At 49.7% G+C, this 42,867-nt stretch carries 49 protein-coding genes and 1 pseudogene (1 of these 50 cut by a window edge); 15 read left to right on the plus strand and 35 right to left on the minus strand.

The genetic code is table 11. From position 1 onward, the window contains the following. From ACFSUB_RS14255 to ACFSUB_RS14275, 5 genes are all read right to left on the minus strand, one after another. Positions 1-108, minus strand: the beginning of a protein-coding gene (locus ACFSUB_RS14255) for a hypothetical protein (protein WP_380713931.1). The gene continues 204 nt to the left of window position 1, outside the view; the window shows 108 of its 312 coding nt (coding positions 1-108); the start codon lies at positions 106-108; its stop codon lies beyond the left edge, outside the window. Positions 109-389: 281 nt separating this feature from the next. Continuing rightward, positions 390-983 carry a DJ-1/PfpI family protein gene (locus ACFSUB_RS14260; protein ID WP_380713932.1) on the minus strand — a complete coding sequence of 198 codons (594 nt, stop codon included), beginning with the start codon at positions 981-983 and terminating at the stop codon, positions 390-392. A 16-nt stretch (positions 984-999) separates the two neighbouring features. Next, entirely contained in the window at positions 1,000-1,758 is a 759-nt protein-coding gene (gene map, locus ACFSUB_RS14265) for a type I methionyl aminopeptidase (protein WP_380713933.1), read from the minus strand. A 435-nt stretch (positions 1,759-2,193) separates the two neighbouring features. After that, positions 2,194-2,547, minus strand: a complete 354-nt coding sequence (locus ACFSUB_RS14270) for a hypothetical protein (protein ID WP_380713934.1) — start codon at positions 2,545-2,547, stop codon at positions 2,194-2,196. 162 nt (positions 2,548-2,709) lie between these two features. Then, positions 2,710-3,624 (minus strand): DUF4349 domain-containing protein, encoded by a 915-nt coding sequence (locus ACFSUB_RS14275; RefSeq protein WP_380713935.1) that lies wholly within the window; start codon positions 3,622-3,624, stop codon positions 2,710-2,712. 157 nt (positions 3,625-3,781) lie between these two features. Here ACFSUB_RS14275 and ACFSUB_RS14280 point away from each other — a divergent pair, with 157 nt between their 5' ends. Then, complete coding sequence (locus ACFSUB_RS14280) at positions 3,782-6,049, plus strand: FAD-dependent oxidoreductase (RefSeq protein WP_380713936.1); 2,268 nt, start codon at positions 3,782-3,784, stop codon at positions 6,047-6,049. Between the two features lie 30 nt (positions 6,050-6,079). Next, a complete protein-coding gene (gene nasC / locus ACFSUB_RS14285; protein WP_380713937.1) occupies positions 6,080-8,218 on the plus strand; it encodes an assimilatory nitrate reductase catalytic subunit NasC in 2,139 nt (712 codons plus the stop codon). Positions 8,219-8,663: 445 nt separating this feature from the next. Here nasC and ACFSUB_RS14290 read toward each other — a convergent pair whose 3' ends face one another. Next, positions 8,664-9,458: a hypothetical protein gene (locus ACFSUB_RS14290; RefSeq protein WP_380713938.1), complete on the minus strand. Its 795-nt coding sequence runs from the start codon at positions 9,456-9,458 to the stop codon at positions 8,664-8,666. Between the two features lie 625 nt (positions 9,459-10,083). Then, positions 10,084-10,548 carry an RDD family protein gene (locus ACFSUB_RS14295; protein WP_380714256.1) on the minus strand — a complete coding sequence of 155 codons (465 nt, stop codon included), beginning with the start codon at positions 10,546-10,548 and terminating at the stop codon, positions 10,084-10,086. A gap of 231 nt (positions 10,549-10,779) precedes the next feature. Here ACFSUB_RS14295 and ACFSUB_RS14300 point away from each other — a divergent pair, with 231 nt between their 5' ends. Beyond that, the gene (locus ACFSUB_RS14300) at positions 10,780-11,751 is read left to right on the plus strand and encodes a DUF4003 family protein (protein WP_380713939.1); all 972 of its coding nucleotides are present in this window, start codon (positions 10,780-10,782) and stop codon (positions 11,749-11,751) included. Positions 11,752-12,095: 344 nt separating this feature from the next. Here ACFSUB_RS14300 and ACFSUB_RS14305 read toward each other — a convergent pair whose 3' ends face one another. Beyond that, entirely contained in the window at positions 12,096-12,752 is a 657-nt protein-coding gene (locus ACFSUB_RS14305; protein WP_380714257.1) for a DUF421 domain-containing protein, read from the minus strand. A 587-nt stretch (positions 12,753-13,339) separates the two neighbouring features. Further along, positions 13,340-14,257, minus strand: coding sequence for a DUF6612 family protein (locus tag ACFSUB_RS14310; protein ID WP_380713940.1), 918 nt, complete (start codon positions 14,255-14,257; stop codon positions 13,340-13,342). A gap of 274 nt (positions 14,258-14,531) precedes the next feature. Here ACFSUB_RS14310 and ACFSUB_RS14315 point away from each other — a divergent pair, with 274 nt between their 5' ends. Then, a complete protein-coding gene (locus ACFSUB_RS14315) occupies positions 14,532-15,221 on the plus strand; it encodes a DUF2569 domain-containing protein (RefSeq protein ID WP_380713941.1) in 690 nt (229 codons plus the stop codon). A 133-nt stretch (positions 15,222-15,354) separates the two neighbouring features. Here ACFSUB_RS14315 and ACFSUB_RS14320 read toward each other — a convergent pair. The 6 genes and pseudogenes from ACFSUB_RS14320 to ACFSUB_RS14345 form a co-directional block, all read right to left on the minus strand. Next, positions 15,355-15,459: pseudogene (locus ACFSUB_RS14320) on the minus strand (transposase); the annotation flags it as partial. Positions 15,460-15,581: 122 nt separating this feature from the next. Next, positions 15,582-16,826, minus strand: a complete 1,245-nt coding sequence (locus ACFSUB_RS14325; RefSeq protein ID WP_380713942.1) for a hypothetical protein — start codon at positions 16,824-16,826, stop codon at positions 15,582-15,584. After that, complete coding sequence (locus ACFSUB_RS14330) at positions 16,819-17,355, minus strand: RNA polymerase sigma factor (protein ID WP_380713943.1); 537 nt, start codon at positions 17,353-17,355, stop codon at positions 16,819-16,821. Before ACFSUB_RS14330 ends, ACFSUB_RS14325 begins: the two co-directional genes overlap by 8 nt. 143 nt (positions 17,356-17,498) lie before the next feature. Further along, positions 17,499-17,954: a DinB family protein gene (locus ACFSUB_RS14335; RefSeq protein WP_380713944.1), complete on the minus strand. Its 456-nt coding sequence runs from the start codon at positions 17,952-17,954 to the stop codon at positions 17,499-17,501. Between the two features lie 135 nt (positions 17,955-18,089). Then, entirely contained in the window at positions 18,090-19,280 is a 1,191-nt protein-coding gene (chrA, locus tag ACFSUB_RS14340; protein ID WP_380713945.1) for a chromate efflux transporter, read from the minus strand. A 14-nt stretch (positions 19,281-19,294) separates the two neighbouring features. After that, the gene (locus ACFSUB_RS14345; protein ID WP_380713946.1) at positions 19,295-19,600 is read right to left on the minus strand and encodes a PadR family transcriptional regulator; all 306 of its coding nucleotides are present in this window, start codon (positions 19,598-19,600) and stop codon (positions 19,295-19,297) included. A gap of 210 nt (positions 19,601-19,810) precedes the next feature. Between ACFSUB_RS14345 and ACFSUB_RS14350 the strand changes: the two genes are divergently transcribed. Continuing rightward, positions 19,811-20,188 (plus strand): hypothetical protein, encoded by a 378-nt coding sequence (locus ACFSUB_RS14350; protein ID WP_380713947.1) that lies wholly within the window; start codon positions 19,811-19,813, stop codon positions 20,186-20,188. A 230-nt stretch (positions 20,189-20,418) separates the two neighbouring features. Here ACFSUB_RS14350 and ACFSUB_RS14355 read toward each other — a convergent pair whose 3' ends face one another. The 3 genes from ACFSUB_RS14355 to ACFSUB_RS14365 are packed head-to-tail and all read right to left on the minus strand — an operon-like array spanning position 20,419 to position 23,195. Then, positions 20,419-21,111, minus strand: a complete 693-nt coding sequence (locus ACFSUB_RS14355; protein ID WP_380713948.1) for a phosphatase PAP2 family protein — start codon at positions 21,109-21,111, stop codon at positions 20,419-20,421. Positions 21,112-21,145: 34 nt separating this feature from the next. Then, positions 21,146-21,721, minus strand: a complete 576-nt coding sequence (gene cudC, locus ACFSUB_RS14360) for a choline uptake/conversion transcriptional regulator CudC (protein ID WP_380713949.1) — start codon at positions 21,719-21,721, stop codon at positions 21,146-21,148. Positions 21,722-21,746: 25 nt separating this feature from the next. Beyond that, positions 21,747-23,195: an MDR family MFS transporter gene (locus tag ACFSUB_RS14365; RefSeq protein WP_380713950.1), complete on the minus strand. Its 1,449-nt coding sequence runs from the start codon at positions 23,193-23,195 to the stop codon at positions 21,747-21,749. A gap of 175 nt (positions 23,196-23,370) precedes the next feature. On the opposite strand from ACFSUB_RS14365, the gene ACFSUB_RS14370 reads away from it, so the two are divergent. The 3 genes from ACFSUB_RS14370 to ACFSUB_RS14380 are packed head-to-tail and all read left to right on the plus strand — an operon-like array spanning position 23,371 to position 24,083. Beyond that, positions 23,371-23,583 (plus strand): DUF1659 domain-containing protein, encoded by a 213-nt coding sequence (locus ACFSUB_RS14370; protein WP_380713951.1) that lies wholly within the window; start codon positions 23,371-23,373, stop codon positions 23,581-23,583. Positions 23,584-23,619: 36 nt separating this feature from the next. Continuing rightward, positions 23,620-23,838 carry a DUF2922 domain-containing protein gene (locus ACFSUB_RS14375; RefSeq protein ID WP_380713952.1) on the plus strand — a complete coding sequence of 73 codons (219 nt, stop codon included), beginning with the start codon at positions 23,620-23,622 and terminating at the stop codon, positions 23,836-23,838. Positions 23,839-23,894: 56 nt separating this feature from the next. Next, a complete protein-coding gene (locus ACFSUB_RS14380; protein ID WP_380713954.1) occupies positions 23,895-24,083 on the plus strand; it encodes a YvrJ family protein in 189 nt (62 codons plus the stop codon). Positions 24,084-24,747: 664 nt separating this feature from the next. On the opposite strand, the gene ACFSUB_RS14385 is transcribed toward ACFSUB_RS14380, so the two are convergent. From ACFSUB_RS14385 to ACFSUB_RS14410, 6 genes are all read right to left on the minus strand, one after another. Then, entirely contained in the window at positions 24,748-25,431 is a 684-nt protein-coding gene (locus ACFSUB_RS14385) for a hypothetical protein (protein ID WP_380713955.1), read from the minus strand. Continuing rightward, entirely contained in the window at positions 25,428-26,168 is a 741-nt protein-coding gene (locus tag ACFSUB_RS14390) for a hypothetical protein (protein WP_380713956.1), read from the minus strand. The genes ACFSUB_RS14385 and ACFSUB_RS14390 overlap by 4 nt, the downstream gene beginning before the upstream one ends. Beyond that, entirely contained in the window at positions 26,146-27,048 is a 903-nt protein-coding gene (locus ACFSUB_RS14395) for an ATP-binding cassette domain-containing protein (RefSeq protein WP_380713957.1), read from the minus strand. Before ACFSUB_RS14395 ends, ACFSUB_RS14390 begins: the two co-directional genes overlap by 23 nt. Further along, the gene (locus ACFSUB_RS14400; RefSeq protein ID WP_380713958.1) at positions 27,045-27,416 is read right to left on the minus strand and encodes a GntR family transcriptional regulator; all 372 of its coding nucleotides are present in this window, start codon (positions 27,414-27,416) and stop codon (positions 27,045-27,047) included. Before ACFSUB_RS14400 ends, ACFSUB_RS14395 begins: the two co-directional genes overlap by 4 nt. Positions 27,417-27,918: 502 nt before the next feature. After that, positions 27,919-28,287 carry a hypothetical protein gene (locus ACFSUB_RS14405; RefSeq protein WP_380713959.1) on the minus strand — a complete coding sequence of 123 codons (369 nt, stop codon included), beginning with the start codon at positions 28,285-28,287 and terminating at the stop codon, positions 27,919-27,921. A 19-nt stretch (positions 28,288-28,306) separates the two neighbouring features. Then, positions 28,307-28,558 (minus strand): hypothetical protein, encoded by a 252-nt coding sequence (locus tag ACFSUB_RS14410; protein WP_380713960.1) that lies wholly within the window; start codon positions 28,556-28,558, stop codon positions 28,307-28,309. 92 nt (positions 28,559-28,650) lie between these two features. Here ACFSUB_RS14410 and ACFSUB_RS14415 point away from each other — a divergent pair, with 92 nt between their 5' ends. Further along, positions 28,651-29,124, plus strand: a complete 474-nt coding sequence (locus ACFSUB_RS14415) for a VanZ family protein (protein ID WP_380714258.1) — start codon at positions 28,651-28,653, stop codon at positions 29,122-29,124. 717 nt (positions 29,125-29,841) lie between these two features. On the opposite strand, the gene ACFSUB_RS14420 is transcribed toward ACFSUB_RS14415, so the two are convergent. Both ACFSUB_RS14420 and ACFSUB_RS14425 read right to left on the minus strand, forming a co-directional pair. Beyond that, entirely contained in the window at positions 29,842-31,527 is a 1,686-nt protein-coding gene (locus ACFSUB_RS14420; protein ID WP_380713961.1) for a right-handed parallel beta-helix repeat-containing protein, read from the minus strand. A 668-nt stretch (positions 31,528-32,195) separates the two neighbouring features. Continuing rightward, positions 32,196-33,185, minus strand: coding sequence for an aldo/keto reductase (locus ACFSUB_RS14425; RefSeq protein WP_380713962.1), 990 nt, complete (start codon positions 33,183-33,185; stop codon positions 32,196-32,198). 206 nt (positions 33,186-33,391) lie between these two features. Between ACFSUB_RS14425 and ACFSUB_RS14430 the strand changes: the two genes are divergently transcribed. Then, the gene (locus ACFSUB_RS14430) at positions 33,392-33,760 is read left to right on the plus strand and encodes a hypothetical protein (protein WP_380713963.1); all 369 of its coding nucleotides are present in this window, start codon (positions 33,392-33,394) and stop codon (positions 33,758-33,760) included. 174 nt (positions 33,761-33,934) lie between these two features. Here the strand turns inward: ACFSUB_RS14430 and ACFSUB_RS14435 are convergent, their stop codons facing one another. The 4 genes from ACFSUB_RS14435 to ACFSUB_RS14450 form a co-directional block, all read right to left on the minus strand. Beyond that, the gene (locus ACFSUB_RS14435) at positions 33,935-34,798 is read right to left on the minus strand and encodes a PhzF family phenazine biosynthesis protein (protein ID WP_380713964.1); all 864 of its coding nucleotides are present in this window, start codon (positions 34,796-34,798) and stop codon (positions 33,935-33,937) included. 120 nt (positions 34,799-34,918) lie between these two features. Beyond that, the gene (locus ACFSUB_RS14440) at positions 34,919-35,257 is read right to left on the minus strand and encodes a hypothetical protein (RefSeq protein ID WP_380713965.1); all 339 of its coding nucleotides are present in this window, start codon (positions 35,255-35,257) and stop codon (positions 34,919-34,921) included. Between the two features lie 22 nt (positions 35,258-35,279). Then, complete coding sequence (locus ACFSUB_RS14445; RefSeq protein ID WP_090926632.1) at positions 35,280-35,759, minus strand: hypothetical protein; 480 nt, start codon at positions 35,757-35,759, stop codon at positions 35,280-35,282. 91 nt (positions 35,760-35,850) lie between these two features. Further along, entirely contained in the window at positions 35,851-36,033 is a 183-nt protein-coding gene (locus ACFSUB_RS14450; RefSeq protein WP_090926633.1) for a hypothetical protein, read from the minus strand. A 119-nt stretch (positions 36,034-36,152) separates the two neighbouring features. Here ACFSUB_RS14450 and ACFSUB_RS14455 point away from each other — a divergent pair, with 119 nt between their 5' ends. The 3 genes from ACFSUB_RS14455 to ACFSUB_RS14465 all read left to right on the plus strand — a co-directional run bounded on the left by ACFSUB_RS14455 (position 36,153) and on the right by ACFSUB_RS14465 (position 38,132). Then, positions 36,153-36,560 carry a DUF4181 domain-containing protein gene (locus tag ACFSUB_RS14455; RefSeq protein ID WP_380713966.1) on the plus strand — a complete coding sequence of 136 codons (408 nt, stop codon included), beginning with the start codon at positions 36,153-36,155 and terminating at the stop codon, positions 36,558-36,560. A 436-nt stretch (positions 36,561-36,996) separates the two neighbouring features. Then, the gene (locus tag ACFSUB_RS14460) at positions 36,997-37,317 is read left to right on the plus strand and encodes a PadR family transcriptional regulator (RefSeq protein WP_380714259.1); all 321 of its coding nucleotides are present in this window, start codon (positions 36,997-36,999) and stop codon (positions 37,315-37,317) included. Next, positions 37,314-38,132: a permease prefix domain 1-containing protein gene (locus ACFSUB_RS14465; RefSeq protein ID WP_380713967.1), complete on the plus strand. Its 819-nt coding sequence runs from the start codon at positions 37,314-37,316 to the stop codon at positions 38,130-38,132. The genes ACFSUB_RS14460 and ACFSUB_RS14465 overlap by 4 nt, the downstream gene beginning before the upstream one ends. Before the next feature lie 123 nt (positions 38,133-38,255). Here ACFSUB_RS14465 and ACFSUB_RS14470 read toward each other — a convergent pair whose 3' ends face one another. Together ACFSUB_RS14470 and ACFSUB_RS14475 are read right to left on the minus strand one after the other, a co-directional pair. Then, positions 38,256-38,657 carry a type II toxin-antitoxin system death-on-curing family toxin gene (locus ACFSUB_RS14470; RefSeq protein WP_380713968.1) on the minus strand — a complete coding sequence of 134 codons (402 nt, stop codon included), beginning with the start codon at positions 38,655-38,657 and terminating at the stop codon, positions 38,256-38,258. Then, on the minus strand, positions 38,658-38,906 hold the full coding sequence (locus ACFSUB_RS14475) for an AbrB/MazE/SpoVT family DNA-binding domain-containing protein (RefSeq protein ID WP_380713969.1): 249 nt from the start codon (positions 38,904-38,906) through the stop codon (positions 38,658-38,660). A 215-nt stretch (positions 38,907-39,121) separates the two neighbouring features. On the opposite strand from ACFSUB_RS14475, the gene ACFSUB_RS14480 reads away from it, so the two are divergent. Beyond that, entirely contained in the window at positions 39,122-39,304 is a 183-nt protein-coding gene (locus ACFSUB_RS14480; protein WP_380713970.1) for a hypothetical protein, read from the plus strand. 128 nt (positions 39,305-39,432) lie between these two features. On the opposite strand, the gene ACFSUB_RS14485 is transcribed toward ACFSUB_RS14480, so the two are convergent. The 3 genes from ACFSUB_RS14485 to ACFSUB_RS14495 all read right to left on the minus strand — a co-directional run bounded on the left by ACFSUB_RS14485 (position 39,433) and on the right by ACFSUB_RS14495 (position 42,285). Continuing rightward, positions 39,433-39,876 (minus strand): ASCH domain-containing protein, encoded by a 444-nt coding sequence (locus tag ACFSUB_RS14485; protein ID WP_380713971.1) that lies wholly within the window; start codon positions 39,874-39,876, stop codon positions 39,433-39,435. 150 nt (positions 39,877-40,026) lie between these two features. Continuing rightward, on the minus strand, positions 40,027-40,539 hold the full coding sequence (locus ACFSUB_RS14490) for a DUF5412 family protein (protein ID WP_380713972.1): 513 nt from the start codon (positions 40,537-40,539) through the stop codon (positions 40,027-40,029). A 234-nt stretch (positions 40,540-40,773) separates the two neighbouring features. Beyond that, positions 40,774-42,285 carry an FAD-dependent monooxygenase gene (locus ACFSUB_RS14495; RefSeq protein WP_380713973.1) on the minus strand — a complete coding sequence of 504 codons (1,512 nt, stop codon included), beginning with the start codon at positions 42,283-42,285 and terminating at the stop codon, positions 40,774-40,776. 279 nt (positions 42,286-42,564) lie between these two features. Here ACFSUB_RS14495 and ACFSUB_RS14500 point away from each other — a divergent pair, with 279 nt between their 5' ends. After that, a complete protein-coding gene (locus ACFSUB_RS14500; RefSeq protein WP_380713975.1) occupies positions 42,565-42,711 on the plus strand; it encodes a hypothetical protein in 147 nt (48 codons plus the stop codon). Positions 42,712-42,867: the final 156 nt, after the last annotated feature.

A 42,867-nucleotide genomic window follows, 5' to 3' on the forward strand; every position in this document is an offset into this window, starting at 1 on the left:
GGTTAAACCTTGTGGTACATCCGGCGCTGCGTAGCTGAGCATATAAAAAAAGAAACCCGTTATGCTTGTTAAAGCAGCCCAGAAGCTGTACGTTTTACTGCCTATCATCCCATTATCCCTTCCCCAATCCGCAGAATGTACACCAGACCGGTGGCATATGTCAGCAGGCTGAAAGTATTCCCCGCCGTCTGCTTTTCTTTCCCTGCCAATACACGGCCCATACCCTTGTGCACCGCCGTCCTAACCGTAAACATCCGTGTCAGATTCATGCGTTTTATTCTTTTTCATATAGTGGTTTCTTCCAATTGTTTCAACCCTTCCGGTAACAGTCAATGACCATTCTGAGGTTCCATGACTGCTGTTGGGAAAGGGTGCGGGGGGGCCTGCGGTTATACCTCTATATCGTATTCCATTCTCTTCGCTGTTTGTTTCGCAGCCGGTTTCCCGATAAGGCGGGACACCACATGAAAAGACATATTTATTCCTGCTGAAATACCGCCGGACGTAATAACAGATCCTTCATCCACGTACTTCACGTCACGCACGACCGATACGGCAGGAAACTCTTTTTCCAACCTGGCTGCGTCCATCCAGTGTGTGGTGGCCCTTTTCCCATCCAGAATTCCCGCTTTGGCAAGAAGAAACGCTCCTGTGCAGACCGATATCATCATTTCTGTCTTGGATCGCTGCTGCTGGATCCATTTGATCACGTTGGGGTTATCGATTTCAATCGCTTCCGCCCCGTATCCTCCGGGTATAGTGACAATATCGAAGGCAGGGTGATGGTCAAAACTGTAATCCGGCGTCACCTTCAATCCGTTTCTGGCGGAAATCATGCCACCGTCTTCCGAAACAGTTTTCACGTCAAATGCGTTACGATCAGAATCAGCGAAAGCCGCCAGCGAAAAAACTTCAAACGGCCCGGCAACATCCAGTACTTCCACCTCGTTAAACACAAAAATGCCTACCGTACGTTTCAACATTTTCATCCTCCCAGGTCTATGTCTGCTGGTCCTCTGACAATGTAGTGATAATCGGGCCTTCCTTCGTAAGAATAATGGTGTGTTCGTACTGGGCTACAAAGCTTTCATCTGTTAAAAACGTCCATCCATCGTTCGATTGATACACTTCTTCTTCATCCGTCGAAATAAAGGGCTCAAACGCGATAACCATGCCGTTTGTTAACAATTCGTCATCCCAGCGCGAGAAGAAATTAAAAATGTGCTCCGGTTCCTCATGAATCGAGCCGCCGACACCGTGTCCGGTCAGGTTTTTAATAACGGTGAAACCCTGCTGCCTCGCTGTTTTGTTGACCATTCTTCCAAGCCCGCTTTTTTTCGAACCTGGTTTTGCCCTCTCCAGTCCCGCGTCAAAAGCTTCCCGGGCCGTTTTACATAGCTGATGCAGCGTCTCATCGCCTTCTCCGACGACAAAAGAAACACCGGTATCCGCGAAGTACCCGTTTTTCGAACCGGAAATATCGACATTTACCAAGTCACCTTCCTGAATCACCCGTTTCCCCGGAATGCCGTGCGCCACTTCTTTGTTCACGCTGATGCACCCGTACCCCGGAAAATCATATATTTCTTTCGGGGCCGAATGAGCTCCTTCTTTTTCAAACATCTCCCCGGCTACGTCATCCAGCTCTTTTGTCGTCACACCAGGTGTGGCCCGCGAAACAAGTTCATCGCGGATTTTCCCGCAGATGCGGCCGATTTCTTTCAGTCCATTAACATCCTCTTCTGTCTTCGCAATCATTTGTTACCCCCGCTTTTCCTGTATCTTCAGAGTCGTACTCTCTTTCATCTCCCTTATTTTTTCCAAAAAAATTTTTGAAATGTGGTTGATGATCGTACCAGGGAGATCTCTTTATACAGTATAACGCACCACTGCCTCACAAGCATGCTATGCCGCTTCTTTCTATACTTTCTTCCCTCACTGCCTCCTCTTGATATCCACAAATCTGTACCGTCGTTCTTTTTTTGCCTGCGGGAATGGATGAGCAACGGCCAAAGGTATTTACCAGCCAAACGTAGATGGGTACGAGCCGAATCCCTCCATTTACATGCCAAATGAACAGCAATACGATCCGAGTCGTACGTTACCGGCTGAACGCGGCCTGTTACATGCCGAACAGAGCGATTTACATGCCAAACAAGCAGGTTTACATGCGGAGTAACATTGTCTCCCTATTTATTTCGCTTCTATTTCAATAGGATCCACCCGCAATTCGCTTTGGGCGGCGTTTTTAGGTATCTCTCCCATATCATCTGTGACAGCCTCTTCATTCCCTTTTCCTTCTATATACTCACCATTTACCTTGAGAGAAGTCGTGGAGGCCGATACGTGCTGCGTTCCCGATTTTTGGACGTCAAAGGTTTTTTCCGCTTTCATCTTACCGCCGGGCTGCAGGGTGGATTGTATTCCTATATCGTTATATTCATTCGCTCCCTCTTCCCCGGAATAAGACATCCTTATAATAGGTTTGCCGTGATAAAGGTCAATCTCCTCGTTGCCGTGATACGTTAACACAGCTTCCACCTGCATCGACCCTCCCACTTCCACGGGAGCGGGAGCACCACTTCCAGTGAAAAATCGGAAACTTCCACGCTGCTTGTTTTCCTTTCTTGAACACTGTCCTGCTCTGATTCTTTTTAATTACTGCATCCGGTAATAAGCAGCCCCATGCATAGGGATATGATATACGTTTTACTCTTCATGTTTTCTCCTTTTTCTATAATAGAATGCGATGCCTGCGGCAAGAAGCAATAATGGTACGAGGACCGAGGACAGGCCGATGAGAAAGACGGCGATGCCGGATGCGGCGCTGACGATTCCGTTCAATGTCTTCGTGAACAGCTGCTGGGATTTTTCCCATGTGTTCAGATCTCCTCCGCTCTGCAGCGAAGCGGCTCCGCGTTCGTGCAGGGTGATGTCGACGGTAGCGTAGTTGGCGTGGTTCTCGAGGTAGTTCATTTCGCCTTTAAGCTGCTCGATTTCCTCCTGCACGGCGGACAGGTCTTCCGAGATCTGCAGGAGCGCGTCGGTGTTCCCGGCTTCTTCCATAAATGCTGTCAGCCGCTCTTCCTGGGTTTCTTTGGAGCGAAGGCGTGATTCGAGATCCACGTACTGTTCGGTGACATCTTCCCCTTTAGTGGAGCGGTTCAGCACGGTGGTACCTGCCTCTTCTGCCGCGGTCATAAACGAGGAGAACTGCTCCTGCGGAATGCGCACCGAAAGCGAACCAGTCCGCTCATTTCCCTCCCCGCTTTCCACACTCGATTCAACGATGTAGCCACCCATGTTCTCCACCTGGGTCTCGATGGCCGAGCGCGATTCGTCGTAGTTTTCGACTTCAAGCGAAAGCGTTCCGTTGTAAATCACCATCCGGTCGGACGTTTTTGTGTCGGTTGCGGCTCCTTCCTGCTCTCCGCCGCTGCCGGTGTTGTCTGCTGAAGAGCTTCCTGCTGCCTCTCCGCCCGCTTCCTCTGTGGCAGCCGAGTCCCCCGCCGCGTCGCTTGAAGACTGCGATGCCTCGTCTGATCCGGATTCACCGTTATTGCTGCAGGCGGCTGCGAGGAGCACCATCATTATAATCAGCACCATCTGTATTCCCTTTCTCAATCAAGACCCTCCCTCGATTTCTTTTTCTGACCTGTTCGTCGTGATGAACGAGCTAGGTGTTTCTTTTTTCTGAAAAAAGTTTGTAACATTTCCTCTCGAAAAGATGGATGCTTGCTGCATTTTTCGTGATGATGGATATAGAGAGAGGAGAGAGTTCATGAGACAGAAGTTGATGGTGATCGGAACCGGTATGAGCAGTCTGCGCCTGATGGAGACCGTGGCGGCTGAAGCGCCGGGGGCGTATGAGATTCATGCGTTTGGCGAGGAGCCGTTTCTGCCGTACAACCGGATTAAGCTGTCGAGCTATCTCCAGCAGGAGCATGGGGAGGGCACGTTGTATCCTCATGGAACGGAGTGGTATGAGAAAAACGGCATCGTGCTGCATGCGGGCAAATGCGTGACAGCTGTTGAGCCACAAAAACAGTGTCTCTGGACGGAAAACGGAGAGCGCTGGGATTTCGACAAGTTGGTTATTGCTTCCGGGGCCTCGCCGGCACGTTTGAATATCCCCGGGGACGGCAGAGAAAATGTGCACGTTTTCCGGACACTTGAGGATGCCCGCAGGCTGAAAGAAACCGCCGCTTCAAAAGGCAGAGCGGTTATTGTCGGGGGTGGATTTCTCGGGCTTGAAGCCGCGTACGGCATGGCAAAAGCGGGCACGGCGGTGGAGGTCGTGCAGCGGGCAGACACGCTTTTGAATCCGCAGCTTGATGACACGGCGTCCCGTTACCTGCAGCGGGAACTGGAGAAATACGGGATCTCGTTTCATTTCAACACGTCCGTCCGGGAAGTGACCGGAGAAAGCGCGGCGGACGGAGTGATTCTTGAAAACGGAACGGAGCTGTCCGCGGAAGCTGTGCTGTTTGCCGCCGGTATCCGTCCGAACACCGGCATTGCCGAAACAGGGGGAATCGAGACGCGGCGCGGGATTGTTGTTGATGATTTTATGCAGACGAGCGCGCCTGGAGTATATGCCGTTGGAGAATGCGCGGAGCACCGCGGCAGAACGTACGGCCTGGTGCCGCCTGTGTATGAACAGGCGCGCACTGCCGCCCTTCACCTCTGCGGCAGTGCTCCCGCTCCCTACCAGGGGTCTGCTTCCTACAGCCATCTGAAGATTGCCGGCATCGATCTGTTTACCGCCGGTTCCATAGAAGAAACGACAGACAGCCACGTGCTCAAGCAGGCGGACAGCACGAGGCCGCTGTATCAGAAAGTCGTCATGACGCGCGACATGATCCAGGGCGCCGTGCTGTTCGGCGACACCGCCACCGCCGACGATATCTCGAACCGGATCCGGAATCAAAAGCCCCTTTCCGTATCGGAGAAAAAATATCTGTTTTCCGGCGAAGGGAAAACGCAGAAGCTCGTGCAGTGCGCAGCAGAAACGACCATTTGCAAGTGCAATCAGGTGAACAAGCAGACGATTCTGCGCCATATTGCCGTCACCGACGAGGCGAGCGCCGCCACGATTCAGGAGGACACCCGGGCTTCCACGTCCTGCGGCGGCTGCGCCAACGATGTGAAAGGCCTGCTGCAGGTGTTTGATCAGTGCCGGAATCAGGCGGCTCCAAACGTGTTCTGTTCCTGTACGGAGATTGAAGAAGAAGAGGTGCGGCACCGGATTTTCTCCGGAACATGGCAGTCCGCCGAAGACGTGTACCAGTCGCCGGAATGGAACGACAGCGGCTGTGACACCTGCCGTCCGGCGCTTTTGTATTACTTTTCCCTGACCGGCCGCGCGGAATGGGAGAAAGCGCCGTGGATCCACGCAGAGAAGGACGGAAGCTATAGTGTCATCTCCCTGCCGCTTCATACCGGAGAGGCCTCGGAGGCGATGCGGCGCTGGATGGAAACCGAGCAGGAGATTCCCGGTTCCCGGCTGACGTTTGAAGCGGGATCCCGTCTTCGTCTTTCCGGGATTCCGGAAAACGATGTGACGGGCGTCTGCCAAAAGACAGCCGTCCCGCGCTTCGTCCAGCCCGGTGCCCATCTCCTTCCGTTCACATTGGAAGCGGCGCAGCAGCAGATGATGCTGGCAGATCTGGAAGAGAAGCTTTTTCCCGTATCGTTTCCGGCGTCCTTCACCATCCGGAGCACGTCTGCTTTTTCAGAGGAGCTGCCCCGGTACGAACTGGCGCTTCTCTGGCAGGACAACAGGTGGGAAATGCACGCGGAAGGCGACGGCGGCCGGATGATTATCTATGCCGGACAGGGGCCTGAGCTGGAAGAGATGTTGAAAGCTGTGCTGCAGTACTACCGAGAAACCGCGTTTTTTAGAGAAACGTTTGCCGACTGGGTCCTCCGGCTTTCTCCGGCAGTCATCCGGGAAACGCTGCTCGACGAAGACAGCACCCCGCTTGCCGGGATGCTGGAGACCCATATGAACGCCGCGGCACCGGAAAACACCGTGTTGCAATCGTAATTTCTCAGTACGTCAGAAGGAGGAAAACAGATGAGTGAACAGATGCTGGCGACATTCCGGCAGCGGCAGCAGACCGCGGCTGAAGAAACGGTTTATCATACCCAGTGCCCGTTCTGCAGTATGCAGTGTAAAAAGAAAGTGCTGGAGGAAAAGCAGGGCTCGCGTCTTCGGTACCGCACGATTGGTGTCGATAATCCGACGACGAAAGGACGGCTCTGCGTCAAAGGCAAAAACGCCTACCAGCATGCGGTTCACCCGGAACGAATCACCTCGCCGCTGATCAAGGTGGACGGCGCATTTCAGAAAGCGGACTGGGACGAGGCCCTTGCCGTCATTCAGGAAAATCTGGAGAAGATTCAGGACACGGGAGGCAGAGATGCTGTGTCGTTGTACGGCGGCGGATCCCTCACGAACGAAGAATCGTACCTGCTCGGCAAACTCGCCCGCGTCGGACTCGGCACGAAATACGTCGACTATAACGGTCGTTTCTGTATGTCCTCGGCTGCATCCGCCGGCACAAAAACGTTCGGCGTTGACCGAGGTTTCACAAACCGCATAGACCAAATTCCGGACGCCAAATGCATCATCCTCGCCGGCACGAATGTGGCGGAATGTCAGCCTACGTTCGTTCCTTACCTTGAAGAAGCCAGACAGAACGGCTGTTTTCTGATCGTAATCGATCCGCGGGAAACGGACACCGCCGCCATGGCCGATCTTCATTTAAAAGTAAAACCCGGACAGGATAAACAGCTGGCGCGTCTGATGGAGCGGTATATCGTTGAGAATGAGCTTCACGACGAAGCTTTCTGCCGGGAACGCACGAATGGATATGAAGAACTGCTGCAGCAGCTTGAAGACGCGGAGCTGGATGCGGGAGAAACCGGGCTTCGGCTTGAGGACATTGAAGAAGCGGCCTACCGCTTTGCTTTTGCCCCCACCGGCATGATCATGACGGCGCGCGGCATCGAGCAGCAGGTCGACGGCCACGATACGGTGCGTCACTTTCTGCATCTGCTTCTTCTCACCGGCAACATCGGGAAATACGCGTCCGGCTACGGCGCGATCACCGGGCAGGCAAACGGTCAGGGAGGCCGCGAACACGGCCAGAAAGCAGACCAGCTCCCGGGCTACCGCTCGATTGAAAACCCCGAGCACCGCCGCTGGATCGCGGATGTGTGGGGGGTGCAGGAGTCAGATCTGCCGGGAAAAGGCGTTTCCGCTTATGAAATGATGGAGCGGATGGATGAGGGAGAAATTCAGGCTTTGATCCTGATCGGCTCCAATCCGGTCATCTCCAACCCAAACGCCAACCTTGTGCACCGCGCCTTTTCTTCCGTGCCGTTCATGGTGGCAGCGGAGATGTTTATGACCGAATCGGCCGCCTATGCCGATGTGGTTTTGCCGACAAGTTCGTATCTCGAAGATGAAGGAACGCTGACGAATGTGGAAGGCCGCGTCACACTCCGGGAAGCGTCGCGGGAACTGCCGGGACAGTGCCGTCACGACTGGCAGATCATGATGGCTGTGGCAGAGGTGATGGGAAAAGCAGACTATTTTGCCTACGAAAAGGCCGAGGATATTTTCAACGAACTCCGGCTCGCCTCCCGCGGCGGCAAGGCCGATTACTACGGAATTTCGTATGAACGGATCCGGCGGCAGTCCGGCGTCTTCTGGCCCTGTCCGTCCGAATACGCAGACGAAGTGGAAACGCTGTTTGCCGACACCTTTGCGACGGCCGACGGACGCGCGCAGTTTCTCACCGAACCAACAGCGGTGGAAGGGGCGAAAGAAACCATCGATGCGGCGTACCCGCTTTATCTCACGACCGGGCGCACAATGAGCCATTACCTCACCGGCGAACAAACAAGGCGGAGTTTCCGGCTCGCCGCCCGGGAATTTGAATCGTACGTTGAAGTCCATCCGGACACGGCGCGGGAACACGGGGTGCGGAGCGGCGAACTCGTCACGCTCGCCTCCCGCCGCGGCACCGCCGTTCTGCGCTGCGTCGTGTCGGACGAGGTCCGGCGCGACACGCTGTTCGCCCCGATGCACTGGGGCGGGCGCCAGAACATCAACCGCCTCATCGACCGCACCCTCGACCCTGCCTGCCGCATGCCCGGCTTCAAACGCGCCGCCGTCTCCCTGCACGCTGCTGCCGCCGGAGATTAGGGTAGTCTACGGTGCACCATGCCAGCCGCTGGATGACATTGTTACCGTTAGATGCGGGCTAAAAGACACATTGTTGTGCCGAGAGGTAAAAAGTGTACCTTAGCGCCGAGCTAAGGTACACTTTAGGTCGTCAAGGAGGCAAATGTGTCGGTTAGAGGGAAGGTAAAAGACACAATCCAGTTCTGGAATGGCTGAAGGGCACTTTAGAGTGGAGCCGGAGGACACTTTTTGCTGTCCGGCCTGGAAGTGTGTCGGTTAGAGACATTTTGCGCGGCGGAATGTCTCTAAAACGGGGTTACGGACACTTTCATCGGTTTTTCCATAATATATGTCCAGTAAAATAATGTACTGGACATATCAGGTATGAAAATGTCTGTAAAAATAAGGTTAGAGCCATTTTGGCATCCAATGTGTCCGTACATCAGTTCATGTCTAAGGGGCATATTTATTGGAGACCCTCTTCTTTTAAACTGCTGGACGATTCGTCGATTAATAGAGAGTCCAGTTCTGATAGGGATTTTTCAAAGGTTTGAAGGAGACGGCCTTTGTCAATTTCATTGGGGTTACTCATATCCCTTCTTTTATAATGAAAGGATTCATCAAAGGAACTCATTGCCTTCTGGAGAACCTCGAGCTTTTCAGCATCCATGTTATCCACAGATTGCTGTATCAAATTTCTCCCATTAGCCCACATGTCATTTATCGTATGATAAGCGTTCTTCTGATCTTGATTTAGGTGAGCTATCTGTTTTTCCGGGAGCCAAAACCATCCTGTCGCCTCCGTAGATGTTGTGTATTGCAAAGAGAGCACAAAATGCCCCGCCCATTCGGTCCATGCTACATAATCCGCATGGACCATGTTGACGGTTGATTCCTGTACACTTTCATTTTGTATTTGTGTTATCAGCTCTTCTATAGATTGGATGGTTTGTTGTGTCTCATGTTTACGCAGCAAATAATTTGTCATGACCTCGCTATTGTCCTGAAAATGATTCATACGGTTCGTCTGATGGTTGATGTGTACCTGCTGCACCACATTAAACACGATAGAAACGATACATATAATAAGCAAAATAATCGTCACCCGGGAGTATTTTTTTATGAAGGTTTTCATATTGGTTTCCTTTCTGAACATATCCTCCGGCGAAGTACAAGAGGATGAACATAAACTATCAACCATGATAACAAGCAGGACTTGATTTGTTCTACGGCTTATGGTGTAAAAATTATGTAAAGACATAGAAATTTTCCTATCCAAACATAAACGCCCGACTGCGGCGCCGCTTTTTCCGCTTCTTTGCCTTACGTTTTCGGTGTACGGAATGATGGATGTCAGCCGGGGGTTAAGTGACACAATGTGGTATCGTAGTCGAAAAAGCGTCGGGTAGTGGGAAGGTAAGCGTCATACTCCAGTTCTAGAATGGCTGAAGGGCACTTTAGAGTCGAGCTGGAAGATACATGCTGCTTTCCGGGCGGGGAGTGTGTCGGTTAGAGACATTTTGCGCGGCGGAATGTCTCTAAAATGGGGGTTACGGACACTTTCCTCGTTTTTTCTATCGAAGATGTCCAGTAAATAAATGTACTGGACATTTCGATCAGCAATATGTCTTCAAAACTCCGGTTAGAGCCATGTTGGCATGTAAAATGTCCGTAACCGCAGGAGAGTACAGGAAAAAACAGCCGTATGTTACCCCGGCATCAAGCAGAACAGCAGCCTGCGGGTGACATTGTGACCATCAGCCGGCGTCTAAGGGACACAATCCAGTGCCGGATTGCTTAAAGTGCATCTTAGAGTCGCGCTTAAATACACTTTTCACCTTCCGGGCGGCCATTGTGCCGGGTAGAAACTTTTCTGCCTATTGGTTCTACCGGATCATATCCGCCGGCGGCTGGGATTGTTCGGCTTCTTTGCGGATTCTTGCCGGTGTCTTTGTCACGTACGTCCCGGCGATAAAGTCGTGGATCGCTTTGCGGTCTTCGCGGAGCCCAACCATAAACGCGCTCACGATGAGGCCGATGCCGATTGTAAATACGTAGATTAACCATGCCACGATTTCACGCATCACCATCGTGATAAGTGTCACATCCTCACCGGAGTCTTTTACAATGCGGATCCCAACAAGCCACTTGCCGATTACGTAGCCGTGCCAGAACACCGGCACCAGAACAAGATATAACAGGCTGAACAAATCGGTGATATTCCATGCTTCCCGGTAAAACTCCCCGTATATCAGCCATGTCATCATGCTGAACACAGCCCCGAGAATCAAGGAATCAAGAAGAATGGCCCCCAGTCTGATCCAGAATCCCGCTCGTTCGTCCATATCTATCATCCCTTCTGTTTCTCTATTATGTAATCTTTTGTTTTAAACCTTGCTGCTTCACATAGAGGCGGACATCTGTGTTTTTGCATTATTTTTCACGGATAAACTCTTCTTATTGTTTCAATATTCTGGTGTTCCTTCAATGATTTTATTTGATAAATGTTGAATGTATTCGAAACAAACCATCCTTTTCTAACGTAGAACGAGGTAGAATGGTGTATGAAAGGAGTCGAAGCAATGTATTCGTCCAAAATTGAGCAGTACACCGATTATTATGACACGTTGAAAAAGGCGCTGCGCTGGAAAGTGTTCGATAACCTTGTGGTGATGACGACGGCGTCGATGTATGTGATGAACAACCGGGAGCTGGATATCGGGCGGTTTCTTGATCTGGCAGAGCGGCTGAAAGACCGGGGCGGTATTTTTTCATCGATGAAGTCCCACCAGCGCTTCACGATGGCGGGAATGCTGGATGTGACGATGGATGATCCACAAGCAGCGGTGCCGGAGCTTTTCCGGATTTATCAGATTCTGAAGGAGAAAAATTTCAAAAGCGGGGCTCCCACGTACATGGCAGCGTTTACGGTGATGAAAAACGACGCGCCGGCTGAAGGTACCGCGGAGCGGACGATGGATCTTTTTCAGAAAATGAAAAAAGAGCATCCGATGCTGACCGATGCGAATGATTATCCGCTCGCCGTGCTGCTGGCGATGGAAGAAGAAAACGATATGGCAGCGCGTGTGGAGACCTGTTATGATGCGCTGAAGCGGGAAGGGCTGACGTCCGGCAATCATCTGCAGTTTCTCAGTCATATTCTCACGCTCGGAAGCGGCGGGCAGCCGCAGCAGGCCGCGGGTCGTGCGGCAGAGGTGCTTGATAAGTGGAAACGGACGGGGTTGAAGGCGAAATCGATGTATTATCCGGTCATCGGGATGATGGCGCTGCTGCCGGAGGAAAGCCTCGATCTCGAAACGGTCCATGATACGGCGGAACAGCTGAACCGGACGAAAGCGTTCAAGTGGAGCAAAGATATGAATATTTTAGCTGCTGCGTCGTTCTTTGTGAGTGACCACCTCGAAGAAGGCGGTCTCGCAGAAACGAGCCTGAACACTTCCGTGGAAGCCATCATCCAGGCGCAGCAGACCGCGATGATAGCAGCGGTTTCTGCCGGTGTCGCAGCCTCGTCCGCTGCGAATGCGGGGAATTAACTTCCCTGCAGGACCAGGCAGGTTGTGGACACTTAGATTTCGAAAGTGTCTCGAATCGCAGTTTTACAGACAGATGGATCGCTGATATCTCCAAAAGTGTCCAGTAAAAATTTTTACCGGACACTTTTATGGAAAAACCGATGATGGTGTCTGAAAACCTCACTTTAGAGACACCCTGCCGGTGGAAATGTCCATAACCTGTACGTTTCACACCTTCCAGCCCCACTCTAATCTAAGATGCACTTAGGGCATTCCGGATCTGGATTGTGTCTTGTAGACTCCGTGTAACATCCACAACCCCGGGCGCCGGACAGCATGGTGGCGCGCATCCCGCTTGCCTTCCTTCATTGTTTTCTGGAGAAATAAAGGCTGCCGTTCTGCTCCATCTCGGCATAAAACACATCCGACACGCCCTCCAGCCCGCCGCGTTTCATCTGATCGAGTACTTCTTCGTGGGAGAGCGCCAGTTTTTCCATATTGGCTCTGTTCCAGCGTCCATCGGAAATGATTTCGGTCGGGAGCATGGGGAATTTGGTGGAACCGGCGGTGCGCTCCGCATCTTTTTTCTTCATGACGGACAGGTTGCCGTCGGTTTCGAAAACAGCATAGGCGACTTCCGACACCGCAAACGCGTTTTTCTGCCGCAGCATGGCTTTCAGCGCATTCACATCAAGACGGGCACGGCGCAGCGCATGCTCCATGATCTCCCCTTGATGAACCAGTATGACGGGCTCCCCTTCCATGATACGGCGTGCTTGGCGGGAGCGCAGATCCATCACACCGAACAGAATCGTCAAGATGGACCATACGACAAGCGCGGTCATCCCGTTCGTCAGACTGAACGTGTCACTGGCGATGAGATCGGCGGCAATGGAGCCAATGGCAATGCCGGATATGAAATTGAAAAAAGTAAGCTGCCGCAGTTCCTTGCGCCCCATGATCCGCGTCAGAACAAGCAGGGCGGAAAACGCAAGCACCACACGCAGCAGAAGTTCTGGCATCGACACTATAACCGCTCCTTTTTCTGCTTAGTCTGGCTGAAAGCAAGGTAAACCATACACCCAAACCGTTTGGATGCCAACATGGCTCTAACCCGACGTTTACAGACATTTTAATGGCTGATATGTCCAGTAAACATTTTTACTGGACATATTTTATAGAAAAACCGGAAAAAGTGTCCGTAACCCCCATGTTAGAAACATTCTGCCGCCCAAAATGGCTCTAACCGACACAATCTCCGCCCCGCCGGCAAAGTGTGTCCTCCAATCCCGCTCTAAAATGCCCTTCAGCCATTCCGGAACTGGATTGTGTCTTTTAGACTCCGGCTAACATCCACAATCCCGGCTGCCCGAAAAGATTGTGACTCCTACAACGCCGCACCCCTTCCCAGCAGCCCCAAAACCTCATAAAAAGACTGCTCCGTCCGCCGGCAGGCCCGTTTCTCCATCAAGCGAGGTATTTCCATCTTATAAAAAAGGTTTCGATTATCTTGTTTTGATAATCGAAACCTTTTTTTAACATTGTTCACTTGTATCCCAAACTCCTGACTTTTTCTACACATCTTTACACAGAATGATGATATAGTTACCTATTCGAGCGTTCCCGTACCTTCTAATTCACTCATATCCAGAGCATTATCAACCGCCTCTTGGGGAACTTCTATATCATCAATGTCATTAAATTGAGAAAGGGTAAAAGAAGCAGATTGAGAGAAGCTCATTGTCTCTCCTCCTTCTTCCACCTCCATGTCAATATCGATATCCATGTCTTCGGTAAAGAAAGTGTCTTTGTTAATAGATACTACATAATTCAACGTTTCAATATTCATGGCCTCCATCATTTGCTCCACTTCGCCTGCTTGTGCCTCTGTGTTTGTTCCCATTGTTGCAAACTCTTTTCCTATCTCTAACAGATCATCCCCAGAACCGTCTACACTCAACACGTAACGATCTTCTTCCTCTTCCACTGAAATATTTTCTGTGCTTTGTTTTATGAGTTCCAACTGTTCTTCCGTTGACACTCCCGTTGTTTGTGTTAATTGGTCTATACCTGTGAAGTCTTCCCCGGCTTTTAACCATTGGTCCTCCTCGGCCATGTACATATAAAGTGTTCCTTCTTCATCTAAATATTGTTCCATACTCATACTTCCAGCTCCCATTGGATTTGGAGCATTTATGTCTTGGTGAATCTTGTATGGATCTTCACTAATATCTGCAGATAGTTCTAAATCCATTGGCATTTCTTCTTCCCCGGCTGTAATTGTTTGTTCCATCTTTCCTTCCATGTGATAACCGTTCACATCGTTCATCGCATCAGTCGACTTCGTAATAATCTCTTCAACAGACAACTCTTCCTCTTCTGCTTCACTGGTTTCACTATCAGTATCGGTTTCCTCTGTTTCTTCAGTCTGCTCTGCCCCTGCATTCTCTTCTGTTTCGTCTTCCCCGCAAGCGGTTAACACCCATGTACAAGCGCATGCTGCTAAACCCCACTTTAACTTTTTCATCTCTATTCCTCCTATACACATATGCACCATATTTGTTTTTATTTGTTATGTAAATAACGGTACATGTATGAAAAATTTATCCAAAGAAGATTTTATCCTTCTACACAAATCTTGTAAACCCAACAAAAGGTCCGATACAATGGATCTATGTTCATCGAATATACTTTAGTAGTTTTAAATTACATGATAAAAGATACATATAATTTAATACATAATATTCTTTTTTTTATAAATAATGTATCGTATCATGACATTTGTCGAAAGGAGCAGGATTATGAATTATGTGTACATAATTATTGGTATAGCCTCGTTTATAGGCATGTATTTATTTGTAGATTTCCTTATATCGTTACATGACATTTTTATTCTTTTTCCACTTATTCTATTACTATGGTGTATCATTTCTACAGTGATTAATTCTTCAAAGAAACGTAAAGATGAGGAAATAGAATCCTCTAAAGATGGAGAAGTTGCTGCGACAAAAAGGGAGGTGAAGGGAATTGGTGGTTGGTTAATAATAGTAATTATAATCCTGGGTATTAGTCTAATATATTCATCCTATATAGCCATTACGGATGGGAGAGTTATGTTGAATCCTGAAATGTGGCAGGAAATATCACAGCCTGATGGATTATTATACCATCCACTCAATGGATCTCTTATCATTTTTGAATTGATTTTTCATGTCATGTTGGTCGTATTCACTATTGTTCTAGTAGTACTACTGTTTATGAAAAAAAAGATATTTCCCCGACTAATGATAATCTTTCTATTGAGCCGTTTCATTATTGGGGGCATTTTAGCTTTTGCTTCTTATAACGTGTTAACGTCTATTCCTTATTATGAAATGAACCAACTAAAAACCGACTTGTATTCTTCCCTTGCAGGAGCAATAATAGGCTGTGGCATTTGGGTACCTTATTTTTTCGTATCTCAAAGAGTTAAAAATACGTTCGTCCAATAATATAAGGGAGATTATTAAAGCTTAGGCGGCGGCTTTGATGGTTTTAGTCGTATTGGCGGAGGAGGTTACTAAGTACAATAACCTTAATAGTTATACGGCAGATCGTTATCGTGGTCTGCCCTTTTTCATTATTTAATTTGGTTTGGTTATTCAGTCCTTCGATAGGACCGTTGATAGAGCCAAAGGGGAAACTGTTTAAAACCTTCGTCTGCCAGTTCTTAAGGGTTTGGGCAGCCTTTTTTAGTACGAAATTGTTTTAAAATCCCAACATTTATTGTAGAGCCTTTCTATGAATGAAAAGGGCTGCTCCATCTCTGGAACAGCCCTTTTGTGTGCGCCTAATCACCCATTATTCTAAAATCAGATGGTCCATTCATCATTCACAAGAGCCACAAGCTTCCATTCCCCGCTGTCGTCCTGTTTCATGACAACATTCAGAGCCGACCAGTTCATGCCCGCGCTTTCACCGGAGCCTTCCACGTAAAATTCAACGACCGTGGCATCCGGGAAGGTCTCCTGAATGTTGGGCAGCATGTTGCCGCGCTGCGATGTTTCTCCCACGTTGATTTCATCGGGGTCGCTCAGCCCGGGGTCGTAGATATACTCTTCGTAATACGAACTCGGGGTCATCTCGATCGGACGGCCGCTTCCGTCCTGCGTGCCCCACACGTACTGCTGTTCACTTTGAAAAAAGCTTTCGATGTCTTCCGCCTGAAAGACCTGGGCCTCGTTTTCGTCCACATGAATATACGGGGAAAAGAGCACCCCTTCTTCCGGATGGACGAGCTCGGAAAGCCGGGTCAGATCCTGGCTGATCAAATAATCCACGACGGACTGCGCGGCGGCGGCCACGTCCTGCTCCCCTTCGCCGGCGTTATCTTCCGCGGTATTGCCGCTGTCGAGTTCGTTCGTTTCGATCTCATCGACGATCCACTGGTTGCCGTCATAGACGGCGTTATAAATCATTTCGACGTGTCCTAGCATTTCGTTATCACGTTCCTGCACAATCCGGACGTGATCCCGGGCTTCCTCCTCCAGAGCAAACGACTGGTCTTCCTGAAGCCATGTCGGAGCATCTTTGGCAATCACGTAAATGCCATCGTCCTCTTCCCTGAAATAAGAATCGGTCATCCACTCGGCCAGATCCGTCGACATCACCTCCTCGAAATGCTGCTGCACCTCATCCAGTGTTTGATACGACTCGACGCGCTGGCTGTCGGTGTCATTAATCAGGGTTTCAAACGATTCCCTGTACGCGCTCATGACCTCAAGCGCCCGCTCTTCGGTAAGTTCCGGCGGGGCCTCTTCTTCCGACTGTGACGGCGCTTCCTGCACTCCGCCATCCGGAGTCTCCTGCTCTTCATCACCCGGAGCCGTACCTGAGCCTTCCGATCCTGGAGCGGTGCCCTGTTGACTCATGACGAGAAGGGCCGCAATGCCGGCTGCCGCAAGGGTCCCGCCAAACGTATAGATCCGCTTCCAGGACGTTTTTTTCTTCGATTTTCTTTCCACGCCCTGAATAATCTCGTCCGGCGAGACCGAGGGCGGCATGTTTTTATAGCCTTCTTCAAGCTCTTTCATGCGCTCTTCAAACGACTTACTCATCAGACACTCCCTCCTTTTCCATCAGGTATTTCAATTTCTTTCTGGCCCGCATCACCTGGGATTTCACGCCGGACTCGGACGTTCCGGTCACTTGACTGATTTCAGCGTACGTCTGATGGTGAAAATAATGAAGCACCAGCGGCACACGGTATTTTTCATCGAGTCCCTGAATCAACTCATGCAGCTCCATCGCTTCTTCGCTCACGTTCAGCGTGTCATACGCATGATCCGGCGTCGTTTCTTTTACTTTCTCGACTTTCCGACGCTGCCGTTTCTGCTTACGCATCATGTCCCTTGCGGTGTTGAGCGTAATCGAATACAGCCACGTCGTGAACGTGCCGCCCGAAAAACGGCCGATCGAACGGTACACTTTCAGAAAAACTTCCTGGGTCACGTCATCTATCTCATCGGGTTGCACTCCAATCTGGTAAGCGAACCGCTGCACCGTCTGATAATACGTGTGCACGACATCGTGAAAGGCTTCCTTGTTTCCGCTGCGGGCAAGTTCCACCGATTCTTCACCGGTCATGACTCTCCCCCCTTTATTTTCTTGTTCTACCTATGTAACGACACGAGAGCGGAAATGGTCCCATCTTTTTTTACTTTCTGTATCTGTAAAAAAAGGGACCCGTTCCTGTACGGGCCCCTGTCTGTGCGGTGAATCGCTTCGTATTACGATGTTTTTGTGAAAGAGGGTAGTTCTTCCACCCCGGCGGTGCGGGCATACGTGAAAAGCTGTCCTTTGTGATGGATTTCATGGTCAATGGCATTCGTTAAAAAGAAATGGCCGGGCTCGTTCATACCCATTATATCAAACGTCTGCTGCAGATCGTCGTCGGATAGCGCCTGGAGCTTTGCATCGGTTTTTGCCGTATAGTCTTTCACATGTTCGAGTACGTCATGCATGGTCTCGAATGAAGGGGTATCCGCCATTTCCGGGGAACCGCCGCTGACGAGTTCTGCGAACATGTGCGTGGAAGCTGCTGTATGGGCGGCGAGCTTTCCGAACGTCATCGCACCGTCCCAGGGAGCAAAGTTCACATGTTCATCTGCGGATGCTTCCACCAGTTCTTCCAGTACGCTGCGGTGCCTCATCCACCTTGCTCTGATTGCTTCTGCCTGACTCATCGGTCAATCCTCTCCTTTGGTTTCGTGCGGTATGATGTTCGTTCCCCTTCTTATGTTCCACTTTGTATCCGCAGAAAAACGTCCTCTTTGCGCTTTGTTGTATTGGTTTTCTTTCTCGTTTGAATCACATCGTACTTAAAATCCGGCAAAGTGAAGCATGTATCCGCCGGCGATGCCGAGGAGGACGATCATCCAGGCGGGGGTTTTCCAGACGTTTAACAGGGCAAATAGGACGAGCCCGAGGGCGAAGTCGGCGGTGTTAAAAATGGAGCTCTGCACGACGGGGTCGTAAAAGGCGGCGATCAGGATGCCGACGACTCCTGCATTGACTCCCATCAAAACGGCCTGGAAGGAGGCGCGCCGGCGCAGTTCGTTTAGAAATGGCAGCGCGGCGGTGATGAGCAGAAAGGATGGCAGAAAGATGGCGATGGTCGCTGTCACCGCGCCTCCGATGCCCTGCATCATCGTGCCGAGGTAGCTGGAAAAGGTGAACAGCGGTCCCGGTACGGCCTGCGCCATGCCGTAGCCTGCGAGAAATTGGTCGGCGGAGAGCAGTCCCTGCGGCACGAGTTCGCGTTCGATCATCGGCAGGACGACGTGACCGCCGCCGAATACGAGCGCGCCGACGCGGAAGAAGATATCAAAGATGCGTACGAGCGGGTTTTCCACGGCAGCGGCGAGTACCGGCAGCAGGACAAGAAGGGCCGCCAGAATGCCGAGTGAGGTCACGCCTGCTTTTTTTGAAAGTCCTGTCTCAAACGTTTCCAGGTTGGTTTCGGCTTTGTTTTTAAATAACGTCCAGCCTGTGATGCCGGCTGCAGCGATGACGAGAAGCTGCACCCAGGCGGTGGGAAACAACAGCATCACGACCGCTGCAGCTACCGCCATCGCGCGCCGCACGCCGTCCGGTGCCAGTTTTGCCCCCATGCCGAGAAGGGCATGCAGTACCACTGCCGCCGCGACTACTTTCAGGCTTTGAATGAAAACGGCGTCCTCGAGCGAAAAGGTTTGGTATAAAAGCGCAAACACGACGAGTACGATGACCGAAGGCAGCGTAAAGCCGAGCCACGATACAACCCCTCCAAAGAAGCCGCCGCGGAGCATCCCGATTGAGATGCCGACCTGACTGCTCGCCGGGCCGGGAAGAAACTGACAGACCGCAATTAAATCGGCATACGTTTTATCATTCAGCCATTTTTTCCGGTCGATGTATTCGTCTTTAAAATAAGCCAGATGCGCCACCGGCCCGCCAAACGACGTCAGTCCCAGTTTCACGGACGTCAGCAGGATTTCAAGCAGCACAAAAAACCGGTTTTTCTCTCTCATTCTCTTCTCTCCCATCACTTGATTTCTTTGAATAGTTCATACGCTTTCGCGCGAGCTTCTTTCATGACTTCGACCCCGTGCCCGGTGGCTCCGTAGTATTTGCGGATATGGCCCTCCACCTTGACTTCTTCTTTGTATAAAAGACCGTCCGCTTCCATCTGGTGCAGCATCGGATACAGGGTGCCCGCGCTGATGTCATAACCGTGTTCCCGCAGTTCCTCGAGCATCCACGATCCATAAATCCCTTCTTTATCGGCGTGGTAAAGGATATGGATATGGATGAAACCGAGAAACAGTTTCCGTAAAATTTTGTTATCCAATCTGTCATCCCCTTTTGATATCGGAATCCGATATCGTATTTCGATATCAGTGTATAACTTTCCTTTTTTATTGTAAAGATGTTATAATACGTTCATTTCTGCGGGCTGTAAGCAACCGTTCCGGAATGCTTATATTGGCGTCCCGGCACCGTTTCTGTTATGGTTAAAAGCAGAAAAAACAGGGAAACTTTGTGGAAGGGGTGAAGACGTATGGCAGATGAACAGAAAAAGGAAAACGAGGAATTCGAAAACCTGGAAGAAGAAACAGAGCCGGATAAACTGCCGGTTGAAGACGAAGAAGAACAGGACGAAGAATCGGAGGAATCCGAAGAAGATAAGGATGAGGACAAGGACGAGGAAGATGAGGAAAGTGAAAAACAATCGTCCGGACCGGATGTCGGCAAGTCTCTGTTCACTATCGGACAGCAGGTATCCTATAAAAACAAGGCGTGCACGGTAATTAACGAATACGAGCGCAGCCTTTGTATCGAATATAATCATTTCCCATTTGCAGATGAAAACGAAGAAGACTTCCCGTACCGCCGGGAAATCATCCGTAAAGGCGAAGCCGAAGCACCGGTGGAATAACCTTTCCGGGGTAAAATCAGCATATGATGGAAAAGGCCGGGCGATTTTCATCAATCGCCCGGCCTTTTCGTTTTTTCCCGCGGATTAGTGCTTAGCAGGAGAAACTGCCGCATAAATCCGTTCATAGTGACGTTTGGCACACCCGATTCCTGCTGAACGTCATTATGAAGTCCGCATAACGACGTTGGAATGAAAATGTGGTGCCTGAACGTCAGTAACACCCTATCACTCTACGCCGTCCGTTTTCTCCTCCATAAGGATAATTCCAGAACGAGCAGGCAGACGACGAGCCAAGAGAGACCGAGGGCGAAGCCGCCGATCACATCGGTAATATAGTGAACGTTCAGGTAGACGCGGCTGAATCCGATCAGCAGGGTAAGCAGCACAAGGGCGCCATTGAGCAGCCATTTCGCGGTGCCGGACATCGAACTGCGGAACACCAGGTAAACGATAAACCCGTAGAATACAATCGGTCCGGTGGAATGGCCGCTTGGAAAGCTGAAGCCTGTCCCGTCATGCTGCTGCAGCACGTCGGGGCGCTGCCGTTCAAAGGTGAGCTTCAGCGTTTTGGTCAGGATGCTGATGCCGATCATCGCCACGGCAAAATAAAGAAGGCGCCACCATTTCCGCCGGTACGCGAAAAATATGCAGACCGCAAGCAGAATCGAACCCGCTGTGAGCCAGGGGACCGATCCAATTTCGGTAATGACCGCCATGGCTGTGTCCAGCCATCCAGTTTGCATGGAAGCCACAGCATCCGCCGTCCTTCGGTCCAGCGCGAATTTCTCCTGCTCTGCCACCTCATCAGCAAGTTCGACAAAGATGTAAAACGAGACGCCGATCACAATCAGCGCCAGCGCGAGATACAAAAGAGCCTGCACGCCTCGTTTTGGAAACTGGTTGGAAGTAAAGGACAATACCATACCGTTCCTTTCTCTGGATAACTAGTGTACCGTTTTATTTTCCGCCTGCCCCGGGATTTCTGTTATTTACCTCATCCACCGGCAGCAAATCGAAAATCTCTCCGGATTCCATGGCGCCGACGAGTTTTTGCAGCCAGTAACAGTATTTTTCATACTCGTTCAGCTGCTCGAGGTCTTTTTCCGCCCGTCCCCGCAGATGTTCCTCTATGTTTCCTTCGTCCAGCACATCCTGCAGTTCTTTTTGCGCCTCATGGATGGCAAACAGGTTCAGCTCCGCTTCTCTTTTCCATTTATTCCCGAAGAAACGGGTGAAATAATTAAAAAAGTCTTTCTCCGCTGTGAAATGGTCTTTGCGCGACCCTCTCTGCCAGGTTTTACGTACAATCTGGATGTCCTGCAGATTGCGGACCGCTGTGCTCATGCTCGGTTTGGTCATCCCGAGTTCATCTTTCATTTCATCCAGCGTCATCGAATCATGTTTGAAGTACATCGTGGCGTAAAGACGGCCGATGGACGGGGTGATGCCATACAAATCCATGGTTTCGGCGATGGCACTGATCACTTCATTTTCGGCGTCTTGTACTTTTGATTCCGCGGATTGTTGTCTCACTCGAATCCCCCCATCGGTTATTGTATCATGATGATTGTTTGAGTGCTCTTCTTCGTTCGGTTTCCTCGTCCCATTCCTCGTCGGTCGGCGGGGTCGTACGCTTGAGCTTGAGCGAAAGCAGGAGCGCACCGGCGGTCAGAACAAAAAGTACACCAAATGCCACTTTCGCTCCGAAAATATCCGGGTTATCCACCATGGACCAGCCCTGCGCCGACTGAGCGGAGGTTGTCATCGTCGTCACAAGCAGCGCCGTTCCGATGGAAGCCGCGAGCTGACGGGTCGTGTTCGTGACCGCCGCACCGTGTGGAATCAGTTTAGACGGAATTTCATTCAAACCTTCCGTGTTGACCGGCATCATAACCATCGAAAAGCCGAGCATTCGCACCGCATACAACACAGCGAGCAAAACCATCGGCGTTGTCGTCCCGATAAACATGAATCCGGCCGTCGACACCGCCATGAGAACAAATCCGGGAATGGCAAGCGCCTTCGCTCCGACTTTGTCAAAAATACGCCCTGTAATCGGCGACATAAGTCCCGCGATTAACGCGCCGGGGAACAGCACAAGCCCCGATTCAACCGCGGTAAAATCACGCATGTTCTGCATGTACAGCGGAATCAGTGTCTCCAGGCCGATCAGCCCGACAAAGCCGACCATACAGATAATCGTGGAATACGTGAAGATACGCTGCCGGAACACCCGGAACTCGAGCATCGGATGCGGGACGCGGAGCTGCCGGCGGATGAAAAAGTAAATCAACGCGAGCCCGGCAAACAGGGCAATCAGCGTCAACGGATTGGCCCAACCGTTATTCCCCGCACTCGTAAACCCGTACAGCACACCGCCGAAACCGAGCGTGGAGAGCGTGATGGAAATCGGATCGACTTTTGGATTTTTCAGCTCTGTCACGTTCCGCATCACAAAGTAGGCAACGACAATCATGATCAGCGCAAGCGGCACAATGCCCCAGAACAGAAGACGCCAGTCATAGTTTGTCGTGACCCAGCCGGACAAGGTCGGCCCGATCGCCGGCGCGAACGAAATAACCAGACCGATATAGCCCATCGCCGCCCCGCGTTTTTCGACCGGAAAAATAAGCAGGAAGATCGTCTGCATGAGCGGCAGCATAACGCCCGCCCCGGCCGACTGAATCACCCGGCCCGTAATCAGAAACGGAAAATTGGTGGCCAGGCCCCCGACCACGGTTCCTGCGGCAAATACACTCATCGCCGTCAGAAACAGCTGGCGGGTCGTGAATTTTTCCATCAGAAATGCTGAAACCGGTATCATAATCCCATTAATCAACATGAACACCGTCGTCAGCCACTGGGCGGTGTTTTCACTTATGTTCATTTCCTGCATGATCGGCGGAATCGCCGTGATCATGAGCGTCTGGTTCAAAATAGCCACGAAAGACCCTGCGATTAACAGCGCAGCAATCACCACGCGATTGTAGCTTACTTCCTCACTCATTCTACCAGTAACTCCTCTTAATCGTTCTTTTTACGTGAATCATTTATTATACGCTTGTTGGATAAGAGTAGCAAATAAAGGCACTTCTCTTCCACCAACTCCATGTTATGTCATAACTCCCACCCCCTTTTTCCCTTTTACCCCTTATATATAACGTGAAAGGAGGTGAGAGCCGATGGCTGAAATGATCAACTCCCGTCTCACCCTCGAATTCAATGCCGGAATGGATGAATCCGGAGAGACGGTATTCAAGCAGAAAAATTTCAACAACGTCAACCTGGAAGCGGCGGACCCTTCGCTTTTGACCGTCGCGACCGCCCTCGGACAGCTGCAGGAACTGCCTGTCACTGCTGTCACACGTACGAATGAGTACGACATCACGGAATAATGTTTCGTGAAAAAATAAGGAAAGGAGGCTGCGCCCATGACAAAGCGAATCGAACTTCGTTTTTCCAATGAAGAAGGCCGGAACGTCACGGTTGCTGTCGATTTTCCGGTGGACCCGGTAGATCCGCAGGCCGTGGAAGCCGCGATGGATGCGGTTCTGAACGAAAATGTTTTCTACTCTTCCGGTGGAAGCATTGCCGCCAAACGGGACGCCCGTATCGTGGAACGTACCGTCGACACGGTGTTTGAAGCATAAGCTAAAGAAGACCGGCTGATGGGGCCGGTCTTTCTTTTTGGAAAGGAGGTGCCGGTATGGATATGTGGCTCAATGCTGTCGGGGAATACGGTATCAGCACGGTGATCGCGTTCTACCTCCTGCACCGGATGGAGAAAAAACTCGACACCCTGATCTATGTCGTCCAGGCCCGGGAGCAGGCAGACACGGCAGCCGTCCGCCCCGTTACTCTCGAGTCCCATGAAAAAACAACGCCGCTTCAATGACAAGCGCTCCCGGCCGGTTGGTCCACCGTCCGGGAGTGCTTTGTTTTGTTCTACGGGACACAAGGAGGCGGGCTGCTGCACATTGTGACGCCTGTACCGGCGCAAACATCCACAATCGTGAGCTTGGGGCAAAAAGTAACGCTTAAGCTCCATCTAAGCGTCACAATAACGAAGTATTTTTTCCAAAGTGCACTTTAGACAAAAAAGAACCCTTTTACCGACATTTTCCGCCGCAAAGTGTCCACTATGTTGGTTTACCGGACACTCTGCCCGGCAAAATGTCCGGTATTTTTACATTACAGACATTTTCCCGTCTGAATCCCGTAAAAATGTTTCTAATCCTGATTTTACGGACATATCACTTGTCAAATTGTCTATTATTGTGACATAGCGTGCGCTCCACTCCAGCTGTCAAAGGACATAACTCCCGGACGATTAAAAGCTGAGCTGGATGGGAAAGCTTTTCAGGTCGTTATGAATGAAATGATACCCAATATAGTGAAAAGAATATAGATGCCTGCAATAATGGCAAGTGCAATGAGAATTTTTCTAACCATACAATTTTCATCTCCATTCATCTATTTCAGAACCACTTCCGTAACGTTGATCCATCGCCCCTTAATTCATCCGTCCGAATACTCTGATACTATTTTCCATGCCTGCTTTATTCTGTGGTTGTGACCTGCTGTACGAATCCTTCGCCCTGCACGTCCAGCTCTTGGGGTACTTTCAGCAGCAGAGCACTGTAGCCGAGGTTCATACGGTCCCCGTGCCCCAATCCATCGGACTCATCGAACGGCACCATAGGAAACGCTTTTTTAAAACCAGCGTAGGTTCGTTCATTATCTTCTCCTGAATTCGTAAGGACAGATAGAATGTCTTTCTGCTGTTCGAGGACCGGCGCGTATCCGGCCTTCGCCTGCTCGCCGTTTACCGTAGACGGTGACTGGTAATAAGCGGCTGTCGGATGATCGTAGGTTCCTTTTACATAATAAATAGGCAGATCGCTTATTGCCGCATTTACAATCAGTTCCTCCTCGACCGATTCCAGCTCCCATTCTCTCTGCAGGTAATTGTCATCGATGGCGTCCAGGTTGCCGGTCTTAAACTGGTTCCGCAATGTCTCTGCCTCACTCTGCACATAGGACGGGGTCAGGGTTTCTTCGGGTGACGCCGCCCCGGTTAAAAAGATACTGTAATGCGCGGCACTGATAAGGAGCACGAGCACGTAAGCGCCGAACACCAGGAATACTTTTCTACCGGTTACCCATTCTTCCGATAGAATCCGTCTGCTGGTGAAAAAGGACAATAGAATCAAAAAAACCAGAGCGATAATTCCTATCATCATTGTCTCACCTCCAGACGTTTTGCGAGCAGCAGACCGGCGCCGAAGACCAGCACGAGTATCCCGAGCACTTTCAACGAAAACAGGGGAAAGGAAGATTCAAGGTAGAGAAAGGCTCGAAGTTGTACCGCAATATTTTCCAATCCCCGCAGCGACATCAAACCGATCCCAACAGCTGGCAGGATGAGCTTGAACGCGCGGTGCCACTGGATAATGATACCGGCCAGGTACCCTGCCGCCGCGGACAATAGAACATAACCTGCCGCAGCAGCCGTTCCCATCAAAAACAGCCCGGGGCTGGGCACCGTACTCATTATCACGTTGTCATGAATATAAAAAGCGAGCACACGGATGAGAAATCCGGATAAAGCCGCCGTGACACCGCCTGCTGCACTGACCGCACATAAAAACAAAATGGTCGAAAGATGGCTCGTGAGCCTATTCGTCACAAATAGAAAATCGTCTTCCCGGTACGCTTTCGTTGTAATATTAAGCGAACACAAAAATCCCCACAGCATCGTAAATACAATCACGTAATCCGACGAGTACGTGTCCATCGTGATATCGAATCCCTCTTGAAACATAGACGTTGTCACCGCGCTGAAGATAGTGGACGACAGCAGTACAGCAAACAGCTGCAACAGAAGCAGCGCACTCAGAATTTCCGTGAAAGCACGGCATTTGAACGTAAACAGACGGCCGATTGCCGTCGTCATGTTAACGGCGTTCGAGGACATCATCAATGCTCCTTTCTTTTTTCGCTGTTAGATAAACGGCGGCCTGGACAGGAGGCACGGTGGAGAGCGTGATACCGTTTTGACTCATCTCCCGGCGTTCCGCTTCAGAAAAATCATTCTCCACGATCACGTATTCCTCTCCGGCTGCGGCCGATGCCGAATGCAGCACCTGATGCCGCTTCGTCCACTCGGTCAGAAGTGTTTGTTCCCCTGTCAGCCCGATCAGCTTCTCCCGCATGTCATCCATGGAAACGTGCAGCTGAATGCGTCCCTCATCAATCAGGATGACATCCTCCAGCAGTTCTTCCACTTCCTCCACATGGTGGCTCGAAAGAATGATCGTGCGGGGATGAGCGATATATTCTTTCAGCATCACGCGGAACATATCCGAACGCACCGCCGCGTCCATCCCCGTCATCGGTTCATCGAGCAGCGTGACCGGACAGCGCGCCGCCAGCCCGAAGATCATGTTGAACGTACTCTTCTTTCCTTTGGATAGTTTTTTATGTATATCTTTTTTGTTCAGCCCAAAGTAATCAAACAGCGTTTCCGGCAGCGTCTCATCCCAGTTTTCATAGAACCGTTTCCCTTCCTGAAGCAGTTCGCCGAGCGACAGCGCCGCCGGCCAGTTCATCGACTCATCAATAAAAATACTGTTCGCCGACACCTGCAGGTTATCAAACGAAGGCTCTCCATCAACGTGGAGGCTCCCCGCACTCGGTCTTATAAATCCGGCCGCCATTTTCAGCAGCGTTGTCTTACCGGCACCGTTGCGGCCGATCAACCCGGTAATCGTGTGTTCCGGTATCGAAAACGACACGTCATCGAGCGCTGTCTTTCTGCGGTAGGTTTTGGTCAGCTGCTCTGCCTGTATGACACTCATTGTTTCTTCCTCTCCTCTCTCACCATCTGCATCAGTTCCTCCTCCGGCACATCCAGCCGGTCCGCTTCCTGCACGAGATCCGAAATCATCGTTTTCAGCGTATGCGACCGGCGCTTCTCGATGACTTTCTCCCGCGCCTCTTCGGCGACAAATTTGCCCATGCCGCGCCTGTCGTACAGAATGCCTTCCTCCGCCAGCTTCGTCAGCCCCTTCGCCGCCGTCGCCGGATTGATTGTGAAGCGCTCCGCCAGTTTGTACTGCGAATACACGTGGTCGTGCGGCCGCAGCTGTTCTTTCAAGATCTCCGCTTCAATCCACTGGGCAATCTGTAGATAAATCGGTCTCGAATCGTCTGATGAAAAAATCACAGCCTCCCCTACTTTCTAAGTCAGTGCATTAGTCATGTAATGTAGTATATAATAAATGGAAAGAAACGTCAATCCTGTTTCTCTAAAGGAAACAATGAGGAGCGTTCTTGAAAAAAGTGACGCTTAACGTCCTTCTAACCCCCACATTTCGGGGATTTGGACAAAAAAGTAACGCATAGAAATGATCTATGCGTCACAATGCCCGGATGCTTTTTACAAAGTGCACTTTAGACAAAAAAAGAAACCTTTTATAGACATTTCCCGCAGCAACGTCTCCGTTATTTTTACGTTACAGACATGTTGATGCCCGGATTCCATGAAAATGTCTCTAATCCGCATTTACCGGACATTTCACACGCCTAAGTGTCCATAATTTCTGCCGGCCCGTGAGCATCTCCTAATAGAAAAATATGTAATCCTGTGTTACCATGCGAATATTGATGCTGTTTGCATTTTTCAAACAAACGAGGTCGCCGACATTCACTTGAGAAAGTCCCGGCGGTCACCCCCTTTTTGCCAGCATGGACCGGGTGAGATACCGGAACATCAGAACCCCGCCGGTGAAAATAGAAGCGGTGACCGCCACCGTGACATCGCGGCCGAACGGTTTAAACCAGGAGCCGTCGTCTGCGATCAGGACGTTCCCGAGAAAAAGCGACAATCCCGCGCTCAGCACGAGAACGGGAACAATCGCGCGGATGTCGGCATACGACACGGCCGCTCCGGTGAGGAGCAGATAGATAAAAACGCCCGGCATTAAAAACGAGGCCTCCTCCCCGGCGAGGTGCTGCGTGTATTCGTAAAAATGAAACAAAAACCCAGCCGGCACGCACGCCAACACGAACCCGGCGGCTGTAATAAACGTTTTCATGATGTATCGTTCTCCTCTCTTATAGCAGCAAAACCACCCACGGACTGAGAAGAAGCGCCAAACTGACAATCCCCAGTTTCCAGCTGAGCAGCGCCGCGGCTGCAATCATGGAAAATACGCCGCTGATCAGCGTCAGCAGGATGGTTATGGCAAACCCGTAATCCTGCGGCCAGAACCACCATGATACCAGGCCGACCGCGAAAATCAACCAGTATACAACATACGGAAGCCACCGCATCCATCTCACTCCTCTCCACTCTGGTTCATTCATTTTAACATAATCACCTTATCACTTATTTACAGTATGATGAAAGTTTGGTAGGTTATTGATGAAAGGTGGAAGAAAAGATCGAGATGAAAAAAATGATAAGATTCGTTATTGGGCTTAGTTTTATATTTTACCTGTGTGTCATCATCCTGCTTTTGTTTATAGAAGCCAGGGGATATATGACCGCATCGGGTATGAGTTTTCTGGAGTATGCCGCAAACTCCTCCAACATTATTCCCTTTAAGACAATAGGTACATATATACAAGCCATGTTCACCGGCAGCATGAACATAGATATTCCGGTTAAAAACCTTATCGGTAACGTGTTGGTGCTGCTGCCGCTTGGCTTGTACCTGCCGTTTTTCATAAAATCATTAAGAAAAATCGGGGCGTTTACCATAACTCTTACCGCCGTTTCTTTTTTGATTGAAATTCTGCAGCTGGTAATGAGGAGAGGAACATTTGATATCGATGATGTGATTCTTTATATGCTTGGCGCGTGGCTGGGATTTGCGCTTTGGAAAACGAATCCGGTGAAGATGATTGTCCGGTATCTCGAAAAAAAATGAACGGCAGATGGCGCTAAGGGTCACAATGGGACGTGTAACGGAGAAATGTGCACTTTAGCGCGCTGCTACCCATCACAATCCGGCCAGCGGGGCAGAAAAGTGACCCTTAGAATCTGTCTAAACGTCACAACCCCTCTTTGTTTGCTTCAAAGTACACCTTAGAGACGAAATCCGAGCTGATACTGGACACTTTCCATCTAAAAATGTCCAGTATTTTTATGTTTAAACCATTTTTCCTATCGGATCCTGCGAAAATGTCTCTGCCCCTTCTTTACCGGACATTTCCCAACCCGGCCGTCTGTGTTTATACAAAACTAAAAACAAGGACAAGAGCGGAACAAAAGCACAGCACAGATGATACAACAATCCATATCGGTCTGTTGACAGGACGATCGCTGTTCCTTCTCTCATTGAGTCCCCTCATCAAACTGTCGGCACATACAATAAACACTAATAATGGTACAGACCAATCACCATCACCAAAAAACAGATTGAATAACGCGATAAAGAAGAGAATCAATAAAATAAAACGTAACACCTTAACACCCCCTTTTCTCCATATTTTCAGGCACTATCATGTAGAACACTAAACACTTCACAAAACTACGTTCCATACGTGTATAATGGCAACATTATCATTCTAACAAAATTTAACATTACAATAAAAGGCAAAAAAGGAGGACAGGGGATTAACCCCTGCCCTTCTTTTTACTGAATTTACTCTTTTTCATAAGCCCCAAGATCCGGCGCGCTTCCTTCATAGGAAAGACCGATGTCTGTGCCGGCGTCAATCAAATCGCTGCCGCTGTCCAGCTTCAGAAAGTCAGTCTCAGGCAGACTTCCATCTGCACTGCGCGGTCCGTCCGCCTCATTGTCATTGAGGCTGATAAAGTCGGAATCACTGACATCAACGCTCAGGTTCCAGCTGTTATACTCATCGTCCACGTCATCCATACTGGAGACCGGGCCGTCATGGGAGACGTTGTTCCGTAGTACGTGTTCCGCCTCACTGTCGGAAAACTGGAAGTTGTTTTTCCCGCTGTCCAGCGTAGCGTTGGCATAAGCAGTAACATGATAGACATTCACCGCTTCAGCATGCTTATTGTGGTTCACTCCGTTCCCGGGGTTTTCCCAGATGAGGGCCCGTTCGATGGTATGATTGCCGTCACCGCGGCCAAGCTTGATTCCGTTTCCATCTCCCTGAAAATCAGAATCTCCCCACGTATTCACACCGTTTCGGAACACCCAGGTATCTTTCACAGTGATCGCGGCATTGGCTTTCCAGAAATCATAACCGTCGTCCGAGTTGTTCCATGCCCTGCATCCTTCAAACACATTGCCGCTTCCCGTATCAAATTTCGCAGCGAATCCGTCGGCATTCTCGCCGTGATCACCAGGGTCGTAGTTGTAATAGGAGTCGACATTCCGAACGGTATTATCGGAAGCTCCTGTATGCAGCTGAATGCCTGAATCCTGATTTTCCCGAACATCCAGTTCCTCTATAAGGTTATTGGAACCGTCTACAAACATACCGTTGTCCCCTGCTCCCTGTACGGTAAATCCTTTCAAATGCCAGTAATCACCATGAACTTCTATTCCCCGGTTTCCATCGTCATCCTCCATTTCGGAAAAATCAAGAATCGGGGACTCGCCGTCGTAAGCAAGCAGGTGATAGCCTTCGCTGCTTGTCCCGTCTGCTTCCAGATCAATCGTCTCACCCAGCTGATACGTTCCTCCCCGGAGATAAATGGTGTCCCCCGCGTCTACTGTATCCACCGCATGATCGATTGTCGCAAATGGATTTGATTCAGAGCCGCTGCTGCTGTCACTTCCATCTACAGCTACATAATAGGCATCTCCGCTTCCGCCGCTGTTGTCATCGTCGTCTCCGTCATCTCCTGAGGAATCGTTCTCGATCCATAGATGATCGATATTGGCACCGCCCTCCTCTCCGACGCCTGTCAAACGTATGGTATTGCTTCCTTCCTCCAGGTTGGCATTAAGACCGGTATATCCCCAGTCCCCCCAGCCATCTGTGGGAACAAACGCCAGATTCCTGTCAATGAGAGAGCCATTCACCTCCACTTCAGCGGGACGGTCCCCATCCGATCCGCCATGCGCATAGCGGAAATGAAGCCGGTACGTACCGGAGGATGGAGCGTTGATCTGCCATTCAATATATCCTCCCGGTTCATTCGGCGTGTAATCGACAAAACCACTGCCGGTATAGCCATTGTGTTCAGCCGCTGTTTCCGCATCCTGAAAATAAGCATCTTCCGCTTCATACGTCTCATCAAAAGCCAAAGCAGAGGAAGGGCTTCCCCAGACCGCAAAAACAAGAGCACCAGTACCCAGCGCATAGGTCAATCCTACCGTTTTTTTCTTCCTTTTCCGCATATCCATGATAACCTCCCGTTTTTCATTTGATTCAAAAGAAATTTTGTATGCGCTTTCAAAAGGCTGAAGACGACGGTGTCAGCTGGTCACCTCCCGTGAAAGAAATACTATCTACACATTTTCTGCTTGAGAAAATGTAAAGACCGCAAAAATGAGAAATAAGGATAAGAATAAGGAAGAAATAATGTTTAAAAGGGAATGAATGTATTTGATAGGATTTGGTTGATTTGGTTTAATATTGTTTTAATATGTTGTATTTCCATTTATTATAATTCAAAACAATTAAAAGTACAAGTCTTTTATTGATAGAAAGTTCCAGTTATCAAGCTGTCTATGATAGATTTCACCATCGGAGAGCGGCGGCTCCAGTGAGAAGAATATAAATGATAACCGCCTGGATCGTAGAGTTGTTGAACGGTATTTTTGGACAAAACAGTTCATAGAGTGTCTATAATTGCATGATACCGGACACTTCCCACTGGGAAATGTCCAGTATTTTTATGTTACAGACATTTTTTCTGCAAATCCTGTAAAAGTGTCTCTAATCCTTATTTACCGGCCATGTCCCGCGCCAACATGTCCACAACCTGAATGTTACGGACATTTTCCATCCCAATGTGTCCACAAAAAAAGCCCCCGGCACTGGCGTAGTGCGACGGGAGCCTGCACTCTGATTACATCATATTCTGCATCCACTGCGGATACGGGGTGCGTGGTTCGCTGATTTCAGTGAGCCGGTCGTATTCGTCCTGCGTAAGCTCTATTTCGGCTGCTTTCAGGTTGGCTTTCAGCTGTTCGGTTTTTCTCGAACCAATCAGCACCGAAGACACAGCCGGGCGTTCCATAAGCCAGGCGAGCGCCACTTCCGCCGGACCGACGCCGTGGTTGCTCCCGATTTCGGTCAGGTTGTCGACAATCTCATTGGCCACTTTTTTGTCCGGGATTGGGGGGAAGTCCTGCAGATCCGAGGTGGCAAAGCGGCTGTCGCTGTCTTCCTCTTTTCTGTATTTTCCGGTCAGATAGCCGCCGTTCAGCGGGCTCCAGACAAGAATACCCATGCCTTCTTCCTCGGCAAGCGGTACGACTTCATGCTCGATGTCGCGGTTGATCAGGCTGTAATGCATCTGCGCCGACGCGTAGCGGGGCCAGCCGTTTTTGTCGGAAAGGCCGAGCCCTTTGGCAATCTGCCAGGCGGCATGGTTGGACATGCCGATGTAGCGGACTTTGCCCTGGTTGACGAGATCCTCCAACGTCCGGAGCGTTTCCTCCAATGGCGTGTTCTCATCGAAAGCGTGCAGCTGATACAAATCGATGTAGTCAGTACCGAGCCGGCGGAGGCTGTTTTCCACCGAATTCATGATATGAAAACGACTCAGGCCGCGGTCGTTCACGTCATCACTCATCGCCCCCATTACTTTTGTGGCAATCACCAGATCCTGGCGCCGGTTTTTCACCGCTTTGCCGAGCATCTCCTCCGACACGCCGTAGCTGTACACGTCGGCGGTATCAAACAGGTTAATGCCGGCATCAATGGACATGTCGACCATCTCGTCCGCCCGCTTCTGATCTTCAAAACCTATGTTCCAATCGTCGCCGAACGTCATTGTTCCAAAGGACAGTGCGCTCACTTTCAAGCCGGTGTTTCCAAGTTTGTTATACTTCACAACACGACCTCCTTCTATTTTGGAAGCTGCATGATGATTCTTTCCCAAAATTATCAGAAAAAAACACCCACCCCAAACATCCTGCTCACTATCTTGTAAAAAGGAAATCGCTGACGCCATAGATAATCCAGCAGCACTGTGGTACGGTAAGATTGTGTAAATATTTATGTAATAATCAGATGAACAGACAGGAAGGGAGGCGCATAATGAAATACGCTGTATTTCTTTCAGTGTTTGTTTTTGCTTTGTTACCAAGCTGCTCCACCACTTCCCAAAATGATGAAGAAAGTAAAACAACGTCAGGAGCAGGATCCGGTTCTTATCAGGCCTGGGTAAGAGTGAACGGCTCCCTCTATGTATCCCTGGGTGTTGAAAATGACGGGAGATATACAAAAGAAGAAAAAGTGGGAAATGTCCAATACAAACTGCCATTCGACCAGTCGATAAAAGAAAATTTCGCATCAAACTATTTGGAAGAAGGGGCAGACATTTTCGCCACCCAGGAAGAAAAACCTATTCTTCTTGGGGAAACGGAGGAAGGAACGTTTGAGATAATGGAAAAAGAGGACGACTAACTCTTGGTTCCCTGACATCGAAACAATCAGCCGGAACACAACGTCCTCCACCCTTCAATAGTGAACATTCCGTCATGAGCTCAAAAAAAAAAATAAACCAGTATCTATAGAAACCGCAGATACTAGTCCAGTCTTTCTTATTCCTGTTTTACAGTCATTTCCATCAGCTTTGTATCACAAATTCCATGTCCCTTCCGCCGTCACAAACACATGACCACCTACTTGAATGGAAAAAGAGCTTTCTTTTTCAGCGGCGACGTGCAGCAGGGAGGGACGTCCCACAGGCAGGCCTTGTTCCACTTTATAGTTCAGGCTGGTGTTTTTAAAATAACTGTGTTGGAGCAGCCAGGCGGCGAGATTGCCGTTGGCGCTGCCGGTGGCGGGGTCCTCGAGATGTCCGGAAGTGAACATAAATACCCGCACGTACAGATCGTTATCCGCGTGTACCGGCTCCGGGGCAAACACGAGAAGGTTCGCGTCCCCGATCTCATCAAGAATCTCATCATACAAACGATGCTCCACGCGGCAGCGGTCGACAGCGTCCCGCGTGGCGAGCGGTACAATGATGCTTGGCAGCCCCGTTGATACCGGCTGCACCGGATACCCTGCCTCAATATCTGCTTGACTGATATGCAGGGTATCGGCGAGGCGGGCGGCATCCAGCACGTCATGAAACGCCGGCTCGTTCTGCGTCATCCAGCCTCGTTCCCCTTCAAAAACAACCGGCACCTGCCCGACGTTGAGATTCAGCAGCACCTGATCCGTATAATGGTCTTCGATAAACCGGCGGATCACATACGCCGTGCCAAGCGACGGATGGCCGGCAAACGGAATTTCTGCATCCGGGGTGAAAATTTTCACATCATAGCCGCCATTCCCTCGGCGTCCCGACATGATAAAGGTCGTTTCGGAGAAGTTCATTTCTTTAGCAATCTGCTGCATCTCTTCCTGACTGATGTCAACGTCCGACTGAAACACCGCGAGTTGGTTGCCCTGGTACTTGTCTTCGGCAAACACATCCACGATATGAAAATGCATCAACAACTCTCCTTTCCCCGCCCCCTTTATACGGAGGCGGTACGGCATAATGATAGAGATTCCTTAACAGAAGAAAGCATGGACGAAGGTTAAGCAGTGAAAGTAGACGACCTGCAGCACCTAGCGGAAGAACAGGAAGGATGTCAGGATAAACGCTGCCGGGATAACAATCAAGCCTGCTTTGTCTGCTCTCGAATACCGCTTGGACCCTTTTCCGGTGATAAAAGGCAGAACCATCGATCCTGCGATTCCCGCGAAAAGAAAGCCGGCCGCCAGAAAGACATACCCCATGGCTTCAAATCCCCGCGCGACCAGCAAGGCATACAAAATAATGATAACAGCCGCCGCCACGGTCACAAGAGATGCGGTATAAAAACGACCGCTTTTCCTGGCGAGAATCAAGACAAAGCTGAAGAGCAGCAACCCAAGAAATAGTCCAACGGCGAAAACAGCGTACACAGCATCTTCCTCCTTCGTTTTTTTACCCGGAATAAACGATCCGGGTGTTGACTTTTTTCCATAAATACCAGACCGTATAGGCGACAAATAAAAGCCAGATGCCGTGGTGGGCGGCAAAGGTCCAGAAGCTCCAGAACAGGCTTTCCACAAAACCGGTTCCCGACATCACAGCGGTGATCAACAGAAAGAGGAAGGTGAACATGGAAAAGACGTAATGCACCACGAGCGAAGTCGAGCGGTTTAACACCGATGTCACCCAAAGCAGCGCGGCGAACACGGCCGCCGCTGCCACGAGATTGACCGCCAGTACAAAACCGGGGGACAACCCAATCACCGCGCCGGCAGCCGGATCATATCCTTCCAGTTCGGTGCCCAGGTATTCCTTGAATCGGTCATGGGCCATCCGCCGCCTCGCACCGACAAAGCCAAGCACCATCCAGACGAGAAGAAGTACCGCCGCGGTCATCCGGAATCCCGCGCTTGAAGACAGCGTATCACGCATCCTTCATTCATCCCTTCGTCGTATGTATCGGATAGATTCCGTGCTTCCAGCTATATGCGCCCGGATCCCGATAATTGACCACTCACGTCTTCTATTTTTCCACGCTTTTCACCCACCGTACCAGCCAGTACAAAACAATCCACGGCAGAACAAATTTCGTCGACCATTCCACTATAATGATCACCCACAGACGTACATCGACGCCTGCTATCTGCAAAAGGACGAAGAATGCTGCAATCAAGGCAGCATCTATGATAATCCATTTTTTCTCCATCGTTATCCCTCTCATTCCCGTTCCACTTTTTCTATGATAGGATACCCTTATCAAAATTTTACATGAAGAAAAAACCCGTATCTTTCAAAATCTACGGGCAGGAAAGAGGTGGTACACCTTTGGAAGTTATCACAGGAAATGAATCGCTGCTTACCCTGCTGACAATAGGAAGTTTCCTTATTCTAAACAAACTCATTACTTCTACCATTCTACGAAAGATGAAAGCAGACAAAACAAAATGGTTTTCCAGTACTTATTTCAATGATTTTCACCGTCAAGCCGGTATCATTCTCAACTTTTTACTGGCCTTCGCTTTTTTCTGGATTTTCGCTTTTGGTGAAGTGTATCCTGTATTAGGGTCAGCTCCGCTTGTGGTAGTGATTCTTTCCATTGTTGGTCTGACCGCTTATATGAAGTGGCGTCACGCCAAAAACCGTGCCAATTACAAAGCGTACCTCCTAAATGTTGCTTTCACCGCTGTTTTTGCGAGTGTTTTTGTGCTTTTCGTCATACAAATCATATCTTGATGCATGCTGCATTTTGGCAGCAAAAAAGACCACGGATCAGTTTCGAATGTTTCAAGCGTGCACTTATTCTATTCTTCCTGCCCAAAGTGCCGTTTAGGCGTGCTCTAAGGTACACTTTTCCCCCTTAACGCAAAAATGTGACGAGTAGACAACGGCTAACCGTCACATTTTCCCTGTTTCGATTACATTGTGCAGCTTTGGCTGCTTATTAAGCCGCATATATCACTTTAAACCGTTCACACACGACCAGCATGCCTTTTTGAAACGTGAGACCGCGGCTTTCAAAAAAACCATCATGTCATTCTCTATAACTATTGGCACACTGCCCTCCTGAAACATATAGACCAGTCTTCTCCGATTTTAAAACCTATTAAAGAGATTTTTTTACAATGCTCTTAAGGAGGAGTGCAATTTGGTTCAGATTTCAAAAGAATTGATGAAGGGAAATATTGATACGATTATTCTCGCATTGTTGAACGATCAGGATATGTACGGATACGAGCTGGCTAAGTACATTCGAATAAAGACGATGGATCAGTTTGAATTGAAAGAAGGCACACTCTATGTCTCTCTCAAGCGGCTCGAAAATAATAAATTGGTGCGTTCTTATTGGGGTGATGAACAGGGAGCAGGTGGACGAAGGAAGTATTATACGTTAACCAAAGCAGGAGAGAAAACCCTTCGCGAAAAGAAAAAAGAATGGAACTTGATGAGCGACATCATGAATGGATGTCTGCGGGAGGTGACTGACCTGTGAGACAAGTCGATACGTATGTGGAACAAGTCTTTCAAGAACGGAACAAAGATAAGCAGGAAATTAAGGAACTGCAAAACGAAATGAAAAATCATTTATATGAATCCGCGGCTGATATCAAGCGAAAAGGATTTTCTCAGGAAGAAGCGGAAGAAATTGCGATTCAGCGATTTGGAGGAGAAACGATTATCCCCCGCATTTTGGATCAAGTGTCAAAGCAGCAGAAATCTTTTGCGGATAAGTTGTTATACGCTGGCATTATAATGCTTTGTTTGTCACTCGCAGCCGGACTGGGTTTACATTATTTTAGTGTACATATGGTCACAGAACAATCGAGGATTGCAGACAGCGCGTTGGATATTTTAGGAGAGCAGGAGGAAATATCCGGTGGGATGGAACAGCAAATTCAACAGGAGATAGACAGCCCATATCTTGAAGAACTTTCCGTGTACCGCATCAATGAAGAACCGATTGATGATGTTGTTTCCAAAAGAGTAGTCGAAACAGAACCGCGTTTTGCTTTCAACCAGAGTCCTTCAATAATAGGAAGCATCTTTCTTACTGGAGGGAAAACAGAACACCGAACTCCTTCCTGGAAAATAGAAAGCCATATCAATAACTTTTACACTCTTTCGGATTACATTATTTACACAGGACTCCTATTATATTGGGTGTTATTTTCCATATGGGGAACCATTCGTGCTCATCATAAAAATCTATCACCCTGGCGGTGGGGGATAATCTTTCTTCTCTCCAACGTTGTAGGTTTATTGATCATGCAGTGGTTTCAACGAAGCGTCCGGAAGAAAAGCAGCTAGAATAAAAGGCGGCAGCAAATAAGGAAAATAAATAGTGCCGCCCCTTCCCACTTCCGGCCGGATTCACCTGTACCCCCGTTTCATCAGCGTTTTCCGAAATCATTGGCGGACTGCCGTCGAGAGTTAACGAGGATATTCTTCAGTATGATCTTTCAACCAACCGGCAATCTCCGTTAACGTGACTTCTCCTTGAGCGGCAGACACCGTGAAATTCTCGTTCTCCGTGTCATTTTTTTTGATTTTATAACCGTTCTTCTTTAAAAATATATCAACAGCTGCAAAAGCGGTTCGTTTGTTGCCGTTATGAAAGCAGTGATTCCTTGCCAGCGACTCGAATAATGCTGAAGCTTTTTCAAATAATCCCGGGTATGCGTCTTCTCCAAAAGCGGATTGCTGCGGGCGGTGGACAGCTGATTCAAGCAGTCCCTGATCTTTTATTCCGGCCTGCTCTTCGTCTTTGAATTTTTTCATCATCATAAAATGCAGCAATGCGACGTCTTTGGTTCTCAAATATACAACCGCCATCTATCTATCCTTCAAGTTTTCAAAGACATCATGGTGCTCTTCAAAGGTTTCAGCAAGCATATCCAACATCTCTGCATCCACTTCCTCTTCCCACTTCCGCTTTTTCGTTAACACCAGCTGGTTATCATGAACCTCGAATTCGATTTCATCACCGCGTTTAATCTTTAAAGAATCGGTGATGGATTTTGGCAGGCCGACACTAAGACTGTTGCCTGTCTGACTTACTTTACGACTTTCCTTCCCACTCATAGAATCACATCCGCTTCCTGTCTATTTTTACTCACTATGGGATTTCTTTCAAAAAATATATACATACCAATTTTCAATGTAATTACATCATAACTCATCATGAAGAAGAAAACAAGCAAAAGGACTATAGCAGAAATACTATAAAAGCGGGGGTTGAAAATTTTCAAGATGTTATTCAATATTGTAATTACAGTTCAAACACGGAGGCCGCTGCGATGTTAAGTTATTTTAAATTCTTCTTATTCATGATTGCTGGTCTTTCCTTATGGCAGGTGCTGTTTTCATCGTTTGACCAGCCAATAATCGACATCATTGGCATCTCCTGTTTTGCAGCGTTTTTCAAATGGTTATTCGAACGGGTGGTGGAAAGAAAATCAAACAGCTCAGAATCATCCTAAAATCACCTTCTTATCATAGAGAAATATAGTGGGGTAAGCCAATATACCCAAAATCAACTCCATAACATTGGAACTCATTTTACGCGGACCACATTTTCTGTCCATGAACATAACCTGATAAACGGTTTCTATCCGCCATACACCACGTTGAATCGTTCGCAGACGACGAGCATGTCTTTTCTGAAAGGGAAGCCATAGCTTTCGAGAAGCTCCGTGAAAAATGTTTCATGCGCGTTCCACCAGTCCTGGTAGTCTCCTTCCCCCTCTGCGAGCGCAAAGGTCTCCGGGACTTCATTCATCGGCATCATCGTTACGTCGGTCACCTGGATAACAGCAGCCGGATGCTCTGCCGCGTCGACAACAATACTGAGATCCCCTTTCTCCGGCAGAGGTTCCTCTTCCCATTTATATTCTGCAAACGCCGAACAGGTCGCCGTCTTTTTCCCCTGTTTCACGAGATCCGCCAGCTCATCCGCCGCCGTTCCGAAAGAAAATACCTCCACCGCCTCACTCGGGTCAACTCCATGCTTTTCACAATATTCGTTCCAGAATTTCTCTACCTGCTTGTTCATTTTTACGCCTGCTCCCTTTCGTACCTCTTATTAACAGTTCGTTTTTCTATAAGTACTCTTTAATGAAAAATCAATTCGGACGGAGGTGCTGGAAATATGTTTAAATGCATACCTCAACGGCAGCATATCAAGGGTTTGGTATGATACAGTTTACTCCCGAAGCGACAGGTGGTTTCCATTAATCGTCACATGACCGTCTTCCTGCCACTGCACTTCAGCCTGCCGGGCATGGGTTTTGGAGTACACCGGCTTTGTGAACCACAGCGGCCCGTTTTGCTGCGCGCGGATGCCGTACGATCCGGCGGCTCCGGCATCCCAGCTGTAAATATCCAGCGCGTAGGTGCTGTCAGGGGACTCAACCGTCTTCATGTGCGTTTCTTCTCGTAAGGAAAACATACTTGTGAGAAGTATTTCAGCTGTAAGCGCAAAACACAGCAGCACGGAGATGGTCAGCGTAAGCAGGGCACGTGCCTTGCTCCAACCCCGGCCTTTTCGGATGGTATCCATCACACCCAGCACCAGCAGACCCATGCTGACTGACAACAGGATGAAATCAGCAGGAGCCACCTGCCATGTACGGCTGACATACGAATACCAGGAATACGACGTTAACGCCGCCCAGCACAGAGTGAAGAAAAAGGAAACGATGTAAACGTGACGCACTCTCCATCCCCCCCCTTTTTAGTAGTCTAATCTTATGTTATGACAATTTTACATGAAAAAGGAAACACTGGGTAGAGATGCCCTGCTATAAAGACCGCAGACCGGGTGCTGGATACGTGATGCGTTGCAGGCGGAAGGAGGAAGCATTCGAGCGAAATCATGTCGATTTCGAGCGAAAAGATGTCGGTTGCGGGCGAAACGATAGCGGATTCGAGCGAAACCCGCCCATACCTCCTATACGTCCGCCCTCCCCCAAGCAACCAGATATGAGCGCAGAGCTTCGGTATCCTGCTCGGGATCAGCGAGAGCGATGTATCCGTCCGGCCGGATGAGAAACATGGCGTGTTTCGGGATGCCGGCTTCTTTTCCGGCTGAGGTCCATGCCGGTTCATGAAGCGGTAGTCCGAGGTCTTCGGCTGTGCGACGCAGTTCCGTCGAGGCGCTTCCGTACACATGCAGCTGCCAGTCCGCACTCTGCAGCAGCCGGAAGTTGTCTCCATTTTCTCCGGGAAGCCACGGCAGACGGTCCCCGCCCTGGACGCGTCCGGCTTTTCCCGAACTGAGCCCACTGTTACGATAGTGAATGCGGATTTGCGACACCGTTTTGAACACCTGGCGCTTCACCGGCAGATTCTTTGTCATCCACGGAATGACGCGGGGGATCATGACGTTTCGGACGAAATCCGACGTCATCCCGTCCCCGGCTATCCTTTGAAAAGCCTGGTCCGTTGTGGCGACCAATCGTTCAGCAAACGATCTTCGTTCCGTGTCATACGTATCGAGCACGGAAGCGTCCATGTTTCCCTTCACAACAGCTGCCAGCTTCCAGGCGAGATTCACAGCATCCCCGATTCCTGTGTTCATCCCCTGCGCTCCGGCGGGGCTGTGGATATGAGCGGCGTCCCCGGCTAGAAAGACTCGGTTTTCACGGAATCGTTCACTGATACGGTGATGAACCGCGTATTTGGAAAACCAGTGAACATGCTCCACGTCAATCCCTATCTGTTTTTCCAGAAAGGGGAGGAGCCGGGACGCATCAACTTCCCGCTGCGGATCCAGAAAACGTTTCGGCACCAGGCCGATCAGGCGCAGCGAACCGGTCGTACGAATCGGAAACACGAGGCTGAACGTATTTTCAAACAAATGCATCTGCCCGCTCTCCACGTCCGCCGGGCTTTTCACATCGGCCACGTAGAACACGTGGTCATTGGTACTGCCCGTGAACGGCACGCCGAGATTTTCCCGCACGGAGCTGTGCGCCCCGTCACACCCGCACACATACGCAAAGCGGGAGGTTTCCGTGCCGTCTTTTTTCTCCATTACGACATCCACATGCCCGCTGTCCTGGTGGAAAGAAGGAAGCTCCGTGTTCCATTCGACCTCGATGCCTTTTTCCTTCAATTTATCAATAAGAAGACGTTCGTGTTCATCCTGCGGCAGTATCAGGACGTATGGATACGGACTGAGTCCCCGGCCCATTTCGTGAAAATCCATAGCGGCGCGCTGCTGTTTCTCCCGGTAGATCTGAAGCTGCGGAAGAGGATAGCCGTTTTGAATAAGAAGGCGGGCCGCGCCGAGCTGTTGATATAATTCCAAGCTGCGGGCATGAACCGCCATCGCCCGGGATTCCTTTCCCGGGCCACTGCTCTGGTCGATGATGCGAAATGAAATGCCGTGCTTTTCAAGTGCCAGCGCCATCGCCAGTCCCGTCGGCCCGGCCCCGGCAATCAGAACCTGTGGTGTCATAAACGTTCTCCTTTACGGTGGATTTTTTCTCTGAATTCCCTCTCTGTGTCTTTATTAATCCTGACTTCTCCTTACAGCCAATCCTATTTTGATCTATAAGGGGGTGGAGGTTTAGACATTCTCTATACCAAAGTGTCCGGAAATCATGGATAGTGGACACTTTTAAATGAATGATGTCCATTACTTGCAGGAAACCAAACCGGATGATTCGTATGTTAGAAAAACGGGATAAAGGGGTAAGGGTTGGCGTATGCTAGGAAAAGAAAGGAGAGAGTGACGATGGATCCTCTTTCGCTGATTATACTTATTGTGATGATTATCTTTTTATTCCCGCTCATCATGCGCGGTGTCGGCTGCGTGCTGCGGATCATCGCAGGCGTTGTGCTCATCATCGGCGCGATTATTTTGCTGGGAGTGCTCTTGTAACGGAAAGATTTACGCACTAAAATAAAGAGTTTGGGACAAAAGCACATGATGCGGCAGATAACACGAATGTTCCGGGTCACTAATCAAAAGCTGTATAGCAGCGGAGCCAACATGCTTTGACTCCTGCTCAGAACAGCACGAGTCACGGGGACCCCG

The sequence above is a fragment of the Salibacterium lacus genome, assembly GCF_042684865.1.
GTDB classification, from domain to species: Bacteria; Bacillota; Bacilli; order Bacillales; family Marinococcaceae; genus Salibacterium; species Salibacterium lacus.

Excerpts from the sequence above, each read along its gene's own strand:
- ACFSUB_RS14405 (WP_380713959.1), bottom strand. The coding sequence starts at position 28,287 with ATGAAAACGTTTATTACAGCCGCCGGGTTCGTGTTGGCGTGCGTGCCG.
- ACFSUB_RS14350 (WP_380713947.1), top strand. The coding sequence starts at position 19,811 with ATGGCAGATGAACAGAAAAAGGAAAACGAGGAATTCGAAAACCTGGAA.
- ACFSUB_RS14475 (WP_380713969.1), bottom strand. The coding sequence starts at position 38,906 with ATGAGTGGGAAGGAAAGTCGTAAAGTAAGTCAGACAGGCAACAGTCTT.
- chrA (WP_380713945.1), bottom strand. The coding sequence starts at position 19,280 with ATGAGAGAGAAAAACCGGTTTTTTGTGCTGCTTGAAATCCTGCTGACG.
- ACFSUB_RS14430 (WP_380713963.1), top strand. The coding sequence starts at position 33,392 with ATGAAATACGCTGTATTTCTTTCAGTGTTTGTTTTTGCTTTGTTACCA.
- ACFSUB_RS14290 (WP_380713938.1), bottom strand. The coding sequence starts at position 9,458 with ATGTCTTTACATAATTTTTACACCATAAGCCGTAGAACAAATCAAGTC.
- ACFSUB_RS14485 (WP_380713971.1), bottom strand. The coding sequence starts at position 39,876 with ATGAACAAGCAGGTAGAGAAATTCTGGAACGAATATTGTGAAAAGCAT.
- ACFSUB_RS14420 (WP_380713961.1), bottom strand. The coding sequence starts at position 31,527 with ATGGATATGCGGAAAAGGAAGAAAAAAACGGTAGGATTGACCTATGCG.
- ACFSUB_RS14445 (WP_090926632.1), bottom strand. The coding sequence starts at position 35,759 with ATGCGTGATACGCTGTCTTCAAGCGCGGGATTCCGGATGACCGCGGCG.
- nasC (WP_380713937.1), top strand. The coding sequence starts at position 6,080 with ATGAGTGAACAGATGCTGGCGACATTCCGGCAGCGGCAGCAGACCGCG.
- ACFSUB_RS14300 (WP_380713939.1), top strand. The coding sequence starts at position 10,780 with ATGTATTCGTCCAAAATTGAGCAGTACACCGATTATTATGACACGTTG.
- ACFSUB_RS14460 (WP_380714259.1), top strand. The coding sequence starts at position 36,997 with ATGAAGGGAAATATTGATACGATTATTCTCGCATTGTTGAACGATCAG.
- ACFSUB_RS14375 (WP_380713952.1), top strand. The coding sequence starts at position 23,620 with ATGACAAAGCGAATCGAACTTCGTTTTTCCAATGAAGAAGGCCGGAAC.
- ACFSUB_RS14280 (WP_380713936.1), top strand. The coding sequence starts at position 3,782 with ATGAGACAGAAGTTGATGGTGATCGGAACCGGTATGAGCAGTCTGCGC.
- ACFSUB_RS14270 (WP_380713934.1), bottom strand. The coding sequence starts at position 2,547 with ATGCAGGTGGAAGCTGTGTTAACGTATCACGGCAACGAGGAGATTGAC.
- ACFSUB_RS14380 (WP_380713954.1), top strand. The coding sequence starts at position 23,895 with ATGGATATGTGGCTCAATGCTGTCGGGGAATACGGTATCAGCACGGTG.
- ACFSUB_RS14365 (WP_380713950.1), bottom strand. The coding sequence starts at position 23,195 with ATGAGTGAGGAAGTAAGCTACAATCGCGTGGTGATTGCTGCGCTGTTA.
- ACFSUB_RS14470 (WP_380713968.1), bottom strand. The coding sequence starts at position 38,657 with ATGGCGGTTGTATATTTGAGAACCAAAGACGTCGCATTGCTGCATTTT.
- ACFSUB_RS14335 (WP_380713944.1), bottom strand. The coding sequence starts at position 17,954 with ATGAGTCAGGCAGAAGCAATCAGAGCAAGGTGGATGAGGCACCGCAGC.
- ACFSUB_RS14315 (WP_380713941.1), top strand. The coding sequence starts at position 14,532 with ATGAATTATGTGTACATAATTATTGGTATAGCCTCGTTTATAGGCATG.
- ACFSUB_RS14500 (WP_380713975.1), top strand. The coding sequence starts at position 42,565 with ATGGATCCTCTTTCGCTGATTATACTTATTGTGATGATTATCTTTTTA.
- ACFSUB_RS14495 (WP_380713973.1), bottom strand. The coding sequence starts at position 42,285 with ATGACACCACAGGTTCTGATTGCCGGGGCCGGGCCGACGGGACTGGCG.
- ACFSUB_RS14355 (WP_380713948.1), bottom strand. The coding sequence starts at position 21,111 with ATGGTATTGTCCTTTACTTCCAACCAGTTTCCAAAACGAGGCGTGCAG.
- ACFSUB_RS14390 (WP_380713956.1), bottom strand. The coding sequence starts at position 26,168 with ATGATGTCCTCGAACGCCGTTAACATGACGACGGCAATCGGCCGTCTG.
- ACFSUB_RS14310 (WP_380713940.1), bottom strand. The coding sequence starts at position 14,257 with ATGAAAAAGTTAAAGTGGGGTTTAGCAGCATGCGCTTGTACATGGGTG.
- ACFSUB_RS14260 (WP_380713932.1), bottom strand. The coding sequence starts at position 983 with ATGTTGAAACGTACGGTAGGCATTTTTGTGTTTAACGAGGTGGAAGTA.
- ACFSUB_RS14330 (WP_380713943.1), bottom strand. The coding sequence starts at position 17,355 with ATGACCGGTGAAGAATCGGTGGAACTTGCCCGCAGCGGAAACAAGGAA.
- map (WP_380713933.1), bottom strand. The coding sequence starts at position 1,758 with ATGATTGCGAAGACAGAAGAGGATGTTAATGGACTGAAAGAAATCGGC.
- ACFSUB_RS14480 (WP_380713970.1), top strand. The coding sequence starts at position 39,122 with ATGTTAAGTTATTTTAAATTCTTCTTATTCATGATTGCTGGTCTTTCC.
- ACFSUB_RS14410 (WP_380713960.1), bottom strand. The coding sequence starts at position 28,558 with ATGAATGAACCAGAGTGGAGAGGAGTGAGATGGATGCGGTGGCTTCCG.
- ACFSUB_RS14305 (WP_380714257.1), bottom strand. The coding sequence starts at position 12,752 with ATGCCAGAACTTCTGCTGCGTGTGGTGCTTGCGTTTTCCGCCCTGCTT.
- ACFSUB_RS14325 (WP_380713942.1), bottom strand. The coding sequence starts at position 16,826 with ATGAGTAAGTCGTTTGAAGAGCGCATGAAAGAGCTTGAAGAAGGCTAT.
- ACFSUB_RS14385 (WP_380713955.1), bottom strand. The coding sequence starts at position 25,431 with ATGATGATAGGAATTATCGCTCTGGTTTTTTTGATTCTATTGTCCTTT.
- ACFSUB_RS14370 (WP_380713951.1), top strand. The coding sequence starts at position 23,371 with ATGGCTGAAATGATCAACTCCCGTCTCACCCTCGAATTCAATGCCGGA.
- ACFSUB_RS14395 (WP_380713957.1), bottom strand. The coding sequence starts at position 27,048 with ATGAGTGTCATACAGGCAGAGCAGCTGACCAAAACCTACCGCAGAAAG.
- ACFSUB_RS14415 (WP_380714258.1), top strand. The coding sequence starts at position 28,651 with ATGATAAGATTCGTTATTGGGCTTAGTTTTATATTTTACCTGTGTGTC.
- ACFSUB_RS14435 (WP_380713964.1), bottom strand. The coding sequence starts at position 34,798 with ATGCATTTTCATATCGTGGATGTGTTTGCCGAAGACAAGTACCAGGGC.
- ACFSUB_RS14450 (WP_090926633.1), bottom strand. The coding sequence starts at position 36,033 with ATGGAGAAAAAATGGATTATCATAGATGCTGCCTTGATTGCAGCATTC.